The following is a 57111-nucleotide window of genomic DNA, read 5'->3' on the forward strand; positions in this document are numbered from 1 at the left end:
GCCTGTAACGGCGTAACACGGTCGCCTTCCGCCCGGTATCGCCAGCTGACGGTGCTCAACGACTTCCTGATTGCTCAAAAGTTCCTCCTGGCCGTGTCCATTCCCGAGGCAGCGCCCCTGTCCAAGTCAGCCCCACGGCCATGTAGAGGTTGAGCAGTGCGGCTGTAAGCGATGTGTAGTGAGGGACCCAAGCGACGGCCAGGAGAGGACGTCTGGCGCAGGATGTCGTAGCGTTCGGGTATGCGCTCAGGGGTGATCGTGCTCTGTCTCGTCCAGTTCGTCGATGTGCTCGGCGTTACAAGCGTGGTGACTGCCATCCCCGCAATCCTCACTGGGATCGGGGCACCATCGGTCGCGGCCGGGCCTGTCTCGACGACCTACGCGATGTTCTTCGGTGCGATGTTGATCCTGGGAGCACGGCTTGGCGACCGGTACGGTCATCGGCGGATTCTCTTGACTGGTATCGCCGTCTTCGGCGCGGTTTCAATCATCGGCGGGACTGCCGCGGACCTGCCCCAGGTCCTGGTCGCCCGAGGCGTGCAGGGTGCCGCTGCCGCGATCTCCGCCCCGTCCGCGCTCCGGTTGATCCTCCACGCGACTCCTAGCGGTGGCGAACGTGCCCGAGCACTCGCCGCATGGAGCGCCGTCGGAGCGATGGCGGGTGCGACCGGATTCCTCATCGGAGGCCTGCTGACCACGACCTTGGGCTGGCGTGCAGTGTTCTGGGTCAATGCCCCGGTGTCCGTCGTGCTGTTCATCGCAGTTCTACTCGCGATCCGCGAGCAGCCGTCCGATCGCGACCCTAGACGGCTCGATGTGCTTGGGGCGCTGCTGCTCGTAACTGCCGTCATGCCCGTGGTTGCCGGTGCTGCTCTGCTGGAACGGGCGGAGTCCCGCCTTATTGGAGTTGCGCTCCTAGTCGTCGGTGCAGCGGTTGGCGGGCTCCTAGTTTGGCGCTTCCGGGCCGCAGAGTCTCCCTTGGTGCCAAGGGCCGCATTCAAGGCAATCAACCTTCGACGCGGAACCATTCAGTCCTTTGTCAACACCGCGACCACAAGTTCGGCTTCGGTGCTCGCGACGCTCGTTCTGCAGGAGCGGCTCGGCGTCTCGCCGTTGTTATCCGGCGTCACACTGATGAGCTTCAGCGTCGCAGTGATCGCGGGCTCCGCCGTTGCTGGACGCGTCGCCAGTAAAGTCGGGCCAGACCGCCTCGCCGCTGCCGGCCTCGCGACGATCAGCTGCGGCAACATCGTTCTGGCTCTCACGTTCGGATCCTGGTTCGGAGTGGGTGCCGGCGCTGCCATTCTCGGCTTCGGTCTCGCTGCGGCGTCGGTAGCTGCAACTGGTCTAGGAACCACCGTCCCTGGGGCGCTGGAAGGAACTGCCGCGGGAATCGTCAACACCGGAGCGCAAATTGGGACCGCGATCGGTACCGCTATCGTGGTCCTGGTCGCGACATCGTTGAGCGCTCCGGTCGGGTGGCTCGTCGCGGCGACTGCCGCGGCTGCGTGCGCGTTTTGGTGTGCAACCCGAAGCCAATCGCATGGACGCGCTTCATCGTCCGCCTCTTAGCTACTGAGACTCGGCTCCCACAAACGCTGTAAGCGTCCGAATCAGCGGTGCGGCCGTCGGCTACCTCACCGTGACGACGCGCGAGTGTTCGTGCCGGTACTGCATCGGCTCGCTGCGTCCGGCGTCACTGCCGTCGTTCCCGCGCGTGTTGCGGGCGCTGTCCGTGACAATCAGGAGGGACCGATGCCGCGCAGCGGCGCGCTCTGTACCTGGGCTGCAACATCGCGAGAGAGCGCGAGCAGGGCGCGGGTGGCGGGTTGTCTTTATCGACGCCCGCCATGCGCGAGAAGGAAGCGTCGCGCTCTTCTCGTCGTTTGCTCGACGAACGGCGTCAGTCCCTTCGATTCCGAACGCCGCACGCAGCGCCATATAGATCCGGTCTCGTACCCAGGCTTCGAGCTGCCACCATCGGGCGTACATTGCGATCGGCTGCTGCGGTGTGCCGAGCGCGTGCGCGGGGCCGATCGCGTCTCCCGCCGCTCCATGGAGAATGGCTGGGACGCTAACTTCGGCGGCAGGGTCCGTGTGAGTCACAATCGGCCGCGCCGCGCGAGCCGTTACCGACGAGGGGCAGGCGCCGAGAGCAGTTCCTGAGCGATTTTCGTCCACGAGTTGATGCAACTGGGGTTTCGCTCACTATGTTGTGTCTGTGAGCACGTCGATGTACGCGGTCCCGAACGCGACCTGGCCGAACTACGAAGTCGCCGGTGAGGCGCAGTACGAGGACGCGATCCGTCCGCTGCTTGGTCGTCTGACGAAGGATCAAGACAGGGAACTGCACACCGAGGCCACGTTGATTCCCGAACCGGACAACCCCTACGACGCGAACGCTGTCAGCGTCCGCATCAGTGGCGCAGTCGTCGGCTACCTCACACGTGACGACGCGCGAGTGTTCGCGCCGGTATTGCATCGGCTCGCTGCATCGGGCGTCACCGCCGTCGTGCCCGCGCGCGTGTGGGGTGTGGTTCGTGACAACTGGGAGGGCACCGGTACGCGCTTCCACGCGAACGTTCGAGTCGCGTTGCCGGACCCGCACCTCTTCGTGCCGCTGAACGAGGGGCCGGACGAGCCATATTCGATCCTGCCTTGGGGCTCAGGCTTACAGGTGACCGGTGAGGAGAAGCACTTCGATGTGCTCGCGCCGTTCGCCGGGCTTGCCGATCGCTCGTTGCTCCTCGTCACGCTCCATCGAGGTAGCGAGGAAAAGGCCCGCGGTGGTCAGCGGGAGTTCATCGAGGTGCGGGTGCGTGGCCAGCGCGTTGGAGAGATGAGCACGCAGTCATCACGGCACTTCTTCGCACTGGTCGACCACCACGCCGCGAAGGGCCTCACGGCAGCCGCATGGGCGCAAGTGAAGGGCTCTGCGCTTGCTGCTGAGGTTGTCCTGCAGGCAGCCAAAGCCAGCGAAGTCGACAACGCGTACCTTCAGGGCGCACCCGTCACGATGCCGCGCCTTGTCGAGCCCGCCGGCCGATACGACGTCCCGCCGGCGTACTCGGGTCCCGCGCCGCAACCGAGACGAGAGCGCACGACCCCCAATGCAGCACGATCGGCTGCCGCCAAGCCTGCCGCTGCGGCGGCGAAATCGGGTTGCGCGCTCGTGGCCGTTGGCCTCCTCGGCGTGAGCGGCGGATTCCTCACTGCCGTTCACCACCTCCTGAGCTGACGAAACTGCAGGATGCGCGCAGCTGCGACTGCACGTTGCGGCGGACAGACGACCCGTCGCCCCACGGGAGCGCGCCCAGCACCGAGTAATCAGACATGCCACAATGAACGACGCATCAACCATGAAGCGGAAGGCAGCAACAAATGGCGCAGCGAGTAACGACCCATCTTGTCGATGATCTGACCGGCGATGTCATCGAACCGGGTGATGGCCGCACGGTGTCATTCTCATTCGACGGTGCAGAGTACGAGATCGACCTCACCGAGAAGAACGCAGAGTCACTGCGAGAGGCCCTGTCGGACTACATCGCCGCCGCACGAAAGGTCAGCCGCACCTCTCGCGCCCGTACCAGTAGCGCAGCCAAGCGTGGCAATGCGGACGACCTGGCAAAGATTCGGGAGTGGGCGAACAGTAATGGTCACGAAGTATCGTCTCGAGGTCGGATCAGTCAGGCGGTCCGCGACGCGTACGACGCGGCTCACTAATCAAGATCTCCCCCTCGATCGGCTCTTGCGTTGCCGGCAACCGGCTGATGACCGCGGCCGCGGCTCCGCGTCTAAGGCACTCGGGAAGCGATTCGCATGTCTCCGTCGCCTGAAACGCGTCGCGCAGTGATGCTCGAGCACCGGGAGGTCACGACGTCGTACCGTCCCCCTCGCGTTGCCGTTCTTATCTATTCCGGCTCTTCCTGGCGAGAGTGGGCGCGAGCGGCCCTCTCGGTGATTACGGGTATTTGGGGCGGCGAGGGCTTCGTGCTCGTGCCCTACTCAGCCGACGGTGCGGTGTCACCGACGCTGTTGCGCCACCTTCGCCGATACGACCCGGATTACCTTGCAGTCTTCGCCCCGGGAAGAGCGATGTGGTCTGCGCTGTCGCCGGAGGCGCTGCACGACCCTCTCATCAATGGCGACGACGCCGATGCTGACATCAGCGTTGAGGATTCGGTCGCACCGAGCGCAGCAGCGGCACCAAGAAACGATGCCTCCGCGACACCGACGAACGCCTACTGCGGCATGTCCACGAACCGCGAGAACATCCCGTGGAACGCCACCGTGATCGTGTCCGTCGGCCCGTTGCGGTGCTTCGCCACGATGAGGTCCGCTTCGCCCTGCCGCGGGTTGTCCTTCTCGTAAGCGGACTCACGGTGGAGCAGGATCACCATGTCGGCGTCCTGCTCGATCGAGCCCGATTCACGCAGGTCGGAGATCATCGGCTTCTTGTCTGCTCGCTGCTCAGGTCCACGGTTCAGCTGCGACAGCGCGATGACAGGGACCTGGAGCTCCTTCGCCATGAGCTTCAGCGCTCGCGAGAACTCGGAGACCTCTTGCTGACGCGACTCGACCTTCTTGCCGGAGGTCATCAGCTGCAGGTAGTCGATGACCACGAGCTTGAGGTTGTGCTGCTGCTTGAGCCGGCGGCACTTCGCGCGGATCTCGACGAGGGTCATGTTGGGGGAGTCGTCGATGTAGAACGGGGCGTCGTTGATGCGCCCGCGAGTCTGCGCGATGGTGGTCCAGTCGCGGGAGTCGACGGTTCCCTTGCGCATGTGCTGCAGCGGAACGCTGGTCTCGGCGGAGAGCAGACGCATCGCGATCTCGGCGCGACCCATCTCGAGCGAGAAGAACGCGGCGGTCTGGTCGTGCTTGACGGCTGCTGCGCGGCAGAGGTCGAGCGCGAGCGTGGACTTCCCGAGTGCGGGGCGGGCGGCGATGATGATGAGCTGTCCCGGGTGGAAGCCGTTCGTCAGGCCGTCGAGCTGGGCGAACCCGGTCGGGACACCGGTCATCTGCCCGTCGCGCCCCTTGGCGGCTTCGATCTCGTCGATGGCGGCACCGATGGCGTCGGTGAGCGGCACGTAGTCCTCGGTCTGGACGCCGCCGGCGACGTTGTAGACCTCGGCCTGGGCGCTGTTGACGAGGTCGGTGACCTCACCTTCGGACGCGTAGCCCATCTGGACGATCCGGGTCCCGGCGTCGACGAGGCGACGGAGCACGGCCTTCTCGGCCACGATGCCGGCGTAGTACCCGGCGTTCGCGGCCGTGGGCACCATGCTCGTCACGCTGTGCAGGTACTCGGCGCCACCGGCACGGGACAGCAGACCGGTCTTGGTCAGCTCGTCGGTGACGGCGATGACGTCGGTCGGCTCGCCGTGGGAGTAGAGCGACAGGATCGCGTCGAAGATGACCTCGTGCTTGGGGATGTAGAAGTCCACGCCACGTGCGGTCTCGATGACGTCGGCGACGGCGTCCTTCGACAGGAGCATGCCGCCGATGGTCGACTGCTCGGCGAGGAGGTCGTGCGGCGGCGTGCGCTCCATGCCACCACGCTCCGCGTAGTCCTGCGGTGCGGGATCAAGATGCGCGATCGACACACGGTCTCCTCTTGTTCTGCGACCTGCCCCGGACGAAGCCTGTCCAGGCAGTACTACCCCGAGCGACCGACATCCCCGAGTCGCTGGGCCAAGCTACGGGTACGAAGTTATCCCCACAAAACATGCCTGTGGATAACTCTGTGGACGAATCGCGGAACACGCCGGAAGTTCGTGTGGACAACTGTGGACAATGCTGTGCAGAACCGACCCACCGAACACACTTTCGACGGCTTGACCTGGGGTTTTCGATTCCACACTGTGTGTGGAGAAGTGGGGTTCAACGTGCAGTTGAAGGTTCCCGATTTGACGTTTCCACTGTGTAAAACGACTTGACAAACGCGAGCCTGAGGACAACTTTCCCGGCTGGCTCCCAGGCGCTCCCGGCGCCGCGCCGGACGTAACCGGTCAGGCCAGCGCACCCGAGCCTCCAGGCCGCCGCGCAGCGGATCGGTAACCGCCCAGCGCGACCGCGTCGACAGCCGAGATCAGCGAGACGCCGCGCCGGAGCCGAGACGCCGCCGCTTCCGACGGCGTCTCGGCTCGACGAACGCGTCTCGACGGACCGGCGGCGCCGAACCGCAAGCCGAGCCGCAAGCCGAGCTCCAAGCACCGAGCGACCCGACCCGCGCCGCGCCTCAGCGCTCGGCCAATTCCCCGGCCTCGCTGCCCGTCCGCGTCGACGCCGTCACCAACGGCACCTGCAACGTCGACGCCAGCCCGGTCCCCAGGTGCACGAACGCCGTCCCGGGCTCGATCCGCGTGGAGATCGACGATCGGGAGATCCGGACGCCGATCAGGTCCCCGGCGAGCGTGTCCTGCGGCGAGAGCAGCGCACCACGACGGTTCTTCTTGGCGTCGACCTGCCAGCCACCGAACCCGGCGGCGAGCCCGGTCGTGTTGCCACCGAGCAGCAACCCCTGCCGGTTGTCCGCAGCGGCACGGCCCCAGTCGCGCAACCACTTCGCCGCGGAGCAGTCGATGAGGAGCTCTCCGTCGTCGACGACCAGCACGGTCGGCACCCCGGAGGGCGTCAACACGGGGGACAGCTCCTCCACAGTGACGTCGTCCCCGGTGAACACCGCGCGGACGCCGGGCAGCCCGGCCAGGTCCCGGACGGCACCCTGTCGCGGCGCGAGCACGACGAGCTGCGTCCCACTCGCGAGCAGCGACCGCGCCATCGACGCGAGCATCGTCGAACGCCCGGATCGGGACGGCCCGGCGACGATGAACGTGCCGCCTCCGGTGGACAGGTCGACGGTCTGCAGCTCCATGTCGTCGCCACCGATCCCGGTCACGGCGACCATCGGCGTCAGCGCAGGAGCCGATGACAGCGCGAGCGCCCCGTCGAGGTCCAGGTCCTTCGGCAGCGCGTCGACGCGGAACGGCCGCGGGGCCGGCGCGGACGGACCCTCGAACGAAGAAGCCAGAGAGACAGCCAACGCCCGGATCGCAGCCGCCTGCCCCTGCCCGGACACGTCCGGCCCGAGCGAGGCGAACTGCAGCTCGATGCCCGACTCGGCGCGGAACCCACGGCCGGCCGGGATCGACGCCGGGAGCTTCCGGTGGTTGATGCCGCCGAGGGAGTAGTCGAGCCGGTCGGTCAGGCGCAGGACGATCTTGTCGTCGGTGAGCGTCGACATCCGCGACGACAGCAGCGTGCGGTCACCCGAGATCACGATGTGGATACCCGCGGCCGCTCCGTCGCGGAGGAGGGACTGCACCGAGTCGGTCAGGGCACCGCCGTCGACCTCGCCCAGCGACGTCGTGAAGTTCTCCCACCGGTCGATGAGCACGAGCACGTGCGGCAGCTGCTCTCCTGGCGCGGCGAGGAGCCGCTGCTCGGTGATGTCCGAGGCACTCGCGGCGGCGATGACGTCGTGCCGACGGGCGGTCTCGCGACTGAGCCGGTCGATGAGCCGCGTCGCACGCTCGACCTGCGTGCGCTGCACGACCGCGCCGCAGTGCGGCAGCGCCTGCAGGGACGCGAGCGCGCCGTTGCCGCAGTCGATCGCGTAGAGGTGCAGGTCGGTGGAGGGGATGGCGGACGCGGCGGACGCGGCGATCGTCCGGAGCGCCAGGGACCGCCCGGATCCGGGGGCTCCGACGATGAACAGGTGGTTGAAGCGGTCGAGGTCGATCTCCGCCGCGCGCTGCTCCTGGGTGTCCGGCATGTCCTCGGTGCCGAAGGGGAAGCGGAGCGCGTCCTCGTCGGCGGTCAGGGCCCGCCCGGCTCCGACGGCCGCCGTGCCGACGGCGTCGAGCGGCAGCAGCTCGGGCAGCGGGGGCAACCACGGACTGTGCAGGGGGCCGATCCCGAGTCGCTCACGCGCCTCGCCCATCGCACCGACGAGCACCGACAGGTCGGTCGCGGCCGACGCTCGGTCGCTCCGCACAGGTCGGGCGGGCGGTGCGGTCGCGAAGTCGCGCCAGTCGAGCACACGGACGAACGGGAGGCTCGTGGCCGGGTCCTCGTCACCGGCCCACTTCCCGCCGACGCGAGCCGATTGGAACGGCACGACCGACGAGTGGCCGAGGCGCGCGAAGGCGCGCCCCGGCACGCTCTTCGGGATGCGTGCCGCATCCGCGACATCGATGACGTCGGTGCTCTCACCCGAGTCCGTCATCCGGAGTGCGACACGGAGGTTCGTGTTCGCGCGGATGTCCGGGCCGACGACGCCGCCCGGGCGCTGCGTGGCGAGGATGAGGTGCACGCCGAGGGACCGGCCGCGCTGGGCGATCCCGATCAGGCCGGACACGAAGTCGGGTAGCTCGGTGACCATCGCGGCGAACTCGTCGATGACGAGCACGAGCCGCGGCATCGCCTCGCCCGTGCCACCGCGTTCCAGATGCGCCTCGTGGTCCTCGATGTCCTTGGCCCCTGACGCCGCGAGGATGTGCTCACGACGGGTGAGCTCGGCACGGAGCGACCGGAGCGCACGCTCGACGAGGTGCTGGTCGAGGTCGGTGACGAGCCCGACGGTGTGGGGCAGGTCGGACGCCACGCTGAAGGCAGCGCCACCCTTGTAGTCCACGAGCACGAAGGTCATCTGGTCCGGACGGTTGGCGAGTGCGAGCGACGCGACGAGGGTCTGCAGGAACTCGGACTTGCCCGAACCGGTCGTGCCCGCGACGAGACCGTGCGGGCCGTCCTTCACGAGGTCGAGCGCGAATGCGCCGTCGATCCCGACGCCCACGACCGCCGAGGTCGTCGCTGCGCCGCGCTGCCACCGCTCCGCGACGATCGCCCCGGACGGCTGCGGCAGGTCGACCACGTCGAGCAGTCGCGCCGCGTCGGGCACCAGGCCGTCGCCGTCGGAACCGCTCGTGTCCCGCAGCGGGGACACGGCACGGGCGACGTCGTCGTACCAGTCCTCCTCGACGCGGTCGGCGAGCACGAGCTCCACGGGCGCGGAGAGCTGCCGCCGCAGGACCAGCTCGGTCTCGGTGCGGTGGGTCACCGTGGCGACGCACTCCTCGGGGAGCTGCCACTCCTCCTCGTCGATGCACACCAGCCGGATGCCGCACGCCGGTCCGTCGCGGAGGAGTCCCACGACACCGGGCATCGCGCGCAGCCGACGGGCGCCGTCGAGCACGACGACGATCTCCGGGGAGAACCGCGCGCGCATCGAGCCGTTCTTGGTCCGCTCGGCTCGGCGCTCGGCGAGTACCTGGGTCAGCTCAGCCAGCCGGCGACCGATCGTCTCGCCGTCGGCACCGATCAGGGCGAGTGCCTCCTGGCCACCGGTCGGTCGCAGATGGGGGAGCCACATCGTCCATGCCCAGTCCGGCATGTGCTGCTGGGCGGTGAGCACGACGAACTGCACCTCGCGCGGGCTCTGCGTCACGGCGAGCTGTCCGAGCACCCACCGGCCGAGCTCGCGCGGCGACGGCCCGGCCCCGGCGATCCCGAGCACGCCGACCTCGGCGAGCGGCACGGTGACCGGGACGCCCCTGGTGATCCGGTCCTCGTGCGTGAGGCCGTCGAGGTCGCGGTCGTCCTGCACGGTGACCGTCGAGGGCAGGTCGCCGATGCCGATCCGGACGTGCAGGTGGTCGGCATCAGAGGGTCGCCGCTCCCAGAGTCGACGCCCGGGGGTCGTCGCGACGACCCGCAGCGATCCGGCGTCGGACGACGACGACCTGCGCTCGTCCCGCTCGGCGAGCACCGCGGCGTCGATCGCCCGCTCGAGCGCCGCGACCCGCTCCCGGTGCTCTGCGGTCTGCTTGCGGTGGCTCTTCTTGCCCGTCCGTCTGGCGGTGACGGTCTGCCCGACGACCATGATCGGCGTCATCGCGGCGAACAGCAGGTAGAACGGCGAGTGGAACACCGTCGCCATGACGATGCCGAACATCGCCGGGACGAACACCATGATCCACGGGATCGCGGACCGCTGCGGCGGCACGGGCGGCTTCGGGATCCGGAACTGCGTCGTCAGGAACGGGGGCAGTAACCGGGGAGGCCGGTTGAAGTCCAGCTGTCCCGAGTCCGGCGGACGGAGCAGCATGCGGTCCACGACCTCGACCGGGCGCACCGTGAGCACGGTCGATCCGAGGCGCACGAGCGCATCGGGGACCCAGTCCACCCACTCGTCGCCGATCTCGTCCTGCTCGATCGTGACCGAACCTGCTGAACCGGTTACCGGCTCGTCCACCGGTGCCTGCCGGACCGTCACGGTCCCGTCGAAGGCGATCCGAGCCTCCAGTCCGGGGTGGTCCGCAGCGTCCGCGCCGACGGTCGGCGACCCGTCGTCAGCGACGGCGATCCGGAACGTGCCGGGTGAGAGCCGGCGCGTCCGGCCGGCGTCGACACCACCGACGACCAGCAGGTGGACGATGCCTCGTTCGACTTCGGGGCGGTCCGCGCCGCCGACGTGCAGCACCGCGCCGTCGACCAAGCCGCTCCTGGCGAAGGGGACGTCGCCGTCCGGTGCGTCCTGCGGCATCGCCGCGCCACCGGTGCGGCGAGCAAGCGCGTCGACCACACTGCGCATCGGGGTCTGGCCGGGCGCGTCGACGAGGACGTCGGAGGACTCGCCGGAGACGTCGTCGACGACGGTGACGACGACGCGCATCAGGCGTCCGCCTCCACGGCGTCCGGGAGCGCTGCGGGATCGGTCTGCGTCGTTGCCGACTGCGTTGATGCCGCAAGGGGCATGGACAGACCGACGTCCATCCACCGGACCGTCCCGAGGACGTCCGAGACGTGTGTTCCGTCGCGGCGGGCCTCGATCGTCCACCGGGCGAGCGGGTGCGGCGCGGCCGCGACACAGGCCCACCGGCCGCCGGGCCGCTCGAGGAGCCGGGCGAGTTCGCGTCCGTCCTCCCCGGACGGCACCTTCGCCACGACCAGGAGGCCCGGGGTCGCGTCCGCCGCGACGGCCGCGATCGCGTCGCGCACCGACACGGCCACACCGAGCGTCGACCCGGTGCCCACGCTGAGCACCGCGGTCCCCGTCGCCCACGGATCGGTGCGGACCTGGTCGACCACGCGGCGGAGCACCGCCTCGCGTGCGGCCTGCTCACCCCGGAGCGCGACGATCCCACGCACGCGACGCAGGTCGACGAGGACGTTCTCGTCACCATCGGTGCCGAGGGAGACCACCGTGGCGAACTCGTTCGGCGCCGGTGCGGTCAGCGGCACGGCCTGCAGCGCCCACATCGGGGCCGACCACGAACGACCATCGGGGGTGGCGGTCCACGGCTGCGGTGGCGCGATGGTCGGGGAGGCGAGATCGAGCCGCACGGTCGTGCCGACCAGGATGCGGACCGCGCCGGGGAAGACGACCCCGGCGGCCGCGCACGAGGCGTCCACCGCGCGGAGGACCCGGTCGATGCCCCACGGCGCCGCCGGGTCACGGCGGACCTGGTCGGCCCACGCGAGCGCGTCGGTCGCGGTGCGCCGACGGACGGCGACGATCGTCGGGATCACGAAGGCCAGGGTCCCGAGGAACAGCACGACCGACATCGTCAGGAGCAGGTGCGACTCGGGGTGGGCGAAGGACCAGGTCACGCGGCTCCTCCGAGCTCGGCCAGACGGCGTTCGAGGGTGGTCGGTTCGGCTCCGGGGACGTCGGTCCAGCGGAACGTGGTCATGATCGCGTCGAAGAGCGAGACGAGCGCGTCGGTGAGCTGACCGTCGGCGTCGGGCAGGCTGATCGCGGAGAAGGACATCACGACCCACCGGCCGGGCCGGTGCGGGACCGGGATCGTGTACACGACCTGGCGGTCGTCGACGACGGGGAGGTCCTGGCCGAGCCCTGGGAGTTCCGTACCGGGGTCCGCTCGCCGGATGGTGGTGTCGGTCCGGGCGGCGATGCCGCCGTCCACCTCGCGGATGCCGGGGTCGTCCTGGTCCCGACGGTCGGGCAGGGCATCGGCGAGGATCTGCGCGATCACCTGCTCAGGGGCCTCGTCGGACTCGTCGTCCACCTCGGTCTCGATGACGGACACCGGGGGCGTGAAGCCGTCGACGGGCTGCACGGGCAGGTACACCGCTGTCGCGCCGTTGTCGCCGGCCTCGACCACGGTCGCGGTCAGGCGCTTCCGCATCTCCTGTCGCAGCGGTTCGGCACGGTCGCGGGGCAAGTCGTCCGGGAGCGCGTTGGCGATCACCTGCCGGACGATCGTCCCGAGTTCCTCGCGGTGAGCCTCGTCCGCGGGGAGTCGCGCCCACCCCGGCGGGACGACCATGAAGAAGGAGGCGGTCGGTTCGGTCATGCGGCCACCTCGTTGCGGATCGCGGCGAGCAGGTCGACGACCTCTGGTCCGAACACCGGCACGACGTCGAGGTCCCTGGTGCGCCAGAGGACGCGGGTGTCGACGGCGGGGCCGTCCCCGCCGCCTTCCCGCCGGACCGCACACACCGTCGCCCAGATCGCGCCGTCGTCGTCGAGGTCGTACCGGGTGACGACCGGCCCCTCGCCCCCGACGTGCTCGGGGAGTTCGTCGACCGCGGGCTGCTCCACCGGGAGCCCACCGTCGGCACCGGCGAGCTCGAGGAGCGCGCGGGTGCCGTGTGCGCCGTGTCCGTCGTGTGCGTCGTCTCCGTCGGCGATCCCGACCGAGACCACGACGGGGAGCGGCCACCGGTTCGGGACACCGAGGCCCGCGACGAGCCGGTCCCCGCCGTCGAGCGAGGCGCGGAACTCGAGCAGGGTGTCGAGCGCCGTCTGCGGGTCGACCTCCCGGCCGTCGTCGAAGATCCGCTGCTCGCCCTCGGCCTCGCGGTCCACGTGCACGATCGCCTCGAACAGCCGGAGCACCTCGGCGCGCCACTCGGGGGTCACGTCGGCGACGTCCGGTATGACGAGCCACTGCGGGGACTCGACGTCGATGCTCGACGTGACGGCCGGTGCTGCTGTGGTCATGGCGCTGCTCTCAGACGGCGATCGGGTGCTTGATCGCGTTCCAGTCGTCGGTCCACGGGCGCTTCTTGTCCGCGCCGTCGCCGATCGGGTTGATGACGAGCCCGGCGATGGAGTAGTTCTTGCCCCACACGGCCATCCCGCCGTTGACGTAGGTGTGCCACTTCGGGGCGTTCCCGACCAGCGTGCCGAGCCCGTTGGCGCCGCCGAACTTGCCGAGGTCGTTCCGCAGCAGCTGGAAGTCGACGCCGCCGATCCGTTCTGCCCAGCTCGTGAACCCCTGCCGGGTGAACCGATCGGCACCGAACTGTTTCGAGATGGTCGCCCAGTCGTTCTTGATCGTCGTGCCGACCTTCGGGATGTTCCACCAGTTCGGGTTGTCCTTGAACTTGCCGGCGAAGTCGTCCAGCCTGTTCAACCCGTTCGTCCGGACCTCGTTGCCCAGCTGGTTGGCGTACCGCACCTTGGTCGCCGACCCGGCGCTCGTCCAGTCCTTGATGGCGGCGTCCCGGATCTTCGAGATCTTCCCGAGGTCGACCTTCGTGGCGTTCTGGATCGCGGTCTTGCCGGCGGTGACGCCCTTGCCGACCGCGATGGAGGTGGCCTTCGTGATGCCGGCACCGACCCCGAGCGTGACCACGCCCACGACCGCCATGACGAGGTCGAAGACGTTCCCCTCGCCGAGCGCGGTCAACCCGATCTGCGCGACGAGGCTGACCCCGGCCGCGACCGCGCCCATGATCGCCAGCACACCGACGCCGGGGATGAGGATCGCCAGAGCGGCCAGGGCGATGCCGATGTACGTGAAGATCTTGACGATCAGCTTCAGCAGCTTCGAGAAGAACGCCTTGATCTTGTCGCCGAGGGTGTCGTGCAGGCCGTCGTCCCATGCCGCGCGGATCGTCGACGCCGCCGCCTTGCCCGCACCGTCGAGTGCCGACAACGCGTTCCGCAGCTTGGTCTTCGCCGCGTCCATCGCGTCGTTCGCCCTGGTCGTCGCCGCGTGCTTCGCGTCGATCTGCCCCTGCTCGTCGTCGGTGAGCGGGGGAGCATCGTCGGCGCGGTTCTCGGAGGGGTCCGGCATCGCCGACGCACTCGCACCCGACTGCTGCGCGGTCTCCGCTTCCTGCAGTGCGGCTGCCGACTCGCTGAGCCCCTGCTCGAGCGACGGCAGGTACCCCGTCAGGGCATCTCGGATCGCGTCGTACCGGCCGGACATCTTCTGCAGGGACTCGGCGACCTCCTTGCTCTTCTTCCGGACGGCGTCGGCGGTCTCGCCCTTGAACTTGCTGTCGTCGCCGTCGCCGATGCTCTTGAGGACCGCCGCCTCGGAGGTGATCTCCGACGCCATGTCCTTGTAGTACGTGATGAGCTGCTGCATCACACCGGTGTCCGCGATCACCGGGTCGGTGGACTCGCCGAGCAGGCCCCAGTTGCCCTCGCGCACCGGCATCAGGCGTTCCCCGCGTCCGTCGTCTCGGTGGTGAGCTTCTCGCTGAGGTCGTGCTCGAGGTCGGTCCAGTTCTGGGTGACCTTCTGCATCTTGTCCCGCAGGTCGGCGATCGCGCCCTTCATCTTGTTGCGGTGGATCTTCCAGTCGCCGGAGAAGTCGTTCATGGCCTTGTACACGTCGTGCTGGCCGTAGACCTGGTCGAGCGCGCGGTCGTCGGACTTCTGGTGCTCCAGCTCGTCCGAGATGTGCTGCAGCTTGGTGGTCGAGTCCTCGAGGACTTCCTTCGTGATGATGAGGTCTGCCATGACTGCTCCTGGTCGGTGAACGGGATCGGAACCGGATCGGCCCCGGTGCTCGTTGTCGTGACGAGGACCGGGACCGATTCGCGGTCGCTACTTGATGGCGTTCGCGAGTTCCTGGTCGGTCTGCTGCAGCGCCTCGGCCGCCTTGTTCAGGTACATCGACATGCCCTCGAGGCCCTCGATCGTCTTCGTCGCACCGTCGTTGAACTCCTGGTACGAGCTCCCGAAGGCAACCGACGACTGGTCCGTGACGTAGCCACCCGAGATGAGGGAGTCCACCAGCGACTTCAGCTCACGCAGCTTCGAGGTGATGTCCTGCTCACCGTTCACGAGTCGGGTCGCGGCGTCCTGCATCTCGCCGTAGGTCACGTTCAAGTTGGGCATTGCCTGCTCCTGTCGTTCGTCTGCACCCCCGATCGAGGGACAGATGAGAGGTTATTTCACGATGAAACCGGTTGTCGGGGTACGTTTCCCGACGTGTTGCGGAATGCACTTCTTCACACGATTGTGCAGATTCCAGTACATCGGCGGCGGCGCACGGTCGATGCCGAGCGGTATTCGTATGTCACCCGTTATGAAATTCCGGGCTGTTCGGCGTGTCGGGACGCGCCGAGCGGACGTCCAGTCCTCCGAAAGGGGGACTCAGAAGCCGTGCACCAACGCGCCGGACGCCTCCTTGTAGCCGGGGACCCGCTCCTGGTCTGAGCCCCACCCGGTCGGTTTGATGCCCTGGCCGTAGATGAACGTGTTCGTCCAGCTGGCGACGACACGGCCGCCGGCGACGTACTTGTGCCACGCGGGGAGCGCGGCGATGTCCACGCCGTAGTCGCGCTGCAGAGCGATCTTCATCGCGTCCATCTCGATCTGTCGGTCGACGCTGAAGAGCCGGTCCGCGCGCCAGTTGCCCTTCGACAAGACGTCGGAGATCTTGCCCTTGTCCTCGGCCCACAGGGTCTTGTTCGGGTGCCACCAGTTCGGCTTCTCCTTGAAGCCGCCGAGGACGTTCTTCATCGTCGTGTCGACGCGCAGGCCGGTCAGGCGGTTGATCTGCCGGTCGATGGTGCCCACCGTGCGCGCGGCGTTGGGGTCGTTCAGCGCGTTCTTGACGTTGTACGAACGGACGTCCTGGAGCTTCTTGATCTTGTCGAGGTTCATCTTCTCGAACCCCTTCATGCCCTTCGCGAGCCCGGCGGTCTTCGCCACCGAGGCTGCCTTCGTGACGATGCCACCGACCCCGACGAGAACGAGTCCCACGGCCGAGGTGATCACGTCGAGCCAGGAGCCTTCACCCATGCCGGCGAGGGCGATGTTCGCCACCAGGGTCACCGACGCCGCGACGGCGGCCATGAAGGTGAGCATGCCGACGCCCGGGATGAGGATCGCGAGCGCGGCGAGGGCGATGCCGATGTACGTGAAGATCTTGACGATGATCTTCAGCAGCGCCGAGAAGAACGCCTTGATCTTGTCGCCGAGGGTGTCGTGCAGGCCGTCGTCCCACGCAGCCCGGATCGTCGACGCCGCCGCCTTGCCCGCGGCGTTGATCCCGTCCACCGCCCGACGGAGCCGGGCGACAGCGGCATCAGCGCCCTCCTGTGCACGGCTCGATGCGGCGTGCTTCGCGTCGATCGCCCCCTGCTCGTCGGCCGTCAGCGGGGGAGCGTCGTCCGCCCGCCCCTGCGAGGGGTCCGGCATCGCGCCAGCACGGGTCCCGGCCGCGGAGGCGTCCTCGGCATCGCGGAGCGCGGCAGCCGATTCCGTGAGCGCGTCCTCCAGCGACGGCACGTATCCGGTCAGGGCGTCGCGGATCGCCTCGTAGCGCCCGGCCATCTTGTGCAGGGACGCGGCGACTTCCTTGCTCTTCGAGCGCACCGCGTCAGCGGACTCGCCCTTGAACCGGGTCGTGTCGCCGTCGCCGATGCGCTCCAGCACCGCGGCCTCCGAGGTGATCTCCTGGGCCATCGTCGTGTAGTAGGCGACGAGCTCGTGGACCACGGGCACATCGGCCACGACCGGGTCCGACGACTCGTGCAGCAGTTCCCAGTTGCCGGCGCGGGCGGGCATCAGACGTCGCTCGCGTCGGTCGACTCGGTGGCGCGCTCGTCGTGCAGGTCCTGCTCGAGGACGGCGCTGGAGATGATGAGGTCAGCCATGGGTGCTCCCGATCGGTGTGGTGGACGCGAACGGCGCCCGAGGCCCGACCGGTTCGGCAGGGCCCGGGCGATCCGACTACTTGATGGCGTTCGCGAGTTCCTGGTCGGTCTGCTGCAGCGCCTCGGCCGCCTTGTTCAGGTACATCGACATGCCCTCGAGGCCCTCGATCGTCTTCGTCGCACCGTCGTTGAACTCCTGGTACGAGCTCCCGAAGGCAACCGACGACTGGTCCGTGACGTAGCCACCCGAGATCAACGAGTCCACCAACGACTTCAGCTCACGCAGCTTCGAGGTGATGTCCTGCTCACCGTTCACGAGTCGGGTCGCGGCGTCCTGCATCTCGCCGTACGTGACGTTCAAGTTGGGCATTGCGTGCTCCTTGTTCGCGGTTTCCGGTCGCCCCCGGATCGGAGGCCGCAATGACGCTAACCGGCCGCGCACCCCCGAACGGGGGTGTTGGTGAGTTGTTCACCGCAATTTCGACAGGGTGACCAGCGGGAACGACGAAAGGCGGGCCTCCCGGAGGAGACCCGCCTTTCGACGGAACAGACGCTGCCCTACTTGGCGGCGACGACCTTCAGCGAGATCGTCGCGACGATGTCCTCGCGCAGACGCACGGTGGCCTCGTGGTCACCGGTGGTCTTGATGGTCGCGGGGACCTCGACCTTGCGCTTGTCGAGCGAGCCGACGCCCTGGGCCTCGACGGCCGCGGCGACGTCAGCCGGACGCACGGAGCCGAAGAGACGGCCGTCCTGGCCGGCCTTGACGGTCAGCTGGATGGTGGCGTTCTCGAGCTTCATCTTGAGGTCCTGGGCCTCTTCGATGGTGGCGAGCTCGCGAGCGGCACGGCCGGCGCGGATCGACTCGACCTGCTTCTCGCCGCCCTTGGACCACGCGACGGCGAAGCCCTGGGGGATGAGGTAGTTGCGGGCGTAGCCGTTCTTGACGTCGACGACGTCACCGGCGGAACCGAGGCCGGAGACCTCGTGGGTGAGGATGAGCTTCGACATGTGTCGACCTCCGATCAGCGGCCGGAGCCGGCGTAGGGGAGGAGCGCCATCTCACGGGCGTTCTTCACGGCACGGGCAATGAGGCGCTGCTCCTGGACGGAGACGCCGGTGATGCGACGGGCGCGGATCTTCCCACGCTCCGAGATGAACTTGCGAAGGGTCGCAACGTCCTTGTAGTCGATGACACCGACCTTGATGGACTTCGCGGGAGCGGCGTTCTTGCCGCCCTTGCCGCGAGGCTTGCGGCGGTCGCCGCTGCTCTTTCCAGCCATTGTGTTCTTTCCTTAGGGAGAAGTTTGTCTACCGTGTGATCGCGAGGATCAGAACGGGGTCTCGTCGTCGTAGGTGCCACCGGGGGTCGACCAGACGTCGTTCCCCTGCTGACCACCCTGCTGGCCGCCCTGCGGGGACCACGGTGCGTCGGACTGGCCACCACCGGAAGCGTTGCCGCCGCCGTTGTTGTTCCAGTTCCCACCGTTGCCACCGGCCGGGGCACCGCCGCCGACCTGTCCACGGCCGCCGCCACCACCCGTTGCACGGGTGACCTGCGCGGTCGCGTAGCGGAGCGACGGGCCGATCTCGTCGACCTCGAGTTCGATGCTCGTACGCTGCTGGCCCTCTCGGTCCTGGTACGAGCGCTGACGGAGACGACCCTGCGCGATGACGCGCGAGCCCTTCGTCAGCGACCCCGCGACGTGCTCGGCGAATTCGCGCCACACGCTCGCACGGAGGAACAGCGCTTCGCCGTCCTTCCACTCGTTCGCCTGACGGTCGAACGTGCGAGGGGTGGATGCGATGGTGAAGTTCGCCACAGCGAGCCCGTTCTGCGTGTAGCGCAGCTCGGGGTCAGCAGTGAGGTTCCCCACCACCGTGATGACGGTTTCGCCGGCCATCGGTTACTCGGCGCTCGCGGTCGCGGCGGCCGGGGCGGCGGCAGCGTTCGCTGCCTTGCGGGCGGCACGGGCCTCGTCGCGCTGCTTCTGCGCGGCGACCTGTGCGATGCCCTCTTCGGCGCGGAGGACCTTGGTGCGGAGCACGGCCTCGGAGAGACCGAGCTGACGGTCCAGCTCCTTGGCGGCCTCGGGCGAGGACGTGAAGTTGACGACGGCGTAGATGCCCTCGGTCTTCTTGGCGATCTCGTAGGCCAGGCGACGACGGCCCCAGACGTCCACGTTGTCGACGGTTCCACCGTCGTTGCGGATCACGGCGAGGAACTTGTCCAGGCTGGGAGCGACGGTGCGCTCATCGATCTCGGGGTCGAGGATCGCCATCAGTTCGTACTGGTGCATGCGGAACCCACCTCCTTTGGTCTCGAACGGCTCCGGGCGGTTCCCGGAACAGGAGGGTTGATGCATGTGCGCCGGATCCGCAGGTGCGGTCGGCACAACCCCGCAAGCTTAGCGGACGGCCTGGAGGCGCGCCACCGTTCCGCCGGATCGGTGCGAGCCGATCAGGCGGTGGCGTCCCGGGCGGCCCACCAGTCGCGCAGGCGCGCTTCGGCCGCCTCGGCGCCGAGAGGCCCCTCGTCCATCCGCGCCTCCAGCAGGAAGCGGTACGCCTCACCGACGGCACGCCCCGGCGGGATGTCGAGGATGCGCATGATGTCGTCGCCGGTCAGGTCGGGACGGATCGAGTCGAGTTCCTCCTGCTTGGAGAGGACCTCGATGCGGTCCTCGAGGTCGTCGTACGCGAACGCCAGGCGATCGGCCTTCCGCCGGTTCCTCGTGGTGACGTCGGAGCGGGTGAGTTCGTGCAGCCGCTCGAGCTGGGGTCCGGCGTCGCGGACGTACCGGCGCACCGCGGAGTCCGTCCACGCGCCGTCGGTGTACCCGAAGAAGCGCAGGTGCAGCTCGATCAGGCGGGCGACGGCGGCGATGGTGTCGTTGTCGAACCGGAGCGCACGGAGTCGCTTCTTGGCGAGCTTCGACCCGACCAGGTCGTGGTGGTGGAAGCTCACGGCGCCGCCCGGCTCGAGCTTCCGCGTCGCGGGCTTGCCGATGTCGTGCAGGAGCGCCGCCAGCCGCAGGACCGTGTCCGGTGCTTCCCCCGCGTGCCGCTCTGCCTCGTACCCGATCGCCTGGGTCAGGACGGTGAGCGAGTGCTCGTAGACGTCCTTGTGGTGGTGGTGCTCGTCGATCTCCAAGCGCATCGCCGGCAGCTCCGGCAGGAACCGCTCGGCGAGCCCGGTGTCGACGAGGAGCCGGATGCCCGGGACGGGGTCGCTCGTGTTCAGCAGCTTGACGAGCTCGTCCCGGACGCGTTCGGCGGAGACGATCTCGATCGAGTCGGCGAGGGACTCCATCGCGTCCCGGACGTCGTCCGACACCGTGAACCCGAGCTGCGAGGTGAACCGTGCGGCGCGCATCATCCGCAGGGGGTCGTCCCGGAACGAGGTCTCGGCCATCTGGGGCGTGCGGAGCCGCTCGGCGAGCAGGTCCTCGACACCGCCGTGCACGTCGACGAGCTCCCGCGCCGGCAGCCGGAGCGCCATCGCGTTCACCGTGAAGTCGCGACGGAGCAGGTCGTCCTCGATGGTGTCACCGAACGCCACCTCCGGCTTGCGGGTCTCGCCGTCGTAGACGTCGCTGCGGTAGGTCGTGATCTCGACCTGCTCGCCCTCGACCCTGGCCGCGATCGTGCCGAACTGGCGCCCGACGTCCCACGTCGCACCCGCGATGGGCTCGACGATCGCCAGGACCTGGTCGGGGAGGGCGTCCGTCGTGAAGTCCAGGTCGGTCACCGGGCGACCGAGGAAGGCGTCGCGGACCGGCCCGCCGACGAGCGCGAGTTCGTGCCCGGCGTCCGCGAAGGCGCGGGCGAGGACGGCGACGGGCGCGGTGGCGGCGAGTGCGTCGAGTCGTTCGACGGCCTGGGCTACGGACTGCATGACGTCCTCGATCATCCCAGATCGTCGCTGCCGGTTGTCCACCACCCTGGCGCGCACGCGAGGCTCTCATGGTCGCGCCTCATACACTCGTCCGAGGTCCGAACCGATCCCGGGCCATCTCGCATGCACATTCTCCGCACCTCGCTCGCCGCCGCCGCGTCCGCCCTGGTCGCCCTCGGCCTCGTCGTCACGCCCACCGCCGTGACCGCCGCACAGGCGACGACCGCCCCCACGGCGAAGACCCACCTGGCGCACCCGGCCGCCACCGACGCGGGCAAGGCGACGATCGAGATCGTCCCCGCCGACCGGGGCGTGCTGCAGCCCGACCAGGACCTCAGGCTCTCGCTGACGGTGACCAACGACACCGACTCCGACCTGCCGGCCGGCAGTGCGGAACTCGACATCTTCCGGCAGTACGCGGGCACGCGGGACGTGCTCAGCGACTGGCTCGCTGACACCAGCACGACCGGTTACCTCGGGGCCCCGATGGACTCCGTCGACGTCCCGGAGGTCCCCGCGCACCGCTCGGTCACCCTGGACGACGTCACGATCGTCTCCGGCAACGTCGCGCTCGGCGGGTACTCCTCCTTCGGCGCCAGGCGCATCGCGGCCGACTACACGGCGGGTTCCACGAGCGCCGTCGCCCGCTCGGCGATCACCTGGTACCCGGACTACGAACAGACCCCGGTCGGTGTCTCGGTCGCGATGCCGATCACGATGCCCGCGAACCCCGACGGCCTGATCTCCGGCAAGGACCTCGCGAGCGCCACCAGCGTCGACGGCACGCTCACCCAGCAGCTGAACGCCGCGCAGGACCACAACGTCGCGCTCGGCATCGACCCGAGGATCATCGCGTCGATCCGGATCCTCGGCGAGAACGCCCCGTCGTCCGCGACGGCGTGGCTGCAGCGACTCGAGCGGATGCGCAACGAGACCTTCGCGCTCTCCTACGCGGACGCCGACGTCACGGGCCTCCGTCAGGCGGGCTCCTCCGGCATCCTCGCCCCGATCTCGCTCGACCAGTCGATCGACCCCGACGACTTCCCCGGTGCCAGCACCCCGACCCCGACGCCGAGCGCGACGCCGGGCAGCACCGGGACCCCGACCCCGAGCGCCACCCCCGACTCGAACCCCACGAACGACCCCGCCGCCGGCGAAGCGGACGCCGGGACGACCCTGCCGACCACCGCATCCCTCCTCGACTTCCCGTACTCGATGTCGGCGATCTCGTGGCCGGCGGAGGGCACCGTCGCCACCGACGACATCGACGCGCTCGCGGACGCCGGCACCAAGTCGACGATCGTCTCGAGCGGGAACACCTCCGCCGGCGCGAACACGTCACTGAGCGCCTCCGAGAAGATCGGCGACGACCAGGTCCTCGTGTCCGACGGCGGTATGTCGAAGCTGCTCCGCGACGCCGCCACCGCGACCACGCAGCGCGAGTGGTCGAGTGCCATGAGCAAGCTCACCGCGACACTCGCCACCGTGTCACGCCAGGGCGGCACGAACGGACCGGTCCTGCTCACGCTCGGCCGCGACTGGCCGACGGACTCCAGCCGCCTGAGCCAGGCACTCGACGCCCTCGAGCGCACCGCGTGGGTCTCGCCCGCCGACCTGTCCACGGCCGCCGCGACGACTCCCGGGTCCCTGACGCTCACGAGTTCCCCGAACAGCGACGCCCGTCTGGACCAGCTCCGCCGGCTCGTGCAGTCCGAACGGAACCTCACCGACTTCGCGTCCGCGATCGAGAACCCCGCCGACCTGACCGCTCCGGCGCGACTCGAGACCCTCGCAGCGGCGTCCAACGCCTTCCGCGCGGACGACGAGGCGTTCACCAAGGCCGTCGACACCCGCGTGACGCAGTCCGCCAAGACGGTCTCCAGCGTCGGGATCCTCGACGGCAGCAGCATCACCCTGCTCGGCGACCGGTCGTCCCTGCCGATCTCCATCAGGAACCGTTCCGAGTTCCCGGTCACGGTGTTCCTCACCGTCCAGCCCTCGAACTCGTTCCTACGCATCGAGAAGAACGCGGTCAAGGTCACCGTGCAGCCGGACTCCTCCAGCCGCGTGACGTTCCCCGTCCAGTCCGTCGCCAACGGCAAGGTCGAGCTCACGATGTCGCTCACCAGCGCCACCGGCGTCCGCATCGCCGATCCCGCCACCGTCGAGATCAACGTGCAGGCGCAGTGGGAGACGTTCATCACGGCGGCAGCGGCCATCGCCGTCATCGCGATCTTCGGCCTGGGGATCTACCGCAACGTCCGTCGACGGCTGCGCCGACGCCGGAACGGGGAGCCGGAAGAGGTCGAGGAGGACCCGAACCGTCCGCTCGAGGTGCAGCCGCCGGCACCGGGGGAGACCCAGCCAGGAGGCCCGTCCGCCGCCACCGGGTCCGCTGCGGCCGTGCCCATGGCCGGTTCCACCGCCACGCTCACCGACCGCGACCCCGAGGAGCCGACCATCAGCGCCACCCAACCCCAGCCCGCCGTCGACGCCGAGCCCGTCGCGGAGCGGAGCCTCGGGCGGGCGAGCGCCATGCTCGCGGCGGGGACGATGGCGTCGCGCATCCTGGGGTTCGCGAAGACGTTCGTACTCGCCTACGCGATCGGGCAGAACGCCAGCACGTCCGCAAATGCCTTCGCGGTGGCGAACCAGCTCCCGAACAACATCTACGCGCTCATCGCCGGCGGCCTGCTGTCCGCGGTGCTCATCCCGCAGATCGTCCGGTCGATGAAGAACACCGCCGACGGCGGCCAGGGGTACGTCAACAAGATCGTGACGCTCGGCGGGTCGGTGTTCATCGTCATCACGATCGTCGCGACCGCACTCGCACCGCTCCTGGTGCGCTTCTACACGAGCGGCTCCGTCAACTCGGACCCCGCCGCCGTCGACCTCGCCGTCGCGTTCGCGTTCTGGTGCCTGCCGCAGATCCTGTTCTACGCGATGTACTCCCTGCTCGGCGAGGTGCTCAACGCGAAACAGTTCTTCGGGCCGTTCACCTGGGCGCCGCTGCTGAACAACGTCATCGCGATCGCCGGCCTGGTCGTCTTCATCGCCCTGTTCGGGCACGGCAACACGAACCCCGGCGAGTGGACACCGGTGAAGATCGCCGTGCTCGCCGGCAGTGCTTCGCTCGGCGTCTTCGCGCAGGCCGCGTTCCTCCCCCTCTTCTGGCGACGTGCCGGGATGACCTTCCGCCCGGACTTCCGCTGGCGCGGCGTCGGCCTCAAGGCGACCGGCACCGCGGCCGGCTGGCTCTTCGCGATGATCCTGGTCACGCAGGCGGCCGGTCTCGTGCAGTCGCAGGTGGCGTGGGCGGGTCAGGACGCCGGGCCGGGCAACGCGGTCCTCGGCAACGCGTGGCTCATCTTCATGCTCCCGCACTCGATCATCACCGTCTCCGTCGCCACGGCCTACTTCACCAGGATGACCCACGACGCCGAGCGGGGGGACCTCGCAGCAGTCCGTCGGAACCTGTCGCTCTCGTTGCGGATCATCGGGCTCTTCACGGTGTTCGCGACCGTGGCGCTCATCGTCGTCGCCGTGCCGTTCGGCCGGCTCTACGAGGGCACGTTCGACAGTGCGCTCCAGGTCGCTGCCGTCCTCATCGCGTACATGCCGGGGCTCGTGCTGTTCAGCATGCTGTTCGTGATCCAGCGCGTGTTCTGGGCGATGCACGACCACCGGACCCCGTTCCTCATGCAGCTCGTGCAGTCGGTGCTCTTCGTCATCGGAGCCCTCGCGGCGTCGACCCTGTCGACGTCGGTCATCGGCATCGGTGTCGCGGCCGCGACCACCATCGCGGGATCCGCACAGACGATCGTCGCGCTCGTGGTCGTCCGTCGCCGGCTCGGGAACATCGAGGGTCGGGTGATCACCCGTTCGCACGTCCAGTTCGTCATCGCCGCACTGATCGCCGGTGCTGCCGGTCTGGTGACGGCGAACTTCTTCGGAGCGTTCTCCGCCGATGGCTTCGCGATGTCGGACCGCACGGGCGCACTGATCACGATCGCGTTGACGGGCGCCGTGATGACAGCGGTGTACTTCGTCGCACTCGTCGTCGCGAAGAACGGCGAGATCCGCGGCGCCGTGGACATCCTGAAGGCCCGCCTGGGTCGCTGACCGTTCCCGGGTGCTGCGGAATGCCGCGCCGGTACCATGTGTTGACCCGGTCAGACGCAACGGAAGGGCATTCAGGCATGCGCCAGCTCATCATCATCGGTTCCGGCCCGGCCGGGTTCACCGCCGGCATCTACGCCGCGCGCGCCCAGCTCAAGCCACTCATCGTCGCCTCGAGCGTCGAGACGGGCGGGGAGCTCACGAAGACGACCGAGGTCGAGAACTTCCCGGGCTTCCCCGAGGGCATCCAGGGTCCCGACCTCATGATCAAGATGCAGGAACAGGCCGAGAAGTTCGGCGCAGAGGTCCTGTACGACGACGCCGTCTCCGTCGAGCTCACGGGCGACGTCAAGAAGGTCACCGTCGGCTCCGGCGAGACGTACGAGGCCCTCGCGGTCATCTACGCGACCGGCTCGGCGTACCGTCAGCTCGGCCTCGCCGACGAGGAGCGTCTGTCCGGTCACGGTGTCTCGTGGTGCGCGACCTGCGACGGCTTCTTCTTCCGACAGAAGAACATCGCCGTCGTCGGCGGTGGCGACTCCGCGATGGAAGAAGCGACGTTCCTGACGCGCTTCGCCGACAAGGTCACGGTCATCCACCGCAAGGACACCCTGCGCGCGTCGAAGATCATGCAGGACCGCGCGATGAACGACCCGAAGATCGAGTTCGCGTGGAACAAGGAGGTCGTCGGGATCACCGGTGCCTCCTCGGTCGAGGGCGTCACGCTGAAGGACACCGTCGACGGCACCGAGAGCGAGCTCGCGCTCGACGGCCTGTTCATCGCGATCGGCAACGACCCGCGCGTGCACCTCGTCCACAAGCAGCTCGAACTGGCGCCGGAGGGCACCATCGCCGTCGAGGGTCGCACCTCGAAGGCCGTGGGCGTCCCCGGGGTGTTCGTGGCCGGCGACGTGCTCGACCACACCTACCGGCAGGCCATCACCGCTGCCGGCTCGGGTGCCGTCGCAGCGCTCGACGCCGAGAAGTACCTCGCCGACCTCGGGGACTCGTTGACGGACCAGGCCGAGGGTGAGACCCCGGTCGAGCCCGTGACCGTCTCCGCCTAGGGAATTGCACGGCGGTCTCCGCCGTTCACCTCACTGACCGACCACTCCGAAGGAGTACACATGTCCAACGCCAAGGCAGTCACCGACGCCACCTTCTCGGACGAGGTCCTCAAGTCCGACAAGACGATCCTCGTCGACTTCTGGGCCGAGTGGTGTGGCCCGTGCCGCGCCGTCTCGCCGATCCTCGACCAGATCGCCGAGGAGCACGCCGGCAAGATCGAGATCGTCAAGCTCAACGTCGACGACAACCCCCAGTCGGCCATGAACTACCAGATCACGTCGATCCCGGCGATGAAGGTGTTCAAGGGCGGCGAGGTCGTGAAGACCGTCATCGGCGCCAAGCCGAAGCCGGCGCTCGAGGCGGACCTCGCGGAGTTCCTCGCGTAGGCACCCGCACACAGACCCGAACGCCCCGTCCTCCATTCCATCGGAGGGCGGGGCGTTCGCTTTGCCCCGGAAGAGCCACGGGACTCCGATCGGCCTGCGCCCGGGACCCCGGCTTTCCCGGTTGCATGTCGTACTGTGGCTGGAATGCCGAGTGAACGGAGAACTCGATGACGAACGGCAACAGTCTCGACCCCTGGTACGACTCCTACGCCCAGCGCACCGCCGGGCTGAGCGCATCCGAGGTACGAGCGCTGTTCGCCGTCGCGTCGAGGCCCGAGGTGGTCTCGCTCGCCGGCGGCATGCCGTTCGTCTCCGCGCTCCCGCGTGAGCTCGTCACGGGCTCCCTGGACCGCGTGATGGCCGAGGACGCCGCCATGGCCCTGCAGTACGGCGGTGGACAGGGCCTGCGCTCCCTGCGCGAGCACATCGTGGACATCATGTCGCTCGAGGGCATCCGCGCGAGCGCCGAGGACGTCGTGGTGACGACCGGCTCGCAGCACGCGCTCGACCTCGTCACGCGGTTGTTCATCGACCCGGGCGACGTCGTCCTCGCCGAGTCCCCGTCGTACGTCGGCGCGATCGGCGTGTTCCGCTCCTACCAGGCCGAGACGGTCCACGTGGCGACGGACGAGCACGGTCTCGTACCGGAGGCGCTCCGCGAGACGATCGCGAACCTCCGTGCAGCGGGCAAGCGGATGAAGTTCCTGTACACGATCCCGAACTTCCACAACCCCGCCGGCGTCACCATGAGCCGCGAGCGCCGCATCGAGGTGCTCGACATCTGCCGCTCGAACAACATCCTGGTCCTCGAGGACAACCCGTACGGACTCCTCTGGTTCGACGAGCCCGCGCCGCAGGCGATCCGGTCGATCGACGACGAGGGCGTGGTGTACCTCGGGTCGTTCTCGAAGACGCTCGCACCCGGCTTCCGCGTCGGCTGGGCCCTCGCGCCGCACGCGATCCGCGAGAAGCTCGTCCTCGCCAACGAATCAGCGGTCCTCGCGCCGAACTCCTTCGGCCAGTACGTCGTGAACGCCTACCTCGACGCAGCCGACTGGAAGGGCCAGGTCGACACCTTCCGCGGCATCTACACGGAGCGCCGCGACGCGATGTTCTCCGCGCTGGGGGAGTTCCTCCCGGACCTGACGTGGACGAAGCCGAACGGTGGGTTCTTCGTCTGGCTGACCCTGCCGGAATCGCTCGACTCCAAGGCGATGCTGCCGCGTGCCGTCAAGGAGCTCGTGGCCTACACGCCCGGTACCGCGTTCTACGCGGACGGTCGGGGTCAGCAGCACATCCGTCTGTCGTTCTGCTACCCGACAGCCGAGCAGATCCGCGTCGGCGTGAAGCGGCTCGCGAACGTCGTCAACGACGAGCTCGAACTCATCGAGACGTTCGGGCCCGCGACGCGTCCGAACACCGTGGTGCGTCAGGGCTCCTCGGTGAGCGCTCCGCCGCCCAACATCTCCTGATCAGCACTTTTCACGCGCTTCACGCAGTACCCGGAGGTCCCCTCGCATGGCCGAGCTCACCCGTCGCCACGTCGTCGTCGTCGCTGGGGGCATCTCGCACGAGCGTGATGTCTCCCTGCGGTCGGGCCGTCGGGTCGCTGACTCGCTGACGGGGTACGGCTGGCAGGTCGACCTCCGGGACGCTGACGCGTCCCTGCTGCCGGCCCTCACCGAATCCCGCCCGGACGTCGTGTGGCCGGCCCTGCACGGCGCGTCCGGCGAGGACGGTGCGCTCCGCGGCATCCTGGAGGCCCTGGACATTCCGTTCGTCGGCTCACGTTCCACGTCGGCCCGGCTGGCATGGGACAAGCCCACGGCGTCCGCGTTGGTCGCCAGGACCGGCGTGCACACCCCGCGCTCGGTGACGCTGTCCCACGACGTCTTCCGCGAGCTCGGTGCTGTCGGGGTCCTCGAGAGCATCGCGGCAGAGCATCCGGTCCCGCTCGCGGTGAAGCCGGCACGGGGCGGGAGCGCGCAGGGCGTCACGCTCGTCGAGGACACGAACGACCTCCCGCGAGCGATGGTGACCGCGTACACGTACTGCGACGACGTCGTCGTGGAGCAGCTCATCCGTGGCACCGAGGTGGCCGTGGGGATCATCGACACGGGCGACGGTCCCGTCGCCCTGGCTCCGGTCGAGATCGTGCCCAGGAACGGCTTCTACGGCTTCGAGGCGCGCTACAACGCAGGGGAGACGACGTTCTACACCCCGGCCCGTCTCTCGGACGAGCACGCGGCGGCAGCAGCGTCGGCGGCCGTCGCTGCCCACGGTGCGCTCGGTCTCCGGCACATCTCCCGCGTCGACCTGATCATCGACGGCGCGGGGACTCCCTGGTTCCTGGAGGCGAACGTGCTCCCGGGTCTCACCGAGACTTCCCTGGTGCCGCAGGCACTGTCCGCGTCGGGGTTCGACCTCGGGTGGACCTACGCCGAACTCGCCGAGCAGGCGATGCGCGACCACAATTCGTAATCGCGAATGCCCCGGGCGAGCGGTCTGCGCATGCGCGTTCCACGTGGAACGTCCATCGCGGCCGCGGTGATCGGCGCCGCGCTCGGGGCAGTCGTCTGGTCCGAGTGGGTGCACGCCCGTGCGTCCACTCGTCGTCTCGGCACCGCCCGGATCGAGCGGAACGGCCACGGCGTCGTCGTGGTGCTCGGGTTCGCAGACCCGGGGCCCACCGCGAACAGCATCAACCGATGGCGCGCTCGGATGGCCGTTCGGTCGGCCGTACCGGGAACCTCGACGATCATCACCAGTGGGGGATCGGTCCGTGGATCCGTTGCCGAAGGGACCCTCCTCGCCCGGTACATCCGCTCCGAGCTCGGCTGGGACGGCCCGTTGATCGAGGAGACGGCGAGTACCAGCACCTGGGAGAACGTCCGCAATGTGATCCCCGATCTCGAGTCCGCGGACTGGATCGTCTTCGCGTCGAACGCGCTGCACGCCGAGAAGGCGCGCGAGTACCTGCGGCGTCAGCGCCCCGACCTCGCTGCGCGCCTCGTGCGCGGCCGGGAACACCGCTTCGGGGAGATGTCCCACGTGAAGCCGTTGTTCGCCGTGGTGGGGCTCCTGAAGCTGCGCGCGCTGCGCTGACGGACCGCCGAGTGTTCCACGTGGAACACTCGCGCTGCTGTCGGCAGCGCTGCTCTCAGCAGCATGCCGTGCGCGCGGTCCCGCACGGGGAGACGCTGAGCACATGGCTGATTCACCCTCCATCCCGATGTTCGACACGCATGCACGTCGAGAACTGCTCGAGCGACGGGTCCTCGTGCTCGACGGGGCACTCGACGACGACAACGGCACGCTCCTCATGACGCAGTTGCTCACGCTGAGCGCTGACGACCCCAACACAGACATCCAGCTCTGGATCCATTCGCCCGGCGGCTCCGTTCCCGCCATGCTCGCGATCCGCGACCTCATGCGGGCAATCCCGAACGACGTGAGCACGCTCGTCCTCGGCATGGCGTGCAGTGCCGGACAGTTCCTGCTCTCCGCCGGGACGCCGGGGAAGCGCCGCGCCTTTCGACACTCCCGCGTCCTGATGCACCAGGGGTCAGCGGGCATCGGCGGCTCGGCCGTGGACATCGAGCTGCAAGCAGACGCCCTGCGTTCCACCCGCGACACCGTGCTCGGACTCATCGCGAGCGACACCGGGCAGCCACTCGAGCGCGTCTTCGAGGACTCGCTCCACGACCACTGGTACTCCGCCCAGGAAGCACTGGACTACGGGTTCGTCGACGTCATCCTCACGAGCGCCGAGGACATCGTTCCCACGCCGCGGGCCGGACGATCGCGGACGGGCTTCGTCGGTAGCGGCGTCGACGGTGTGGGACTGGAGGTGGCGCGATGAGCAGCTACACGATCCCCAACGTCGTCGCCCGTGATGCGCGCGGCGAACGCATCATGGATGTCTACTCCCACCTGCTCACCGAGCGCATCGTCTACCTCGGTACCGCGATCGACGCCGGGGTCGCGAACACCCTCATCGCGCAGCTGCTGTACCTGGAGTCCGACAACCCGGACGCGGACGTCCAGCTCTACGTCAACTGCGACGGGGGAGACCCCAGCGCGATGCTCGGCATCTACGAAACGATGCGCTTCATCAAGCCGGACGTCGCGACGACGTGCGTCGGCCAAGCCGTGGGGGTCGGAGCTGCGCTCCTCGCTGCCGGCGCTGCAGGCAAGCGTGCGGCCTTGCCACATGCCCGAGTAGTCCTCCATCAGCCGGCGTCACAGGGGCGGGGGACGATCCCGGACCTCATCCTGCAGGCAGACGAGCTCGTGCGCATCCGGAGCGACATGGAAGGGATCGTGGCGGAGCACTCCGGGCAGACGGCCGCACGCCTCCGCGCCGACACGGATCACGACCGCGTGTTCTCGGCCATCCAGGCCCGTGAGTACGGACTGATCGACCACGTCCTCGCGGCGCGCTGAGGTCAGGCCGCCAGCGCGAACTCCGTCCGGACCTGCGCGCCGGCGCTGGAGTCGTTGTTCACGCGCGCTCTGAGTCCTTCGGCGACAGCACTGGTGAGGTCGAGGAGCGAGGTGTCCAGCGCACCAGCCACCGCGGCGATCATCTCGCTCGACGGCTCCTTGCGTCCGCGTTCTATCTCCGACAGGTATTGCGGTGACACTCCCGCGCGCCGGGCGACGTCGTTGATGGTGGCGGCTCGATCACGCCGGAGGTCGCGGAGTCGTGCACCCACCACGTGTCGCCACAGGGGCTCGGTGGAATCAGTGTCGGACATCGGCGTCTCCTCCCGTCGGCTGCAGGTCCAGCTTGGCCGATCGACGCCGACCTCGATGTTCCACGTGGAACGCCCACAGCGAACAGGGACGGCGGCGTGGCTCAAGGCGCGCTCCGCCACTGCAGGCGCCTTATAGGCCCGTCACACGAAAAGCCCTCCGTTGGGCGCGCAGACGGCCACACAAGGCCGTTCAGCACAGCTCCCCGATCCCTGTGGGTGCTCCGTTCCACGTGGAACATGCTCCCATCGAGCGTGCCCGTCAGCCGTTGACGTCCTCAGCACCCAGCTCGCCGAGGATGCGGTTCAGGTCCGCGGCGTTGGCGAAGTCGATCGTCACGCGACCCTTACGGGCGCCGACGGCGATCCGGACGCGGGTGTTCAAGCGATCACCCAGGCGCTCGGCGACGTCCGCGAAGTGCGCGTCCCGCTTGCTCGGCTGCGTCGGCGTCTTCTTCGGGTTGCCCTGCGCCAGTTGCTGCGCCGCGGCCTCAGCCTGGCGAACGGAGAGGTCCTCGTTCACGATCTTCTCGGCGAGGTACTCCATCGCCTCGGCATCCGGCGCCGCCAAGATCGCTCGAGCGTGTCCGGCGGACAGCACGCCAGCCGCGACACGGCGCTGCACGGGGGAGGGGAGCCGAAGCAGACGGATCGTGTTCGTGATCTGCGGGCGCGATCGACCGATGCGCTGCGCGAGTTGCTCCTGCGTGATCCCGAAGTCCGCGAGGAGCTGCTGGTAGGCGGACGCCTCTTCGAGCGGGTTGAGGTTCGCGCGGTGGAGGTTCTCGAGCAGCGCGTCCCGGAGCATCGCGTCGTCCGGGGTGTCCTTGACGATCGCCGGGATCGTCGCGAGACCGAGCTCCTTCGTCGCACGCAGCCGGCGCTCGCCCATGATCAGCTCGTACTGCGGCTGCGTCCCGGTGGCGCCTGCGAGTGGTCGGACCACGATGGGCTGCAGCACGCCGATCTCGCGGATGGAGTGCACGAGCTCCTGGAGTTCCTCTTCGCGGAACTCCAGACGGGGCTGCTGCGCGTTCGGAACGATGTCGAGCGGGTTGAGGTTCGCAAGACGAGCACCGGGGACCGCGACGAGATCCTCCGCAGTGCCACCGTCGACGGCCGGCGCCGACGAGGGCGATCCACCGGTCGGGAAGAAGACGTCGACCGGGCGTTCCTGCTGGTCAGCCGCCGTGGGGATGAGTGCGCCGATTCCCCGGCCCAGTCCGGTCCGCTTGGGTGCCATCAGTGCTTCGCTCCTCGTGCTGCGATCTCGGCGGCCGCCTCCAGGTAGGAGAGCGAACCAGTGGAGTTGACGTCGTACGCCACGACGCTCTGACCGTAGCTCGGCGCCTCGCTCACGCGTACTGACCGGGGGATCATCGCCTTGAGCACCTGGTCGCCGAAGTGCTCGCGAACGTCCGCGGCCACCTGGTTCGCGAGGTTCGTGCGGCTGTCGTACATCGTGAGCAGGATCGTCGACACCCGCAAGTTCGGGTTCAGGTGACGCTCGATGAGCTCGATGTTCCGGAGCAACTGGCTCAGCCCTTCGAGCGCGTAGTACTCGCACTGGATGGGGATCAAGACCTCTTGCGCCGCGACGAACGCGTTGATCGTCAGCAGGCCGAGGGACGGCGGGCAGTCGATGAAGACGTAGTGGTACGGCTCGTCCAGCGACGAGAGGTACTGATCGAGGGCTGTCCGGAGCCGCTGCTCGCGCGCCACGAGCGACACGAGCTCGATCTCCGCACCGGCCAGGTGAATCGTCGCGGGGACACACCAGAGCGTCTCGGACTCGGGGGAGCGCTGCACCGTGTCCGCGATGGGAGCCTCGTCGACGATCACGTCGTAGATGCTCGCGACCTCCGCCTGGTGGTTCACACCGAGCGCCGTCGATGCATTGCCCTGCGGATCGAGGTCGATCACGAGCACTCGCGCACCACCGTGAGCCAGGGCGGCCGCCAAATTCACGGTCGTCGTGGTCTTCCCGACGCCGCCCTTCTGGTTCGAGACCGTCATGATGCGGGTCTTGTCCGGCAGCGGGAACTGCTCTGTGGCGATGGCTCGCCGGCGCCGGTTCAGATCAGCGATCTCACGCGCGAGCGGCGTCGACGCGTCGTAGTCGGTCGATGAACTCAACGAGTGCCTCTTCCCCGGTTCGATGTTTCACGTGGAACGCGGGGCGCTGCGCCCGATCCACGAACGATCTCAGCGCCGCACGGCGTCAGTCAACTGTAGCCCGGAACACCCGCGTGGTCTCCTCGACCACACCGACTCCGAGTTCGAGTACCTCGACATCCGAGAGACGTTTCCGCAGGATGACCTTGCGTGCCGCGATTACCTCGTCATCGACCCGCGCGCCCTTCATCAGGATCAGCTGCCCACCGGACCGGACGAGCGGCACCGTGATCGGGATCAGCTTCGAGAGAGCGCTGACGGCACGCGCCGTGACCTGGTCGAGCACCAGGTCGTCCGACACGTCCTCTGCACGCGCGCGCAGCACCGTCACGTTGTCGAGGCCGAGCCGATCTGCCTCGGACTGCAACCAGTCCACCCGACGCTCCATCGGTTCGATGAGCGTCATGGACACGTCAGGACGGGCGATCGCGAGCACGAGACCCGGCAACCCGGCACCGGAGCCGACGTCGCCAACGCGACCATCAGCCTCCAGGAGCGGTGCCAACAAGGCAGAGTTGAGGATGTGTCGCGTCCACAGCCGTGGGAGCTCCAGCGGGCCGATGAGGCCCAGCTCCTCGCCCCGCCGGGCGAGCTCGTTCGTGAACGACCGAGCCGCCTCGAGCCGGTCACCGAACAGCGTCGCGGCGCCCGCCGGTTCTGCTTCGAGGACCGGGGCGTCCGTCATCGGGTGATGACCGTGTGACGGTCGCGGCCCTCGCCCTCGGACTCCGAACGGAAGCCCTTCTCGGCGACGAGGTCGTGGACGAGCTTGCGCTCGTAGGACGACATCGGGGGGAGTGCAGCGGATGCCGAGCCGGCTTCGATGCGCTCGACCGCGGTGTCGACGAGTCGCTGGAGCTCCGACGCGCGGGCGTCACGCGAACCGCCGACGTCGAGGATGAGACGGCTGAACTCGCCGGTCTCCGCCTGCACGGCGATGCGCGTGAGCTCCTGGAGCGCCGACACCGTGTCCGGCTTCGCGAGGACGCGCAGCGCGTTGCCCTCGTCGGTCACCGAGAGGTAGACGCGCCCAGCGCGCTCCTCGATCTCGATGTCACCGTCGAGGTCGCAGATGTCGAGGAGTTCCTCGATGTAGTCGGCGGCGATGTCCGCCTCGTCGCGGGTGTCGTCGTCGACCTCGGTGGGCTCGACGGTGGCGGCGATGTCCTGCTCGGTCACTTACTTCTTCCCGTTCTTCTTCGAGCGCTGCTTGCCGACCGGCTGCTGACGCTGGGTCGTGACGCGCACGGCCTCGATCTCCGCCGCACCCGCGCCGGCACCGGCCTCGGCCAGGACGCCTGCGGGGGTCCCGCGACGCTGGGCCTTCTTCGCCAGGCGGGCTTCACGGGCGAGGGCCGCCTCGGAGCCGGGCGTCGGCATGCTGCGGATGACGAAGTACTGCTGCGCCATCGTCCAGATGTTGGAGGCGAGCCAGTAGAACATGACGCCGAGGGGGAACGAGAGACCCGAGATCACGAAGATCAGGGGGAGCACGTACAGCATCATCTTCTGCTGGCGGTACATCGGAGACTCCTTGGTCTCCGGGGACATGTTCTTCGCGACGAGCTGCAGCTGCGTGACGAACTGCGATGCCGTCATCACGACGATCATGAAGCCCGCGATGACCCGGACTTCCCAGCCGGACGCGTTCGTGAAGGTCTCGTGCAGCGGAGCACCGAAGAGCGAGGCGTTGCCGAACGACGCGGCGAGGTCGTTCGTCAGCAGGCCGATGCCCGTCTTGTTGATCTGCGCTTCGTGCAGCACGGAGTACAGCGAGAAGAAGATCGGCATCTGCAGCAGCAGGGGCAGGCAGGAGCTCAGCGGGTTCGTCCCGGTCTCCTTGTAGAGCGCCATGGTCTCGCGGCTCATAGCCTCACGCGAGAACTGGTCTTTCTTGCCCTTGTACTTGTCCTGGATCTTCTTGAGCTGCGGCGCGACCTCGAGCATCCGGCGCTGCGACTTGATCTGCCGCACGAAGATCGGGATGAGCGCGGCGCGGACCACGAAGGTCAGGAAGATGATCGACAGCACCCAGGTGATGCCGGCGCCCGGGTCCATGCCGAGGGACTCGAAGACCCAGTGGAAGCCGACCAGGATGGCGGAGACCACCCACTTGAGCGGCCAGAGGATCGTACCGATGAGGTCCATGAGGACGGTCACGCCTTTCGAGTGCGCTGGGGGAGCAGCACCGGGCGGACCATGCCGACCGAGGACTGCGATTGCTGCTGGACCGGAGCGAGCACGAAGCCGAACCGGTTCACGATGAAGGGCTTGCGCCGCTCGGGGACGTCGTCGATGCCGCCGGCGGCCCAGGGGTTGCACCGGCCGATCCGCCACGCGCCCATCGTGGTCCCGCGGACGACGCCGTACTGCTGGATCGCCTCCAGCGCGTAGCGGGAGCACGAGGGGTGGTACCGGCAGACGTTGCCGTAGAGCGGGGAGATCACGGCACGGTAGGCGCGGAGCACGACGACGCAGGCGTTGCGAGGGAGCAACGCTGCCACCCACAGGGCCCGCATCAGGAGCGTCCGGTTCATGCTGCCTTCTCCACACCGCGCGCGAACGATCGCGAGACGTCTTCGAGCAGGGTAGGCCATCCGGCCTGCGCAGCGGCTGGCAGTGCGCGCACCACCACGTCGTGCCCGACGGGCACCGACCCGAGCAGCTCGTGCGCGATCGCCTTGAGCCGACGGCGGACGAGGTTGCGGGTCACCGCGTTCCCGACCGTCTTCGCGACGATGAAGCCGAACCGTGTGGGCGCCGACGTGTCCGACGTGCGACGGACCACCGAGACGACGACGTTCGCCGTGGCGCTCCTGCGACCACGACGCACGGTGTTCCGGTAGTCGTCCCCACGGACGATGCGGTTCCCACGGGCCAGCACGACGTCACCGACCGATCGCTGAGCACACCGAAGCGCCGCCCGGTCGGACACGGGGTCCGACCGACGCGGCGCGGGGTGCAGCTGCGACCAGGTTCGTCTTACGCGCTGAGCTCGGTGCGGCCCTTGGCACGGCGTGCGGCCAGGATGGCGCGGCCGGCGCGGGTGCGCATACGGAGACGGAAGCCGTGCTTCTTGGCGCGGCGACGGTTGTTCGGCTGGAAGGTGCGCTTGCTCATGATCTTCTCCACACGGCTGCTCGAGGCGAGCCGTCACGAATACGTTGGTTGACGCAGGTGGGCGCGACCAAGGGGGCCGCAGTCAACTGGTTAACGGTACGTGACAGCGGCGAGGAGGTCAAACGCCGATCACCCCGTCCAGGACGACTGCCAGGACGGAGCCCGTTGTCCACATTGGGGACAACTTCCGTTCGGTGCGACCCGCCTCGGTCCTTTACAGTGGTCGGAACGATCCGCCCGCAGGCCCGGTACGACGGGGGAGCACTCCGACCTCGCGGCCCAGGGCGATCGTGGACAACACTGTGGACAACCCTGTGGGAAGCCCGCGGCACGACGGCGTCGACGAAGCCACCCGAAGCCACGGACGACTCGCCGGGAACCGACCGCCGCCGCGCCCGCCCGTGCGCCCTGGCACGTCCGCAGCACCGACCACACGAGACCCCTGGAGACGAGCGCGACATGACGATGCCGGCCGACCCCGTCGAGGACCTCTGGTCGTCGGTCCTCGGACTCCTCGCGGAGGACGACCGGATCACCCCGCAGCTGCACGGCTTCCTCAACCTCGTCGAGCCGAAGGGCGTCCTCGCCGGCACCCTCTACCTCGAGGTCCCGAACGACCTCACCCGCGGCATGCTCGAGCAGCGCATCCGGGTCCCCATCACCGAGGCGGTCTCGCGCATCGGCGACGACACCGTGGCGAACTTCGCGATCACCGTGAACCCGGACATGGCCTCGGAACCCCGCGTCGAGCCGACCGTGCCGACCTACGCCGAACCGGTCGCCGCCGACCAGGTCGTCGAGCAGAGCGCGGCGCCCCGCCAGTACATCGAGGCGCCGTTCGTCCCGAGCCAGATCGACGCACCGGGAACGAGCGGTCGCCCCGAGTCGCGGCTGAACCCGAAGTACAACTTCGACAACTTCGTCATCGGCGCCTCGAACCGGTTCGCCCACGCCGCCGCAGTCGCCGTGGCGGAAGCGCCGGCGAAGGCCTACAACCCGCTCTTCATCTACGGCGACTCCGGCCTCGGCAAGACACACCTGCTGCACGCGATCGGCCACTACGCCGAGAGCCTCTACCCGGGGATCCGGGTGCGGTACGTGTCGAGCGAGGAGTTCACCAACGACTTCATCAACTCGATCGCGAACAACCGCTCGAACCAGTTCCAGCAGCGGTACCGCGACATCGACATCCTCCTGATCGACGACATCCAGTTCCTCCAGGGCAAGGACTCGACGCAGGAAGCCTTCTTCCACACGTTCAACACGCTGCACGACCACAACAAGCAGGTCGTCATCACGTCCGACGTCGCGCCGAAGCACCTCACCGGCTTCGAGGACCGGATGCGCAGCCGGTTCGAGTGGGGCCTGATCACCGACGTGCAGGCGCCGGACCTCGAGACCCGCATCGCGATCCTCCGCAAGAAGGCGCAGTCCGACCACCTGCAGGTGCCGGACGACATCCTCGAGTTCATGGCGTCGAAGGTGTCGAGCAACATCCGTGAGCTCGAGGGGACGCTCATCCGCGTCACCGCCTTCGCGAGCCTGAACCGGACGGCCGTCGACATGGCGCTCGTGCAGACGGTCCTGAAGGACCTGATCACGCTCGACGAAGACAACGTCATCGCGCCGACGGACATCATCAACCACACCGCGGAGTACTTCAAGCTCTCGGTCGACGACCTCTACGGGTCGTCCCGCTCGCAGGCGATCGCCACCGCACGACAGATCGCGATGTACCTCTGCCGGGAGCTGACGAGCCTGTCGCTGCCGAAGATCGGGCAGCTGTTCGGCAACCGGGACCACACGACGGTCATGTACGCGAACAAGAAGATCGCGGAGCTCATGAAGGAGCGCCGGTCCATCTACAACCAGGTCACCGAGCTGACCAGCCGCATCAAGCAGGACCGCCGGTACCGCTGAAACGGCTGACCGAGGCAGTACCAACGCGCATCAAGCAGGACCGCCGGTACCGCTGAGCGCATCGCTCGCGACCGCCGGAACATCTGTTCACACCGACGGGAGGCCCGCCTCGGCTTCCTGAGATCGGCGGGCGTCGGCGCACGTCCACCATCTGAGACGGTTCCATGCGGCGGAGTTCTCACAGTGTGGAAAGCCTGTGGATAACTGTGGATGACACGCCGGATGGTTGTTCACAGTGGATGGGGCATCTGTGGAGACTGGGGATGGAAGTGGATAGATGAGATTCATTCATCCCGTTAACGCTCACACCCCACCCACAAGTCACACGGTTGTAGTTCCCTGTCGCTGACAGGCATGCACAGAGTTATCCACAGTGTGCACAGGCGTTAACACTCTTATTCCTGCTTAACGATCGGGATCCCTGGGCCAACCTTGTGGACGGCGGGATGACAAGAAATCCGGGTCCCGCTGGGCTGTGCCACAATGGGGCGGCCGGACAGTCCAACGATCGACAGGGGTCCCAGCTGTGAAGTTCGAGGTCAACCGGGACGTCTTCTCCGAAGCCGTCTCATTCGCGGTGAAGCTCCTCCCACAGCGCACGACCCTCCCGATCCTGTCGGGTGTCCTCATCCACGCCGAGGGCGATCGACTGACGCTCTCGTCGTTCGACTACGAGGTCTCGGCGCAGACGTCCATCTCGGCGCAGATCGACGACGCGGGCACGGTCCTCGTCTCGGGTCGCCTGCTCAACGACATCGCGAGCCGCCTGCCGAACGCACCCGTCACGTTCTCCACGGACGAGTCACGGATCACGGTGACCTGCGGATCCGCGCACTTCACGCTGCTGAGCATGCCGGTGGAGGAGTACCCGACCCTCCCCGAGGTCGGCGCCCAGACCGGTGTGATCCCGGGGGACGCGTTCTCGGAAGCCGTCTCCCAGGTCGCCGTCGCCGCCAGCCGCGACGACGTCACCCCCGTCATCACCGGCGTCCAGCTCGAGGTCGGCGACAACGACCTCTCCCTCATCGCCACGGACCGCTACCGCGTCGCGGTCCGCACCATCCAGTGGGACTCGGGCCGCGCCGGTGCTGCTCCCGGAACGACGGAGCCGATGCACGCGCTCGTCCCTGCGCGCACCCTGCAGGAAGTGGGCCGCACGTTCGGCTCCGCGTCGACGGTGTCGGTCTCGATCAGCGGCACCTCGGACCGTGAGCTCATCGCGTTCCACGCCGACGACAAGACGGTGACGTCCCTGCTCATCAAGGGCAACTACCCGCCGGTCCGCCGGCTCTTCCCCGAGACCGTCCAGGACCACGCCGTGATCAACACGGCGGAGCTGGTCGAAGCGGTCCGACGGGTCTCCCTCGTCCTGGAGCGCGAAGCAGCGCTCCGGTTCTCCTTCACGGTCGACGGGCTCACGCTCGAGGCGATCGGTTCCGAACAAGCGCAGGCATCAGAGTCGATCGATGCGTTGCTGACCGGTGAGGAAACGGTGGTCTCGTTGAAGCCCGCCTTCCTCCTGGACGGGTTGAACGCGGTGCACTCCGAGTTCGTCCGCATCTCCTTCACCAAGACGGAGAACCCCAACAAGCCGGGCCCGGTGCTCATCACCGGCCAGTCCTCCCGCGAGGAACCGGCGACGGACGGATACCGGTACCTGCTGCAGCCCAATCTCCTGCTGCGGTAAGCGCAACAGCCGAACACTGCGCTGACGCGCCACCCCTGCATCAGCGCGACGACGAACAGAAGAGGAAATCATGCACATCGGTCTTGTCGGCCTCGGTCGCATGGGCAACAACATGCGTGCCCGTCTCCGCAACGCAGGCATCGAGGTCACCGGGTACGACGCGAACCCCGCCGTCTCCGATGTCGCCAGCCTCGCCGAACTCGCAACCGCGCTCCCCGAGGGCAAGAAGCTCGTCTGGGTCATGGTCCCGCACGGCAAGATCACCGACGACGTGATCACCGAGCTCGCCGGGGTCCTCGGCGAGGGCGACCTCGTCATCGACGGCGGCAACTCGAAGTGGCTCGACGACACCAAGCACGCCGAGCAGCTCGCGGCGAACGGCATCCGCTACATGGACGCCGGCGTCTCCGGTGGCGTCTGGGGCAAGGACAACGGCTACGGCCTGATGGTCGGCGGCGACGCCGCTGACGTCGAGTTCGCGATGCCGGTCTTCGACGCGCTCCGCCCCGAGGGCCCGCGCGAAGAGGGCTTCTCGCACGCCGGTGCCGTCGGCGCCGGGCACTACGCCAAGATGGTCCACAACGGCATCGAGTACGCGATCATGCAGGCCTACGGCGAGGGCTACGAGCTCCTCGAGGCGAAGGACATCATCACCGATGTCCCCGCCGTCTTCGCCGGATGGCAGCGCGGCACCGTCGTGCGCTCCTGGCTGCTCGACCTGCTCGTCCTCGCGATCAACGAGGACCCGAAGCTCGCCGAGCTCGAGGGCTACGTCGACGACTCGGGTGAGGGTCGTTGGACCCTCGAAGAGGCGATCGAGCTCGCGGTCCCGATGCCCGCGCTCTCCGCGGCCATGTTCGCGCGCTTCGTCTCGCGTCAGGGCAGCGAGTCCCCGACGATGAAGGCCGTCGCGGCGCTCCGCAACCAGTTCGGCGGCCACGCCGTCAAGAAGTCCTAGGACTTCCCGGGGAAACCCGGCAACGGCCCGCGTGCACGTCGACCATCTCCAACTGACCGACTTCCGGAACTACCGGGAGGCGGACGTCGACCTCGCACGCGGGCCGAACCTCTTCGTCGGGAGGAACGGCCAGGGCAAGACGAACCTCGTCGAGTCCATCGCCTACCTCTCCACCCTCGGCTCGCACCGCGTCCCCACCGACGCGGCACTCGTCCGGCAGGGCTGTGACGCCGCGATCGTCCGCGCACGGCTCGCCCACGAGGAACGCAGCATCCTCGCCGAGGTGCAGATCAACCGCTCCGGGTCGAACCGGGCGCAGATCAACCGGGCGCCGATCAAGCCCCGCGAGCTCCCGCGGTACTGCACGAGCGTCCTCTTCGCACCGGAGGACCTGGCACTCGTCCGCGGCGAACCGTCCGGTCGACGCCGCATGCTCGACGAGCTCCTGGTGCAGATCGCACCGCGGATGCAGGGCGTCCTCGCCGACTACGACCGGACGCTCCGGCAGCGGAACACCCTGCTGAAGTCCGCCAGGGCGACCGGTGCGAAGTCGGGATCGCTCGCGACGCTCGACGTCTGGGACGAGCGGCTCGTGGCGTTCGGCTCCGAGATCATCGCCGCGCGCGACCACCTCACGCGCCGGCTCGCACCGTTCGTGGCGGAGGCCTACGCGACCGTCGCCGGTGAGCGGCACGAGGCGTCGATCACCGGTGTCCTGTCGGTCCGCGGCGGTGATCCGGAAGACGCAGCAGCGACCGATCCGGTGCTCGGGACACCGGACGAGCCGGTTACCGTGCCGGCCGCCGCGGAGGCGTTCCGGGGTGCGCTCGAACGCCGTCGCCGCGACGAGCTCGACCGGGGTCTGACGCTCGCCGGCCCGCATCGCGACGACGTACTCTTCCAGCTCAACGGGTTACCGGCCCGTGGATACGCGAGCCACGGGGAATCGTGGTCGTTCGCCCTCGCGATCCAGCTCGCGAGTGCATCGATCCTCCGCGCCGAGTCGACACTCGGCGACCCGATCATCATCCTCGACGACGTGTTCGCGGAGCTCGACGAGTCGCGACGCGAACGCCTCGGCAACGCGGTGGCAGACTACGAGCAGGTCCTCATCACCGCCGCGGTGTTCGGCGACGTGCCCCAGCAGCTGGCGGCGCACACGGTCCGGATCGAGCACGGCACCATCGTGACCGACGAGGCGGACCCGACCCGAGCCTCCAGTCCGGCCGAGCCGGACGTGGCGGAAGCAGGCAACTGATGCCTCGCCCCTGGAAGCCGACCGAACCCAGCCGGGTCTACATGCACTTCAAGCAGGTCTTCGGCGATCCGTCCAAGCGCGGCATCGACGCACGCCGCCGGCGGGCGAAGGAGTTCGAGTCCGACACGGTGCCCTACGGCCGCGGCCGGGAACCGAAGGGCCTCGGCGACATCGTCGGATCCCTCGCCGCCGAACTCGGCTGGACCGAGCCCCTCGCCCGCTCGGAGCTCTTCACTGACTGGCCGAGCGTCGTCGGCGATGAGCTCGCCAAGCACTCCCGACCGGTGACGATCGAGGACGGCGCCCTCGTCATCCGATGCGACTCGACGGCATGGGCGACGCAGCTCCGACTGATGCGCGCGAGCGTCACGACGACCATCGCGGAACGGCACCCGCAGGCGGGGGTGGAATCGATCCGGGTTTCCGGGCCGGACGCCCCCACCTGGAAACGCGGCCCCAGGACGGTCCAGGGGCGCGGTCCTCGCGACACCTACGGTTGAGCAGACGAAATCATCCTCTGGTCGCGAAATCGGCCGTCAAACGGCCGATTTCGCCCTCGAAAGAGGGGCTGCTGGGATAGACTGGGCGGTGCAGTGCGTGGGTGTTCCGCGCGCAGGCAAGGAGCACTCTCGACATGACATCAGAATCTGAAGACGACCGCCAGACCTCTCCCGAACCGTCGTACGGCGCAGACCAGATTCAGGTGCTCGAGGGGCTCGAGGCCGTCCGCAAGCGCCCCGGCATGTACATCGGCTCGACGGGCCCTCGTGGTCTCCACCACCTGGTGCAGGAGATCGTCGACAACTCCGTCGACGAAGCCCTCGCCGGCTACTGCGACACCATCGACGTGACCATCCGCGAAGACGGCGGCGTCCGCGTGGTCGACAACGGCCGAGGCATCCCGGTCGACGTCCACGCGGCAGAGGGCGTCTCGACGCTCCAGGTCGTGCTCACCGTCCTGCACGCCGGCGGCAAGTTCGGTGGCGGCGGGTACGCGGTCTCCGGTGGTCTGCACGGTGTCGGTTCCTCCGTCGTGAACGCGCTCAGCTCCGAGCTCGACGTCGAGGTCCGCCGTCAGGGACACGTCTACCGGCAGAGCTACACCGACGGCGTCCCGGTGGCCCCCGTGTCCGAGGACGAAGCCACCGACGAGACCGGCACCACGATCACGTTCTGGCCGAACGCCGAGATCTTCGAGACCGTCGTCTTCGACTACGAGACGCTCCGCGCGCGCTTCCAGCAGATGGCGTTCCTCAACAAGGGGCTCCGGATCAACCTCAAGGACGAGCGCACCCCGGACGAGGGCGAGGAGTCCCGTCACGACTCGTTCCGCTACGAGCGCGGTCTGGCCGACTACGTCGAGTACCTGGGCAAGCAGAAGAAGGCCGACCTGGTCCACCCCGACGTCATCGGCTTCGAGGCGGAGGACCCGGAGCGCAAGATCGCGCTCGAGGTCGCGATGCAGTGGAACACCTCGTACCAGGAGAGCGTCCACACCTTCGCGAACACGATCAACACGCACGAGGGAGGGACCCACGAAGAGGGCTTCCGCGCTGCGCTGACCACGCTCGTGAACCGCTACGCGCGTGAAGCCAAGATCATCAAGGAGAAGGACGACAACCTCACGGGTGACGACATCCGTGAAGGGCTGACCGCCGTCATCTCCGTGAAGCTCGGCGAGCCACAGTTCGAGGGCCAGACGAAGACCAAGCTCGGCAACACCGAGGCGAAGTCCTTCGTCCAGCGCGTCGTCGGCACCGAGCTCACGCACTGGTTCGAGAGCAACCCGACCCAGGCCAGAGACGTCGTCCGCAAGGCGATCCAGGCATCGCAGGCACGCCTCGCCGCCCGCAAGGCCCGCGAGACCACGCGACGCAAGGGCCTACTCGAGTCCGGCGGCATGCCGGGCAAGCTCAAGGACTGCCAGTCGAAGGACCCGACGCTGTCGGAGATCTTCATGGTCGAGGGTGACTCCGCGGGCGGCTCCGCCGTCCAGGGACGCAACCCGATGACCCAGGCGATCCTGCCCCTCCGCGGCAAGATCCTGAACGTCGAGAAGGCCCGGCTCGACCGCGCCCTGGCGAACCAGGAGATCCAGTCGATGATCACGGCGTTCGGCGCCGGCATCGGTGAGGACTTCGACCCGGACAAGGCCAGGTACCACAAGATCGTGCTGATGGCCGATGCCGACGTCGACGGCCAGCACATCACGACGCTGCTGCTCACGCTGCTGTTCCGCTACATGCGGCCGCTCATCGAGCGCGGCTACGTGTACCTCGCACAGCCGCCGCTGTACCGCCTGAAGTGGTCGAACTCGGCGCACGAGTACGTGTTCAGCGACCGCGAACGTGACGCGCTGCTCCAGTCCGGCATCGCCGCAGGCAAGCGCATCCCGAAGGACAACGGGATCCAGCGCTACAAGGGTCTCGGTGAGATGGACTACAAGGAGCTCTGGGACACCACGATGAACCCGGACACCCGCACGCTCCTGCAGGTCACGCTCGAGGACGCCGCAGCCGTGGACAGCGTGTTCGCGACCCTGATGGGTGAGGACGTCGACGCACGCCGCTCCTTCATCCAGCAGAACGCCAAGGACGTCCGGTTCCTGGACATCTGATCCCCGACCAGGAGGCGCGGTGCCAGCCGCGCGCCCTGGTCCAGACCACCTGTGGTCGCGCGCGGCGCGACGAACGGAACCACGGCCTCCAGGTCGGGTCGGCCGGATGGCCGAGAAAGGTACTGAAGCCACATGGCTGACGACAACGAGACGAACGACGAGCAGCCCGAGATCGTGCACGGCGACAGCGGGGACATCGTCGTCTCCGGTGACCGCATCTCGCAGGTCGACCTGCAGCTCGAGATGCAGCGCTCGTACCTCGACTACGCGATGTCCGTCATCGTCGGTCGTGCGCTTCCCGAGGTCCGGGACGGCCTGAAGCCGGTGCACCGTCGCGTGATCTACGCGATGTACGACGGCGGGTACCGACCGGACCGTGCGTTCTCGAAGTGCTCCCGCGTCGTCGGCGACGTCATGGGACAGTTCCACCCGCACGGTGACAGCGCGATCTACGACGCACTCGTCCGTCTCGTGCAGCCGTGGTCGCTCCGCTACCCGCTCGCGCTCGGCCAGGGCAACTTCGGTTCGCCGGGCAACGACGGCGCAGCTGCTCCGCGGTACACCGAGACCAAGATGGCGCCGCTCGCCATGGAGATGGTCAGGGACATCGACGAGGAGACCGTCGACTTCCAGGACAACTACGACGGTCGCACGCAGGAGCCGGCGATCCTGCCGGCGCGCTTCCCGAACCTGCTCGTCAACGGCTCGGTCGGCATCGCGGTCGGCATGGCGACGAACATCCCGCCGCACAACCTGCGCGAAGTCGCTGCCGGCGCGAAGTGGGCGCTCGAGAACCCGGATGCCACGCGCGAGGAGTTGCTCGCTGCGCTCATGCAGCGCATCAAGGGCCCGGACTTCCCGACCGGCGCCCAGATCCTGGGCGTCAAGGGCATCCAGGACGCCTACCGTACGGGCCGCGGTTCGATCACGATGCGGGCCGTCGTGAACGTCGAGGAGATCCAGGGTCGGACCTGCCTGGTCGTCACCGAGCTGCCGTACCAGGTCAACCCCGACAACCTCGCGATCAAGATCGCCGAGCTCGTCAAGGACGGCCGTCTCGCGGGCGTCGCTGACATCCGCGACGAGACCTCCGGTCGGACCGGCCAGCGCCTCGTCATCGTGCTGAAGCGCGACGCGGTCGCCAAGGTCGTGCTGAACAACCTGTACAAGCACACGCAGCTGCAGGAGAACTTCGGCGCGAACATGCTCGCGATCGTCGACGGCGTCCCGCGCACACTCGCGCTCGACGGCTTCATCTCGGCGTGGGTGGACCACCAGATCGACGTCATCGTCCGCCGGACCCAGTACCGGCTGCGCGAGGCCGAGAAGCGCGCGCACATCCTCCGCGGCTACCTGGCGGCACTCGACGCGCTCGACGAGGTCATCGCGCTCATCCGTCGTTCGCCCGACGTGGAAGAGGCCCGCACCGGCCTGATGGACCTGCTGTCCGTCGACGAGATCCAGGCGCGTGCGATCCTCGAGCTCCAGCTCCGTCGTCTGGCCGCCCTCGAGCGTCAGAAGATCCACGAAGAGGCCGAGGCACTCGAGCTCAAGATCGCGGACTTCAACGACATCCTGGCGTCGGAGACCCGGCAGCGCTCGATCATCGGCGAGGAGCTCGACGAGATCGTCGAGCGCTTCGGTGACGACCGTCGCAGCGAGATCATGCTCGGCTACGACGGCGACATGTCCATCGAGGACCTCATCCCCGAGGAAGAGGTCGTCGTCACCATCACCCGCGGCGGCTACGTCAAGCGCACCCGCAGTGACCAGTACCGCTCGCAGCACCGCGGCGGCCGTGGCGTCCGCGGCGCCCAGCTCCGCGCGGACGACGTGGTGGAGCACTTCTTCGTCACGACGACGCACCACTGGCTGCTGTTCCTCACCGACCAGGGCCGCGTCTACCGTGCGAAGGCGTACGAGCTGCAAGAAGCCGGGCGTGACGCCAAGGGCCAGCACTCGGCGAACCTCCTCGCGATGCAGCCGGACGAGCAGATCCAGCAGGTGCTCGACATCCGCGACTACGAGGCGGCGCAGTACCTCGTGCTCGCCACCGAGCAGGGTCTCGTGAAGAAGACCGCGCTCACCGAGTACGACACCAACCGAACCGGCGGCATCATCGCGATCAACCTGCGCGACGGCGACAAGCTCCGCTCGGCGCTGCTCGTCGACGAGTCCGACGACCTGCTCCTCGTGTCCCGGCACGGCATGTCGCTCCGGTTCACCGCGACGAACGACACCCTCCGCCCGATGGGTCGCTCGACCTCCGGCGTGAAGGGCATGTCCTTCCGCGACGGCGACTCGCTGCTCGCGGCACGGGTCGTCTCCGACGACGGGTTCGTCTGGGTCATGACCGAGGGCGGCTACGCCAAGCGCACCTCCGTCGACCAGTACCGCACCCAGGGCCGCGGTGGACTCGGCATCAAGGTGGCCAAGCTGGCGGCCGATCGAGGCGACCTTGTGGGTGCTCTCATCGTCGGTGAGGACGACGAGGTGCTCGTCGTGCTCCAGTCGGGCAAGGTGGTAAGGTCTGCCGTGGCCGAGGTCCCTGCCAAGGGTCGAGACACGATGGGCGTCGTCTTCGCGAGGTTCGCGGAGAACGACCGGATCATCGCGGTGGCCCGGAACAGTGAGCGGAACCTGGACGACCAGGACGACGCCGAGATCGAGCCCGCGGGCCCGGTGGAGTCGGTCAGCCCGGACGAAGCGGCCGCCGACCCCGTCGAGCCCGAGGCCGGAGAGGACCAGTCAAGCAATGAGTAGTGTCGCCGAGAAGCTCCAGAAGAAGGCGAAGCGGCCCGTCGGCACCCGTCAGGTGCGGCTGCGGCTCGTGTACGTCGACTTCTGGTCGATGGTGAAGCTCAGCTTCCTGATCGCCCTGGCCGGCAGCATCGTGATCGTCGTCGCGACGGCGCTGGTGTGGGTCATCCTCAACCAGACCGGGGTGTTCACCCAGGTCGACGCCCTGCTCAAGGACGTCACCGGGCAGAACAACTACTCGATCATGGACCAGTTCTCGCTGGGCCAGGTGCTCGGGTTCTCCATCGTGGTTGGCATCCTCAACGTGGTCGTCGGCACCGTGCTCGGCGCGATCGTGAGCGTGCTGTACAACCTCAGCGTGCGCATCACGGGCGGTCTGCTCGTGGGCTTCACGAACAACTGACACACCCGGTCCGGATGGGCCGCCCGCTCGATTTCGTTCCGACGGATTCGTACGGTAGGCTTTCATCCGGTCTGAGGGGCTATAGCTCAGGCGGTTAGAGCGCTTCGCTGATAACGAAGAGGTCCAAGGTTCAAGTCCTTGTAGCCCCACCATCCCCTTCCCGGGGCCTTAGCTCAGTTGGTAGAGCGCCTGCTTTGCAAGCAGGATGTCGGGAGTTCGATTCTCCCAGGCTCCACTCCCTCAGGGTGAACGCTGCTTCACTCGTTCCTCGTTCCGCCGTTGTTCGGTCGTGGTGCTCGTCTGCGCCTTCGGCGCGCCGCTCCGCGATGGCCGGCTCTGCGCGTGCCGCGGCCGTCCGGTGGCTGGTGCGTTGTGCGCGACCGTCCGGTGGGTAGTGCGTTGTCGCGGACTGGAGGCTCGGTGCCGGGCCGCCACGAGCCTCCCGTTCGTCGTCCCCGCTCCCCGCACCGCGGTGAGTGGTCGCGACTCCCCGCCGGGACGCCCTCGACTGGTCAGGAACCGTCGGTTCGGCCCTGCGTCAGCGACTGGATGCGACCAGTCGGTGGGTGTGAGCGGGGTGTCGTGACCGCTGGGGACGGCGTTGCGCGGGCGGAGGACGCCGGGACGCCCGGGACGCCCTCACGCCCGGACGCCCGGGACGTCCTCACGCCCGGGACGGCCGGACGCCCGGACGCCGGGACGCCCGGGACGCCCGGACACCGGGCCGGCGCGGACGACGAAGGGCCCCGGCGTGTGCCGGGGCCCTTCGTACGAACCGGGAGGTCAGGCGGCGGACTTGTCCGCCGAGTCGGCGTCGTCGGCGACCCAGAGGTCGTCGTCGGCGCGCAGCGTCTGGTACGCGGCGTAGGCGGCACCGGCGACGGCGACCACACCCACCACGATCAGGGCGACTCCGCCGAAGCCGATGCCCTTCTTCTGCTGCGACGGCACGTACTTGGCGGCAGCCTTCTTCGCCTTCTTGCCCTTCTTCTGGGCGTCCTTCACGATCTTCTTGACCCGGGGGTCCTTCGCGAGGTCGACCACGCTGAGCACGGATCCCGCAGTGGACACGAGGCCGGGGACGACCTCGGACTGGAAGCGGTGCGAGGCGTTCTGCGCGGCAGACGTCGCTGCGTGCACGCCCGTCGCGACAGCCGGGCGGATCCCGCTGTCGATCGCGTGCTGGACGCGGGGGGCGATGTCCTTGCGAGCAGCATCGGCTGCGTTCGAGCGGGCCTCGGCGAGGATCGCGTTCGCGTGCTCGAGCACCTTGCGCTGCTCACCGAGGAGCGAGGCGGTCTGGCCCTTGAGCTTCTTGATCTGCTTCCGGCGCTTGCGCGGCAGTTCGATCGTCGTCATCTGGTACCTCCATCGGAACGGCGTGACACCCATCCTGCCACCGGAGCACCTGACAGGTCACGGAGCCTCACCTGTGGGTACCGTCTGTACGCAGCGGACGCATGCGAGAATCGGAACATGTCTCTGCACACCGCTGTCGCAACGATCCACACGAACAAGGGCGACATCCGCGTCAACCTGTTCGGCAACCACGCTCCGAAGACCGTCAAGAACTTCGTCGACCTCGCGACGGGCCAGCAGGAGTGGACCCACCCGGGGACCGGCAAGGTCTCGACGGACAAGCTCTACGACGGTGTGGTCTTCCACCGCATCATCAAGGACTTCATGATCCAGGGCGGCGACCCGCTCGGCCAGGGCATCGGCGGCCCCGGCTACCGCTTCGACGACGAGATCTCGCCCGAGCTCACCTTCCAGAACCCCTACATCTTCGCGATGGCGAACGCCGGCATCCAGGGCGGCCGCGGTACCAACGGGTCGCAGTTCTTCATCACGACCGTGGCCACGCCGTGGCTCCAGGGCAAGCACACCATCTTCGGTGAGGTCGCCGACGACGAGTCCCGCGCGGTCGTCGACGCGATCGAGGGCGTCCCCACGGACGGCCGCGACAAGCCGCTCGAGGACGTCGTCATCAACAGCATCGACGTCGAGTCCGTCTGACCTTGACCGACCAGGCGTACAACCCGGCCAACTACTGCTACCGGCACCCGGACCGGCAGAGCTTCGTCCTGTGCCAACGGTGCGGGCGGACGATCTGCCCCGAGTGCCAGACGCCGGCGGCGGTCGGGGTGCACTGCCCTGAGTGCGTGCGTGAACAGCGCGCGCAGTTCACGGCGAACCGCCGCGCGTCCGGAGCCCCGAGCAGGGTCACGGTCGCGCGGCGGCGCTTCGCCATGCTCGACCAGAAGGCGACCGTCGTCATCGTCGCCGTCTCCGTGGTCATCTGGCTGCTGGACCAGGTGTCCAACCGGGCGCTGACCCAGCTGCTCGGCTACAACGCCTACTACCTGCCGACGCAGCCGTGGCGGATGGTCACGTCGTTGTTCGTCCACTCGGGCTTCTTCCACATCGCGTTCAACATGTGGGCGGTGTGGATCTTCGGCAGGATGCTCGAGAACATGCTCGGGACCTGGCGGTTCCTGGCGTTGTACTTCATCTCGGGCCTGGCTGGATCGATGGCCGTCACGCTGCTCGCTCCCCAGACGTCGGTCGTCGGCGCCTCCGGAGCGATCTTCGGCCTGTTCGCCGCCTTCTTCATGATCCAGCGCAGCCTCGGTGGCAACGCCGTATCGTTGCTCGTGATCATCGGCCTGAACCTGCTGATCGGGTTCCTGCCCGGGACGAACATCTCGTGGCAGGCGCACATCGGCGGGATCGCTGCGGGCTTCCTGACCGGGTACATCTTCGCGAAGACCCGGAACGTCCGGAAGCGCGGTCTGCAGATCACCCTGCTCGTCGCCGAGGCGGTGCTGATCGTCGTCCTGGCGTACGTCGGGTACGCGATCGCGTTCAACTGAAGCGCATCGACCGCACGAGCATCCAACGCCCCGTCACTCCTCGGAGTGGCGGGGCGTTTTCGTACCTGTGGACAACTTGGTGAGTTACACGGGTGTGATTATCCCCACTGTGGAATCACCTGTGGATAACTCCGGGACGGGGGTGTGGAACAGCGTGTGGAGAACTCGTCGAACTGTGGAGAACGGGGGAAAACCGCGCTGCTCCCACAGCGGCCTGTGGAAAACGAGAACGCCCGCCGCACCGATCGGTGCAGCGGGCGTTCGACGACGCGGAAGCCGGGCTGTCAGCGCCAGCGAGTGGTCATGAGGAAGCCGATGAACATGATGCCGAAGCCGATGAGGATGTTCCACGAGTTCAGCGAGGGAACCGGGAGGGTGCCCTGCGAGACGTAGAACACGATCACCCAGGCGAGTCCGACGAGCATGAAGCCGAACATGACCGGCTTGAACCACACGGGGTTGGGCTGGTCGCCCGCCGTGTCGACCGAGTCGGCTCGGGTCCTCCGGGCGGGCTTGGTGCGGTCCTTGTCCTTGGCCATGGCCGGTATCCTACCGTGAACATGTGTGTGCACAGGCTCCACGGAGGCTGCACACGACCCCCACGAGTACGGTGAACCGACCATGACCAGGATCCTCGTCGTCGACAACTACGACAGCTTCGTCTACACGCTGAACGGCTACGTCCAGCAGCTCGGCGCGGAAACCGACGTCGTGCGCAACGACGCGTTCCCCGAGTCCGAGATCGCGGACCGGATCGCCGAGTACGACGGCGTCCTGCTCTCTCCCGGCCCGGGCACACCCGCAGCCGCCGGCATCTCGATCGCGACCGTCCACGCGTCCATCGCGGGCGACAAGCCGCTGCTCGGTGTCTGCCTCGGCCACCAGGCGATCGCCGAAGCCCTCGGCGCCACGGTGACCCACGCCGAAGAGCTCATGCACGGGAAGACTTCGCAGGTCGACCACGACGGCAGCACCCTCTTCGCCGGCGTCCCGCACCCGTTCACGGCGACCAGGTACCACTCGCTCGCGATCGTCGACGGCACCGTCCCAGACGAGCTCACCGTGACCGCGCGGACCGGCGGTGGCGTCATCATGGGCGTCCAGCACCAGGACGCACCGGTCTACGGCGTGCAGTTCCACCCGGAGTCGGTCCTCACCGAGGGCGGCTACCGGATGGTCGGCAACTGGCTCGAGACGACCGGACTCTCCGGCGCTGCCGAGCGCGCAGCGGGCCTCGGCCCGCTCATCGCGGCGTACCGCGCCTGAGCGGTCCCGCGATCGGTCACCTGACCTGATCGGCCCACCCGGGCCGTGGACGCGGCCGGTGGTCGGCCTGGAGGCTCGTGGCGGGCTGGCACCGTGCCTCCCGTCCTGCGGTCGGCCGGGACCAAGGTCGGCCGGGACCAACGGTCGGTCGGGACCGGCGGTCAGTTGCCGTCGCCGCCGTCGCCCCCGTTGTCCTTGCCGTCCCCACCGTCGCCGCCGCTCGGGGTCGCCGGGGCACTCGGCTGGTTCGACGCGGCGCAGTACGTGAGCACGACCGTGCTGCCCTGCGCGATGTCGCCGGCCGGCTGGTCCTGCTGCGTCACCGTGCCACCGGTGCACGAGTAGGACGCCTGCTGCTTCACGGTGAGACCGAGGTTCGCGAGCGTCGAGTTCGCGGTCGAGAACGGCTGCTGCGTGACGTCCGGGAGCTGCACCAGGCCGTTCGACACCGTGAGGTTCACGACCGTGCCCTTGGTGTGCGTGGAGCTCGCCGCGGGGTCGGTGGACATGACGGTGCCCTCCGGCACGGTGGGCGAGTAGGTCGAGTTGACCGCCCCCACTGCGAAGCCAGCGGCCTCGAGCGCCTGCTGTGCGGCGTCCTGGGACTGGTTGGCGACGTCGGGGACCGCGATCTGCTCCGGCCCCAGTGAGACGACCACACGCACGTTCTGCTGTCTGGCGACGTTCGTGCCGGATCCCGGCTCGGTGCGGATGACCGATCCCTTGTCGACCTTGTCGGAGTTCTGCTCCACCTTGACCGGCACCAGGTCGCGTTTGTCGAGAGCCTTGGCGGCGGAGTCGTAGGTGGCGCCGACGACGTTCGGCACGCTCACCGACGACGACACCGGGGCCTGACCCGGCTGCAGGTTCGCGACCCAGAAGATCACACCGGCGATCACGGCGATCGTCAGGACGATGCCGACCCAGATCCACGCCACCGGCGGACGGTTCTGCGTGCGCTGCGGACGGTGCTCCTGCGTGTCGTCGAGCTCGCGGAAGGCCACCTCTGGGTTGGAGGTCGTCCGCGGGTTCACGCCGAACAGCACGGTCGAGGCGTCGTTCGCGCTCTGCTGCAGCTTCTTCGTCGACGCGGGGACCTGTCCGGCGGCGGCCTGTTCGAGGTCGCGGCGGAACTCGGCGGCGTTCTGGAACCGGCGCGTGCGGTCCTTCACCAGGGCGTGCAGCGTGACCGCGTCGAGCGCCGGCGACACCGCGGGGGTGATCGTCGACGGGGCGACGGGCTGCTCGCTGACGTGCTGGTAGGCGACGGCGACGGGCGAGTCCCCGAGGAACGGCGGACGGCCGGTCAGGAGCTCGAAGAGGACGATGCCGGTCGAGTAGAGGTCGGTGCGCGCGTCGACGGTCTCGCCGCGGGCCTGCTCCGGGGAGAAGTACGACGCGGTGCCGAGGATCGAGGTGGTCTGCGCGACCGTGGCCGACGTGTCGGTGATGGCGCGGGCGATGCCGAAGTCCATCACCTTGACCTGCCCGGTGGCCGTCACCATGACGTTGGCGGGCTTGATGTCGCGGTGCACGACGCCGGCGCGGTGGGAGTACTCGAGCGCGGTGAGGATGCCGCTCGTGAGGCGGACGGCCTCGTCCGGCTCGACGGGTCCGTCGCCGATGACCTCGCTCAGCGGGCGGCCCTCGACGTACTCCATGACGATGAACGGCACCTGCACCTCGGCGCCGGACTGCTCGGTCACGGTCTCTTCGCCGGCGTCGTAGACGCGGACGATGGTCGGGTGCGCCATGCGTGCGGCGGCCTGTGCTTCCTGCCGGAAGCGCGTGCGGAACGCCGGGTCGTTGGCGAGGCTCGGCTTCAGGAGCTTGACGGCGACACGGCGGCCGAGCCGCGTGTCCTGGCCCACGTGCACGGTGGCCATGCCGCCACGACCGATGACATCACCGATCTCGTAGCGATTTGCGAGGAGCGTGATCCCCGCGGTCACACCTTCTGGCACGTACTCCTCCGAATGTCCGTCGGGGCAAGTGTACGACAGCCCATCCTGGTGAGACGCTGGCTGCGGGGCCGCCGCGCGAACCGTTACCGGAACGGTGTCGGCGGCCCCGTCAGGCCCGCTACTTGCCGGGCTCGGCGGTCGCGGACGGGCTGCTCGTCGGGGTCGGCGTGTACGTCGCCGACGCGGTGTCCGACGACGCCGACTGCAGGTCGCCGCAGTTCACGACGTAGCTCAGGCTGACGTCGCCCGGCTGCGCGGCGGTGACCTGGACGGCCGTGCCGCGGGTCGCCCCTGAGCTGTTGCCGGAGGAGTCCGTGCCGTTCGTGATCGTGTACGTGTACCCGGTGAGCTCGTAGCCGGCGGGGCAGCTCCCGTACGCACCCCACGAGAACGTCACCTTGCCGTCGGTCGACACCGTGCCGGCGGTCGGTGCTGCCGGACCCTCGAGCGTGGGCTGCGCGGTGTACGCACGCAGCACGATCGCGGTGCCGGCGGTCAGGCTGCCGGTCGGGCTGATCGACTGGACGGTGCCCTGCTTGTCGGAGCTCGGTGCGGCGTCGCCGTCCTCGATGCTCGTCTGGAAGCCGAGGGCGTCGAGCTCGGCCTTCGCCTGGTCGGCGTTCTTGCCGATGTAGTCGCTCTGGTTCACCGTGATGCGCGTCTGCGTCGGCGACGCACTCGGCGTGCGTGACTGTGTCGGGCGCGGCTTGGCGCTCGACGACGACGGGGACGGCGTGGGTTCGGCCGCACCGTTCGCGAACGCGAACGCTGCGATGACGCCGCCGGCGATCAGCACGACCGCTGCCGCCACGACCCACCAGATCCAGGCGCGCTTCTTCTTCGGTTCCTCGTCCTCGGTAGTCGTGGGCGAGCCCGGTGTCCGGGGGCCGCCACCGACGGCACCCGCCGACTGCGTCCCGATCAGCGCGGTGGCCGCGTCGTTCCCCTGCGGCGGGTTGAACGCGACGGTACCGGCGCCACCGAGGGCGGGCACGGCGACCGTGGCCGCTGCGACGTCACCGCGACGGAGGGCCTGTGCTGCACGGGCCAGGTTCGCAGCGGTGGCGGGACGGTCGGCCGGCTTCTTCGCGATGCAGGACATCACGAGGGCGGCGACCGGCTCCGGGATGTCCCCGGGGAGCGCCGGTGGCTGCTCGTTGATGTGCGCCATCGCGATCGCGACCTGCGACTCGCCCGTGAAGGGACGGCGTCCGGCCAGGCACTCGTACGCGACGATGCCGAGCGAGTAGATGTCGGTCGACGGGGAGGCCGGGTGACCGCTCGCCTGCTCGGGCGACAGGTACTGGACGGTCCCCATAACCTGACCGGTCGCGGTGAGCGGCACCTGGTCGGCGATGCGCGCGATCCCGAAGTCGGTGATCTTGACGCGGCCATCCGGGGTGATGAGCAGGTTGCCCGGCTTGATGTCGCGGTGCACGAGGCCCACGGCGTGCGCTGCCTGGAGCGCGTTGGCCGTCTGCGCGACGATGTCGAGGACCTTGTCGACGGGCAGGGTGTGCTCGCGCTCGATCATCGTCGAGAGCGCCTCGCCGGGGACGAGCTCCATGACGAGGTAGGCGCTGCCGTCCTCCTCGCCGTAGTCGAAGACGTTGGCGATGCCCTCGTGGTTGACGAGCGCCGCGTGCCGGGCCTCCGCGCGGAAGCGCTCGAGGAACCCGGGATCGCCGAGGTACTCGTCCTTGAGGATCTTCAGGGCGACGGTCCGGCCGATGACGAGGTCGGTCGCCTGCCACACCTCTCCCATGCCGCCGATGGCGACCCGGGACGAGAGCTGGTACCGCCCACCGAAGGTGAGTCCGCTGGTGGGTCTCATTTGTTCAGCACCGCCTCCATGACTTTCTTCGCGACCGGGGCCGCGACCGTGTTGCCGACGCCGGACTGTCCGAGTCCGCCACCGTTCCCGACGACGACGGCCACCGCGACCTCGGGGTCCTTCGCGGGCGCGAACCCGGTGAACCACAGGGTGTACGGGTCGCCCGTTCCGCCTTCGGCCGTCCCGGTCTTCCCGGCGACGTCAACCCCGTCGATCTTCGCATTCGTGCCGGTCCCCGCGTTGACGACGCTCTGCATCGCCTCGGTGAGGTCCGATGCCTCTGACGAGGACAGCGGGTCGCTGTACTGCTTCGCCGAGAAGGACTCGACCTGCTTGAGGTCGCTCGTCGTGATCGAGTCGACGAGCGACGGCTGCATGACCTTACCGCCGTTCGCGATGCCGGCGGAGACCATCGCCATCTGGAGCGGCGACACGCGGACGCTCGCCTGCCCGAACGAGCTCAGCATGAGCTGCGCCGTCGAGTCGACGTCGGGGTACTGGCTCGCCGTCGCCTTCATCGGGACCTCGATCGCGTCGCCGAAGCCGTACTTGTCGGCCATCGCCTTGATCGTGTCGTATCCGAGCTTCTGCCCGAGCTCCGCGAACGGGATGTTGCACGAGTACTGGATCGCGGTGCGGAGCTTGACGGTGTCGCCACCGCCGCACGAGCCGCCCTCGGCGTTGTTGATGTACGTGCTCGTCCCCGGCAGCTGCAGTCGCGAGGGGTTCGGGAACTCGGAGTCGAGGTCGTACTTGCCGCCCTCGAGCGCGGCGGACGCGACGACGAGCTTGAAGACCGATCCCGGCGTGTACAGGTCGCCGCCGATCGCGCGGTTCTGCAGCGGCGTCGGGGACTGGTTCAGCAGCGCGTCGTACTGCGCCTTGACGTTCGCGGTGTCGTGCGAGGTCAACGAGTTCGGGTCGTAGTCCGGCTTCGACACCATCGCGAGGATCTTGCCGGTCTTCGGCTGGATCGCGACGACGGCGCCGGTGTTGGACCCGAGCGCGTCGTACGCGGCCTGCTGGACGTCGGGGTCGATCGTCAGGTTGACGTTGTCGCCCTGGACGTCCTGGCCGGTGAGGATCGAGTTGAGGTTCTGGAAGAACGAGTCGTCCGAGTTGCCGGACAGCACGGTGTTCTCCGCGCTCTCGATACCGGTGTTGCCCTGG

52 protein-coding genes and 2 tRNA genes (2 of these 54 cut by a window edge) are annotated in these 57111 nt (G+C 68.4%); 24 read left to right on the forward strand and 30 right to left on the reverse strand.

Annotated features, from left to right (window positions below):
• Positions 1–78, reverse strand: the beginning of a protein-coding gene (locus tag ACIPJ2_RS03140; protein WP_402727525.1) for an NAD-dependent epimerase/dehydratase family protein. It extends 978 nt beyond the left edge of the window; only the first 78 of its 1056 coding nucleotides appear in the window; it begins with the start codon at positions 76–78; its stop codon lies off the left edge, out of view.
• Positions 79–240: 162 nt separating this feature from the next.
• On the opposite strand from ACIPJ2_RS03140, the gene ACIPJ2_RS03145 reads away from it, so the two are divergent.
• The 3 genes from ACIPJ2_RS03145 to ACIPJ2_RS03155 all read left to right on the forward strand — a co-directional run bounded on the left by ACIPJ2_RS03145 (position 241) and on the right by ACIPJ2_RS03155 (position 3723).
• A complete protein-coding gene (locus ACIPJ2_RS03145; RefSeq protein WP_402727526.1) occupies positions 241–1572 on the forward strand; it encodes an MFS transporter in 1332 nt (443 codons plus the stop codon).
• Between the two features lie 649 nt (positions 1573–2221).
• Positions 2222–3238, forward strand: coding sequence for an HIRAN domain-containing protein (locus ACIPJ2_RS03150; RefSeq protein WP_402727527.1), 1017 nt, complete (start codon positions 2222–2224; stop codon positions 3236–3238).
• Between the two features lie 143 nt (positions 3239–3381).
• On the forward strand, positions 3382–3723 hold the full coding sequence (locus ACIPJ2_RS03155) for an Lsr2 family protein (protein ID WP_402727528.1): 342 nt from the start codon (positions 3382–3384) through the stop codon (positions 3721–3723).
• Between the two features lie 518 nt (positions 3724–4241).
• Here ACIPJ2_RS03155 and dnaB read toward each other — a convergent pair.
• The 15 genes from dnaB to ACIPJ2_RS03230 all read right to left on the reverse strand — a co-directional run bounded on the left by dnaB (position 4242) and on the right by ACIPJ2_RS03230 (position 20776).
• Entirely contained in the window at positions 4242–5609 is a 1368-nt protein-coding gene (gene dnaB / locus ACIPJ2_RS03160) for a replicative DNA helicase (RefSeq protein WP_281266276.1), read from the reverse strand.
• Between the two features lie 635 nt (positions 5610–6244).
• Positions 6245–10681, reverse strand: a complete 4437-nt coding sequence (locus ACIPJ2_RS03165; protein WP_402727529.1) for an FtsK/SpoIIIE domain-containing protein — start codon at positions 10679–10681, stop codon at positions 6245–6247.
• Positions 10681–11619: a hypothetical protein gene (locus ACIPJ2_RS03170; RefSeq protein ID WP_402727530.1), complete on the reverse strand. Its 939-nt coding sequence runs from the start codon at positions 11617–11619 to the stop codon at positions 10681–10683. The genes ACIPJ2_RS03165 and ACIPJ2_RS03170 overlap by 1 nt, the downstream gene beginning before the upstream one ends.
• The gene (locus ACIPJ2_RS03175; RefSeq protein ID WP_402727531.1) at positions 11616–12326 is read right to left on the reverse strand and encodes a hypothetical protein; all 711 of its coding nucleotides are present in this window, start codon (positions 12324–12326) and stop codon (positions 11616–11618) included. The genes ACIPJ2_RS03170 and ACIPJ2_RS03175 overlap by 4 nt, the downstream gene beginning before the upstream one ends.
• Positions 12323–12976 (reverse strand): hypothetical protein, encoded by a 654-nt coding sequence (locus tag ACIPJ2_RS03180; RefSeq protein WP_402727532.1) that lies wholly within the window; start codon positions 12974–12976, stop codon positions 12323–12325. Before ACIPJ2_RS03180 ends, ACIPJ2_RS03175 begins: the two co-directional genes overlap by 4 nt.
• A 10-nt stretch (positions 12977–12986) precedes the next feature.
• Positions 12987–14426: a hypothetical protein gene (locus ACIPJ2_RS03185; protein WP_402727533.1), complete on the reverse strand. Its 1440-nt coding sequence runs from the start codon at positions 14424–14426 to the stop codon at positions 12987–12989.
• Positions 14426–14731 (reverse strand): hypothetical protein, encoded by a 306-nt coding sequence (locus ACIPJ2_RS03190; RefSeq protein WP_402727534.1) that lies wholly within the window; start codon positions 14729–14731, stop codon positions 14426–14428. The genes ACIPJ2_RS03185 and ACIPJ2_RS03190 overlap by 1 nt, the downstream gene beginning before the upstream one ends.
• Positions 14732–14818: 87 nt before the next feature.
• Positions 14819–15112, reverse strand: coding sequence for a WXG100 family type VII secretion target (locus ACIPJ2_RS03195; protein WP_126889958.1), 294 nt, complete (start codon positions 15110–15112; stop codon positions 14819–14821).
• A gap of 258 nt (positions 15113–15370) precedes the next feature.
• A complete protein-coding gene (locus ACIPJ2_RS03200) occupies positions 15371–16789 on the reverse strand; it encodes a hypothetical protein (protein WP_402727535.1) in 1419 nt (472 codons plus the stop codon).
• A 165-nt stretch (positions 16790–16954) separates the two neighbouring features.
• On the reverse strand, positions 16955–17248 hold the full coding sequence (locus tag ACIPJ2_RS03205) for a WXG100 family type VII secretion target (RefSeq protein WP_126889958.1): 294 nt from the start codon (positions 17246–17248) through the stop codon (positions 16955–16957).
• Positions 17249–17436: 188 nt separating this feature from the next.
• Positions 17437–17889 carry a 50S ribosomal protein L9 gene (gene rplI / locus ACIPJ2_RS03210; protein ID WP_281266284.1) on the reverse strand — a complete coding sequence of 151 codons (453 nt, stop codon included), beginning with the start codon at positions 17887–17889 and terminating at the stop codon, positions 17437–17439.
• A 14-nt stretch (positions 17890–17903) separates the two neighbouring features.
• The gene (rpsR, locus tag ACIPJ2_RS03215) at positions 17904–18161 is read right to left on the reverse strand and encodes a 30S ribosomal protein S18 (RefSeq protein WP_071278496.1); all 258 of its coding nucleotides are present in this window, start codon (positions 18159–18161) and stop codon (positions 17904–17906) included.
• A 48-nt stretch (positions 18162–18209) separates the two neighbouring features.
• Positions 18210–18782: a single-stranded DNA-binding protein gene (locus tag ACIPJ2_RS03220; RefSeq protein ID WP_402727536.1), complete on the reverse strand. Its 573-nt coding sequence runs from the start codon at positions 18780–18782 to the stop codon at positions 18210–18212.
• A gap of 3 nt (positions 18783–18785) precedes the next feature.
• On the reverse strand, positions 18786–19178 hold the full coding sequence (gene rpsF, locus ACIPJ2_RS03225) for a 30S ribosomal protein S6 (RefSeq protein WP_281266286.1): 393 nt from the start codon (positions 19176–19178) through the stop codon (positions 18786–18788).
• A gap of 161 nt (positions 19179–19339) precedes the next feature.
• Positions 19340–20776, reverse strand: a complete 1437-nt coding sequence (locus ACIPJ2_RS03230; RefSeq protein WP_402727537.1) for a CCA tRNA nucleotidyltransferase — start codon at positions 20774–20776, stop codon at positions 19340–19342.
• A 123-nt stretch (positions 20777–20899) separates the two neighbouring features.
• On the opposite strand from ACIPJ2_RS03230, the gene ACIPJ2_RS03235 reads away from it, so the two are divergent.
• The 8 genes from ACIPJ2_RS03235 to ACIPJ2_RS03270 all read left to right on the forward strand — a co-directional run bounded on the left by ACIPJ2_RS03235 (position 20900) and on the right by ACIPJ2_RS03270 (position 30795).
• Positions 20900–24898: a DUF6049 family protein gene (locus ACIPJ2_RS03235; protein WP_402727538.1), complete on the forward strand. Its 3999-nt coding sequence runs from the start codon at positions 20900–20902 to the stop codon at positions 24896–24898.
• A gap of 77 nt (positions 24899–24975) precedes the next feature.
• Positions 24976–25962: a thioredoxin-disulfide reductase gene (gene trxB / locus ACIPJ2_RS03240; RefSeq protein WP_402727539.1), complete on the forward strand. Its 987-nt coding sequence runs from the start codon at positions 24976–24978 to the stop codon at positions 25960–25962.
• A gap of 60 nt (positions 25963–26022) precedes the next feature.
• Positions 26023–26349, forward strand: coding sequence for a thioredoxin (gene trxA / locus ACIPJ2_RS03245; protein ID WP_017887828.1), 327 nt, complete (start codon positions 26023–26025; stop codon positions 26347–26349).
• Between the two features lie 167 nt (positions 26350–26516).
• Positions 26517–27821 (forward strand): PLP-dependent aminotransferase family protein, encoded by a 1305-nt coding sequence (locus tag ACIPJ2_RS03250; RefSeq protein WP_281266291.1) that lies wholly within the window; start codon positions 26517–26519, stop codon positions 27819–27821.
• A 46-nt stretch (positions 27822–27867) separates the two neighbouring features.
• Positions 27868–28830 carry a D-alanine--D-alanine ligase gene (locus tag ACIPJ2_RS03255; protein WP_402727540.1) on the forward strand — a complete coding sequence of 321 codons (963 nt, stop codon included), beginning with the start codon at positions 27868–27870 and terminating at the stop codon, positions 28828–28830.
• A gap of 30 nt (positions 28831–28860) precedes the next feature.
• On the forward strand, positions 28861–29454 hold the full coding sequence (locus tag ACIPJ2_RS03260; protein ID WP_402727541.1) for a YdcF family protein: 594 nt from the start codon (positions 28861–28863) through the stop codon (positions 29452–29454).
• Positions 29455–29557: 103 nt separating this feature from the next.
• Positions 29558–30211 carry a ClpP family protease gene (locus ACIPJ2_RS03265; RefSeq protein ID WP_402727542.1) on the forward strand — a complete coding sequence of 218 codons (654 nt, stop codon included), beginning with the start codon at positions 29558–29560 and terminating at the stop codon, positions 30209–30211.
• Positions 30208–30795, forward strand: coding sequence for a ClpP family protease (locus ACIPJ2_RS03270; protein WP_402727543.1), 588 nt, complete (start codon positions 30208–30210; stop codon positions 30793–30795). The genes ACIPJ2_RS03265 and ACIPJ2_RS03270 overlap by 4 nt, the downstream gene beginning before the upstream one ends.
• Positions 30796–30797: 2 nt before the next feature.
• Here the strand turns inward: ACIPJ2_RS03270 and ACIPJ2_RS03275 are convergent, their stop codons facing one another.
• From ACIPJ2_RS03275 to rpmH, 9 genes are all read right to left on the reverse strand, one after another.
• A complete protein-coding gene (locus tag ACIPJ2_RS03275; RefSeq protein WP_402727544.1) occupies positions 30798–31109 on the reverse strand; it encodes a helix-turn-helix domain-containing protein in 312 nt (103 codons plus the stop codon).
• A 259-nt stretch (positions 31110–31368) separates the two neighbouring features.
• On the reverse strand, positions 31369–32349 hold the full coding sequence (locus ACIPJ2_RS03280) for a ParB/RepB/Spo0J family partition protein (RefSeq protein WP_402727545.1): 981 nt from the start codon (positions 32347–32349) through the stop codon (positions 31369–31371).
• Positions 32349–33242: a ParA family protein gene (locus ACIPJ2_RS03285; RefSeq protein WP_281266297.1), complete on the reverse strand. Its 894-nt coding sequence runs from the start codon at positions 33240–33242 to the stop codon at positions 32349–32351. Before ACIPJ2_RS03285 ends, ACIPJ2_RS03280 begins: the two co-directional genes overlap by 1 nt.
• Positions 33243–33327: 85 nt before the next feature.
• On the reverse strand, positions 33328–33966 hold the full coding sequence (gene rsmG / locus ACIPJ2_RS03290; RefSeq protein ID WP_402727546.1) for a 16S rRNA (guanine(527)-N(7))-methyltransferase RsmG: 639 nt from the start codon (positions 33964–33966) through the stop codon (positions 33328–33330).
• On the reverse strand, positions 33963–34460 hold the full coding sequence (locus ACIPJ2_RS03295; protein WP_402727547.1) for a protein jag: 498 nt from the start codon (positions 34458–34460) through the stop codon (positions 33963–33965). The genes rsmG and ACIPJ2_RS03295 overlap by 4 nt, the downstream gene beginning before the upstream one ends.
• On the reverse strand, positions 34461–35429 hold the full coding sequence (yidC, locus tag ACIPJ2_RS03300; protein ID WP_402728309.1) for a membrane protein insertase YidC: 969 nt from the start codon (positions 35427–35429) through the stop codon (positions 34461–34463).
• A gap of 8 nt (positions 35430–35437) precedes the next feature.
• Positions 35438–35818 carry a membrane protein insertion efficiency factor YidD gene (gene yidD, locus ACIPJ2_RS03305; protein ID WP_402727548.1) on the reverse strand — a complete coding sequence of 127 codons (381 nt, stop codon included), beginning with the start codon at positions 35816–35818 and terminating at the stop codon, positions 35438–35440.
• Positions 35815–36165, reverse strand: a complete 351-nt coding sequence (gene rnpA / locus ACIPJ2_RS03310; RefSeq protein WP_281266300.1) for a ribonuclease P protein component — start codon at positions 36163–36165, stop codon at positions 35815–35817. Before rnpA ends, yidD begins: the two co-directional genes overlap by 4 nt.
• 98 nt (positions 36166–36263) lie before the next feature.
• Positions 36264–36401, reverse strand: a complete 138-nt coding sequence (gene rpmH, locus ACIPJ2_RS03315) for a 50S ribosomal protein L34 (RefSeq protein WP_071299798.1) — start codon at positions 36399–36401, stop codon at positions 36264–36266.
• A 459-nt stretch (positions 36402–36860) separates the two neighbouring features.
• Here rpmH and dnaA point away from each other — a divergent pair, with 459 nt between their 5' ends.
• The 10 genes from dnaA (at position 36861) to ACIPJ2_RS03365 (ending at position 48239) form a co-directional block, all read left to right on the forward strand.
• The gene (gene dnaA, locus ACIPJ2_RS03320; RefSeq protein ID WP_402727549.1) at positions 36861–38321 is read left to right on the forward strand and encodes a chromosomal replication initiator protein DnaA; all 1461 of its coding nucleotides are present in this window, start codon (positions 36861–36863) and stop codon (positions 38319–38321) included.
• Positions 38322–38847: 526 nt separating this feature from the next.
• The gene (dnaN, locus tag ACIPJ2_RS03325) at positions 38848–40008 is read left to right on the forward strand and encodes a DNA polymerase III subunit beta (protein WP_402727550.1); all 1161 of its coding nucleotides are present in this window, start codon (positions 38848–38850) and stop codon (positions 40006–40008) included.
• A gap of 70 nt (positions 40009–40078) precedes the next feature.
• Positions 40079–40966 carry a phosphogluconate dehydrogenase (NAD(+)-dependent, decarboxylating) gene (gnd, locus tag ACIPJ2_RS03330; RefSeq protein ID WP_402727551.1) on the forward strand — a complete coding sequence of 296 codons (888 nt, stop codon included), beginning with the start codon at positions 40079–40081 and terminating at the stop codon, positions 40964–40966.
• Between the two features lie 31 nt (positions 40967–40997).
• A complete protein-coding gene (gene recF, locus ACIPJ2_RS03335; RefSeq protein WP_402727552.1) occupies positions 40998–42224 on the forward strand; it encodes a DNA replication/repair protein RecF in 1227 nt (408 codons plus the stop codon).
• Positions 42224–42724 carry a DUF721 domain-containing protein gene (locus ACIPJ2_RS03340; protein WP_281266304.1) on the forward strand — a complete coding sequence of 167 codons (501 nt, stop codon included), beginning with the start codon at positions 42224–42226 and terminating at the stop codon, positions 42722–42724. The genes recF and ACIPJ2_RS03340 overlap by 1 nt, the downstream gene beginning before the upstream one ends.
• Before the next feature lie 134 nt (positions 42725–42858).
• Complete coding sequence (gene gyrB / locus ACIPJ2_RS03345) at positions 42859–44841, forward strand: DNA topoisomerase (ATP-hydrolyzing) subunit B (protein WP_402727553.1); 1983 nt, start codon at positions 42859–42861, stop codon at positions 44839–44841.
• 132 nt (positions 44842–44973) lie between these two features.
• The gene (gyrA, locus tag ACIPJ2_RS03350) at positions 44974–47604 is read left to right on the forward strand and encodes a DNA gyrase subunit A (RefSeq protein ID WP_402727554.1); all 2631 of its coding nucleotides are present in this window, start codon (positions 44974–44976) and stop codon (positions 47602–47604) included.
• On the forward strand, positions 47597–48004 hold the full coding sequence (locus ACIPJ2_RS03355) for a DUF3566 domain-containing protein (RefSeq protein WP_022904049.1): 408 nt from the start codon (positions 47597–47599) through the stop codon (positions 48002–48004). Before gyrA ends, ACIPJ2_RS03355 begins: the two co-directional genes overlap by 8 nt.
• A gap of 75 nt (positions 48005–48079) precedes the next feature.
• Positions 48080–48156, forward strand: a tRNA-Ile gene (locus ACIPJ2_RS03360).
• 10 nt (positions 48157–48166) lie between these two features.
• A tRNA-Ala gene (locus ACIPJ2_RS03365) sits at positions 48167–48239 on the forward strand.
• A gap of 548 nt (positions 48240–48787) precedes the next feature.
• Here the strand turns inward: ACIPJ2_RS03365 and ACIPJ2_RS03370 are convergent.
• Complete coding sequence (locus ACIPJ2_RS03370) at positions 48788–49363, reverse strand: hypothetical protein (protein WP_281266307.1); 576 nt, start codon at positions 49361–49363, stop codon at positions 48788–48790.
• Positions 49364–49480: 117 nt separating this feature from the next.
• Between ACIPJ2_RS03370 and ACIPJ2_RS03375 the strand changes: the two genes are divergently transcribed.
• Both ACIPJ2_RS03375 and ACIPJ2_RS03380 read left to right on the forward strand, forming a co-directional pair.
• On the forward strand, positions 49481–50020 hold the full coding sequence (locus ACIPJ2_RS03375; protein ID WP_281266308.1) for a peptidylprolyl isomerase: 540 nt from the start codon (positions 49481–49483) through the stop codon (positions 50018–50020).
• 146 nt (positions 50021–50166) lie between these two features.
• Positions 50167–50877: a rhomboid family intramembrane serine protease gene (locus ACIPJ2_RS03380; RefSeq protein ID WP_402727555.1), complete on the forward strand. Its 711-nt coding sequence runs from the start codon at positions 50167–50169 to the stop codon at positions 50875–50877.
• Positions 50878–51161: 284 nt separating this feature from the next.
• On the opposite strand, the gene ACIPJ2_RS03385 is transcribed toward ACIPJ2_RS03380, so the two are convergent.
• The gene (locus ACIPJ2_RS03385; protein WP_281266310.1) at positions 51162–51416 is read right to left on the reverse strand and encodes a cell division protein CrgA; all 255 of its coding nucleotides are present in this window, start codon (positions 51414–51416) and stop codon (positions 51162–51164) included.
• 82 nt (positions 51417–51498) lie between these two features.
• On the opposite strand from ACIPJ2_RS03385, the gene ACIPJ2_RS03390 reads away from it, so the two are divergent.
• Positions 51499–52143, forward strand: coding sequence for an anthranilate synthase component II (locus ACIPJ2_RS03390; RefSeq protein WP_402727556.1), 645 nt, complete (start codon positions 51499–51501; stop codon positions 52141–52143).
• Between the two features lie 161 nt (positions 52144–52304).
• Here ACIPJ2_RS03390 and pknB read toward each other — a convergent pair whose 3' ends face one another.
• The 3 genes from pknB to ACIPJ2_RS03405 form a co-directional block, all read right to left on the reverse strand.
• On the reverse strand, positions 52305–54107 hold the full coding sequence (gene pknB / locus ACIPJ2_RS03395; protein WP_402727557.1) for a Stk1 family PASTA domain-containing Ser/Thr kinase: 1803 nt from the start codon (positions 54105–54107) through the stop codon (positions 52305–52307).
• Positions 54108–54225: 118 nt separating this feature from the next.
• On the reverse strand, positions 54226–55941 hold the full coding sequence (locus ACIPJ2_RS03400; RefSeq protein ID WP_402727558.1) for a serine/threonine-protein kinase: 1716 nt from the start codon (positions 55939–55941) through the stop codon (positions 54226–54228).
• On the reverse strand, positions 55938–57111 hold the 3' portion of the coding sequence (locus ACIPJ2_RS03405; RefSeq protein WP_281266314.1) for a penicillin-binding protein 2. Its footprint extends 281 nt past the window's final position; the window shows 1174 of its 1455 coding nt (coding positions 282–1455); its start codon lies beyond the right edge, outside the window; its stop codon occupies positions 55938–55940. Before ACIPJ2_RS03405 ends, ACIPJ2_RS03400 begins: the two co-directional genes overlap by 4 nt.

The sequence above is a fragment of the Curtobacterium sp. NPDC090217 genome, from assembly GCF_044746705.1.
Taxonomy (GTDB): domain Bacteria; phylum Actinomycetota; class Actinomycetes; order Actinomycetales; family Microbacteriaceae; genus Curtobacterium.

Bases quoted from the DNA above. Each gene is read 5' to 3' on its own strand.
- ACIPJ2_RS03370 (WP_281266307.1), bottom strand. From the start codon at position 49,363: ATGACGACGATCGAACTGCCGCGCAAGCGCCGGAAGCAGATCAAGAAG.
- ACIPJ2_RS03385 (WP_281266310.1), bottom strand. From the start codon at position 51,416: ATGGCCAAGGACAAGGACCGCACCAAGCCCGCCCGGAGGACCCGAGCC.
- ACIPJ2_RS03355 (WP_022904049.1), top strand. From the start codon at position 47,597: ATGAGTAGTGTCGCCGAGAAGCTCCAGAAGAAGGCGAAGCGGCCCGTC.
- rsmG (WP_402727546.1), bottom strand. From the start codon at position 33,966: ATGACGGACGCCCCGGTCCTCGAAGCAGAACCGGCGGGCGCCGCGACG.
- ACIPJ2_RS03175 (WP_402727531.1), bottom strand. From the start codon at position 12,326: ATGACCGAACCGACCGCCTCCTTCTTCATGGTCGTCCCGCCGGGGTGG.
- ACIPJ2_RS03195 (WP_126889958.1), bottom strand. From the start codon at position 15,112: ATGCCCAACTTGAACGTGACCTACGGCGAGATGCAGGACGCCGCGACC.
- ACIPJ2_RS03185 (WP_402727533.1), bottom strand. From the start codon at position 14,426: ATGCCGGTGCGCGAGGGCAACTGGGGCCTGCTCGGCGAGTCCACCGAC.
- ACIPJ2_RS03260 (WP_402727541.1), top strand. From the start codon at position 28,861: ATGCGCGTTCCACGTGGAACGTCCATCGCGGCCGCGGTGATCGGCGCC.
- ACIPJ2_RS03155 (WP_402727528.1), top strand. From the start codon at position 3,382: ATGGCGCAGCGAGTAACGACCCATCTTGTCGATGATCTGACCGGCGAT.
- rpsF (WP_281266286.1), bottom strand. From the start codon at position 19,178: ATGCACCAGTACGAACTGATGGCGATCCTCGACCCCGAGATCGATGAG.
- gnd (WP_402727551.1), top strand. From the start codon at position 40,079: ATGCACATCGGTCTTGTCGGCCTCGGTCGCATGGGCAACAACATGCGT.
- ACIPJ2_RS03275 (WP_402727544.1), bottom strand. From the start codon at position 31,109: ATGTCCGACACTGATTCCACCGAGCCCCTGTGGCGACACGTGGTGGGT.
- ACIPJ2_RS03255 (WP_402727540.1), top strand. From the start codon at position 27,868: ATGGCCGAGCTCACCCGTCGCCACGTCGTCGTCGTCGCTGGGGGCATC.
- yidC (WP_402728309.1), bottom strand. From the start codon at position 35,429: ATGGACCTCATCGGTACGATCCTCTGGCCGCTCAAGTGGGTGGTCTCC.
- ACIPJ2_RS03400 (WP_402727558.1), bottom strand. From the start codon at position 55,941: ATGAGACCCACCAGCGGACTCACCTTCGGTGGGCGGTACCAGCTCTCG.
- ACIPJ2_RS03265 (WP_402727542.1), top strand. From the start codon at position 29,558: ATGGCTGATTCACCCTCCATCCCGATGTTCGACACGCATGCACGTCGA.
- rpsR (WP_071278496.1), bottom strand. From the start codon at position 18,161: ATGGCTGGAAAGAGCAGCGGCGACCGCCGCAAGCCTCGCGGCAAGGGC.
- ACIPJ2_RS03375 (WP_281266308.1), top strand. From the start codon at position 49,481: ATGTCTCTGCACACCGCTGTCGCAACGATCCACACGAACAAGGGCGAC.
- ACIPJ2_RS03200 (WP_402727535.1), bottom strand. From the start codon at position 16,789: ATGCCCGCCCGCGCCGGCAACTGGGAACTGCTGCACGAGTCGTCGGAC.
- ACIPJ2_RS03145 (WP_402727526.1), top strand. From the start codon at position 241: ATGCGCTCAGGGGTGATCGTGCTCTGTCTCGTCCAGTTCGTCGATGTG.
- dnaA (WP_402727549.1), top strand. From the start codon at position 36,861: ATGACGATGCCGGCCGACCCCGTCGAGGACCTCTGGTCGTCGGTCCTC.
- ACIPJ2_RS03250 (WP_281266291.1), top strand. From the start codon at position 26,517: ATGACGAACGGCAACAGTCTCGACCCCTGGTACGACTCCTACGCCCAG.
- yidD (WP_402727548.1), bottom strand. From the start codon at position 35,818: ATGAACCGGACGCTCCTGATGCGGGCCCTGTGGGTGGCAGCGTTGCTC.
- gyrB (WP_402727553.1), top strand. From the start codon at position 42,859: ATGACATCAGAATCTGAAGACGACCGCCAGACCTCTCCCGAACCGTCG.
- ACIPJ2_RS03220 (WP_402727536.1), bottom strand. From the start codon at position 18,782: ATGGCCGGCGAAACCGTCATCACGGTGGTGGGGAACCTCACTGCTGAC.
- gyrA (WP_402727554.1), top strand. From the start codon at position 44,974: ATGGCTGACGACAACGAGACGAACGACGAGCAGCCCGAGATCGTGCAC.
- ACIPJ2_RS03205 (WP_126889958.1), bottom strand. From the start codon at position 17,248: ATGCCCAACTTGAACGTCACGTACGGCGAGATGCAGGACGCCGCGACC.
- ACIPJ2_RS03190 (WP_402727534.1), bottom strand. From the start codon at position 14,731: ATGGCAGACCTCATCATCACGAAGGAAGTCCTCGAGGACTCGACCACC.
- rpmH (WP_071299798.1), bottom strand. From the start codon at position 36,401: ATGAGCAAGCGCACCTTCCAGCCGAACAACCGTCGCCGCGCCAAGAAG.
- ACIPJ2_RS03230 (WP_402727537.1), bottom strand. From the start codon at position 20,776: ATGCAGTCCGTAGCCCAGGCCGTCGAACGACTCGACGCACTCGCCGCC.
- ACIPJ2_RS03165 (WP_402727529.1), bottom strand. From the start codon at position 10,681: ATGCGCGTCGTCGTCACCGTCGTCGACGACGTCTCCGGCGAGTCCTCC.
- rplI (WP_281266284.1), bottom strand. From the start codon at position 17,889: ATGTCGAAGCTCATCCTCACCCACGAGGTCTCCGGCCTCGGTTCCGCC.
- ACIPJ2_RS03180 (WP_402727532.1), bottom strand. From the start codon at position 12,976: ATGACCACAGCAGCACCGGCCGTCACGTCGAGCATCGACGTCGAGTCC.
- ACIPJ2_RS03280 (WP_402727545.1), bottom strand. From the start codon at position 32,349: ATGGCACCCAAGCGGACCGGACTGGGCCGGGGAATCGGCGCACTCATC.
- trxB (WP_402727539.1), top strand. From the start codon at position 24,976: ATGCGCCAGCTCATCATCATCGGTTCCGGCCCGGCCGGGTTCACCGCC.
- ACIPJ2_RS03270 (WP_402727543.1), top strand. From the start codon at position 30,208: ATGAGCAGCTACACGATCCCCAACGTCGTCGCCCGTGATGCGCGCGGC.
- ACIPJ2_RS03235 (WP_402727538.1), top strand. From the start codon at position 20,900: ATGCACATTCTCCGCACCTCGCTCGCCGCCGCCGCGTCCGCCCTGGTC.
- trxA (WP_017887828.1), top strand. From the start codon at position 26,023: ATGTCCAACGCCAAGGCAGTCACCGACGCCACCTTCTCGGACGAGGTC.
- ACIPJ2_RS03390 (WP_402727556.1), top strand. From the start codon at position 51,499: ATGACCAGGATCCTCGTCGTCGACAACTACGACAGCTTCGTCTACACG.
- ACIPJ2_RS03340 (WP_281266304.1), top strand. From the start codon at position 42,224: ATGCCTCGCCCCTGGAAGCCGACCGAACCCAGCCGGGTCTACATGCAC.